Genomic DNA, 42333 nt, shown 5'->3' on the forward strand with positions numbered 1-42333 from the left:
CGCCCACCAGGGCCAGGTTCTGGATGGCGGCCAGGCCGAACAGGGCCGTGGTGTTGGTGGAGATCCACAGGTGTTCGTAGCCGGGCTCCAGGACCTGCGGGCCCTTCAGCGGGGTCTTCTCCCACTTCATGGCCTTCGTGTACCCGTCGCTGTCGTAGAACTTCCGCCACGCCCGCGCGGCCAGCGCGTCGTCGCCCAACTGGGCGGCGGCGTACGCGTCCTGGCGGGAGTGGCCCTGGAACAGGATGAGCGACCCGAAGTTCTTGCCGTACCGGGCGGCCTGCTCGGTCTTGGTCGCGTTGAAGTAGCGGCAGTAGTCGAGCCACGCCTCCTTGAACGCGGGCATGTCGATCAGGTCGATCAGCTCGGCGCACATCTCGACCAGGCCGAACATCGCCGACAGGTGCGAGACGCCGACCACCGGTTCGGTCGCCACCGCGAACCGCCCCGTGTCCAGGTCGTACAGGCCCGTGCCCTGCACGAAGCCGTTCGGCTGCGCGGCGATCGTCTCCATGGTGGACCGCAGCCGCGCCTCCGCCTTCGCCGCCTTGGGCCCGCGCCGCTCCCACTCGGTCAGCCACGCGGCCGCGAGCCCGCTCCAGTCCGTGCCGAAGCCGATCGACAGCGCGTGGCGGTCGGGCTCGTACGGCTCGGTGCGGATCTTCCGGATCGGGTCGAGGACGAGGAACGTCTCGTCGGAGTCGACCAGGTCGTGCATGAGGTCCCCGACCCGCTCGTCGGCGGTGAGGAAGTAGTACGGGCGCCGGTACACGGCGGTGGAGATGCGCTGCTGCTTCGCGCTGTCCGCGAAGTGCTGCACGCCGTGCCGCGTGCCGAGCCCCGCCCACTGCCCGAGGTGGTACACGTCGACCTCGCCGGTGTGCCGGGTCATCGCCTCCGCGAACCGGAAGATGTCGGCGCGCCCCGAGCGCAGGTACGCGTACCAGAGCCACAGGTCCGGCGACAGCTCCGAGTTGTCCCAGGCGTACCCGCCGACGTCGTACCGCCACTGGTGCCGGTCCTCGTCGTACGTGTGCATGATGTCGCCGTAATCCCAGAAGCCGTACCAGCGGCGCTGCTCGACCTGGTCCTTGTAGTACGTGAACAGGAAGTCGAGCTGGTCCTCGATCGCCGCCTTCGCCGGGGTCGACCGGTCGACGGGGGCGAACAGCCCGCCGAACACCTTGGCGCGGACCAGGTCCTCGGGCGCGGCGGCCAACTGCGGCGGCGTCCGCACGGCCCGCGCCTGGGCGACGAGGGCGTCGGCCGCGGGGGTGGCCGCGTTGGCCCAGAACATCAGCTCGCTGGTGCGGGCGATGCCGTAGGGGGTGCCGAAGCCGGGCTCGTAGTCCTCGTACGTGATGTTGAGGCCCTCGATCTGCTCGGGGTACGTGTCCTGGCCCAGGCCGTCGTGGTAGAAGCGCAGGTCCATGGGTTGCGCCTCGGGCGACCAGAGCCACAGGGTGACCTCGGCGGCGTCCCCGGCGGCGCCGCGGATGTCGAGCTGGGCGGGGTGCTTCTCCCAGAAGTCGCGCAGCCCGAAGGAGAAGCCGCCGCTGACCCCGCCGACGTACGCGAAGCCGTTGGCCCGCCGCCCGCCGCCCGCGGGGATCCAGCCGTGGCCGGGCTTGGTCCGCTTGCGGAGCGTGAAGCCGTCCGCGGACAGCTGGGAGAGCGTGTAGTCGCCCCAGGTGGGGACGTAGGGGAGGCGGGTGGTGACCCGCTGGTCCCAGGTCGACGGGTCGGGCAGCTTCTCGCCCTTGACCTGCGCGGCGCGCACCGCGGCGCCGGGGTCGCGGCGCAGGCCGGTGATGCCCTGGACGGCCTCGGTGAGGAACCCCTCGCCCTCTCCGGCGATGCGGACGTGCCGGTCGTACGCCGCGTCCCGCATGGGCACGGTGAAGCGGACGCCGAGGCCGCGGACGAAGTCCTTGTTCTGGTCGCCGTCGTACGTGATGGTGTGCACCATCCGGAACGACTCGGCGCCAGCGTAGAAGTACAGCCGCACGCTGAACGGCAGCCACCTCCGGCTCCCCTTGCGGTGCTTGCCGTCGATCCGCACGACGGCCCGCACGGGGCCGCGCTGCTCGACGACGGCCCGCTCGATCTCGCCGTCGAACCGTTCCCACTTGGCGTTGCCCTGGTCGCCGTCGTCGAGGTCGCTCTGCCGCAGCAGGACGAGCCGGCCGTCGGTGGCGATCTTCGCGCCGCCGCGGGTGACGGACTCGACGAGTTTCCCGCCGTCCTTGGAGACGACCGCCTTGATGGTGCCCGTGTCGACGGTGATCCGCCGGTCGGTCTCCGTGACGGCGACGCGCTGGGTGGGGGCGGTGCCCCCGGCGCCGGGCGTGAGCGTGAACTTCTCGGCGCCCGCCGCGGCGGGGCCCACGGCGTGGGCGGTCCACTTGAGGGAGCCGTCGGGCCAGTAGGCGGTCGCCCAGCTCTGCACGGGCACCTCCTCGCCGTCCTCGGTGGCCAGGGCGAAGCCCCGGTCGGCCGGGACGGCGCCCTTGGGCCAGGGCACGCCGAACGTCGAGCCGGGCGCGGCGCCGAGCCCTCCGTCCTCCAGCCAGCCGACGCGCACCGGCGCGTCCCCGGCCTGCGCCTCGGCCCCCGGCGCCGCCTGCGCGGTCCCCTGCCCCAGTGCCCAACTGAACTGCGCGGCGGCCCCGACGGCAGCCGCCGCCTTGAACAGGGATCTGCGCGGTATGGGAGACATGAACGTTCCTTCCTGACAGTGAGTCCGAATCGAGCGGTGGACTCGGACCCCGCCGCGCCGCCCGTTCCGCCGGGGCGGAGCGGGCGGCGCGGCGGGTGCCTCGTCCGGGAGGCCGCGCGCGACGGGCCGGGACGCCGTCCCGACGGGGCGCGGGCCTACGGGTCCGGGGCCGGGGCCCCGGGGCCCCCTGGCCCGGGCCCCGGCGCGGCGGTCAGGCGCGGCGGCGTTCCACCGCGAGCGCCGCCCCCATCAGCACCCCCGCCGCGGGCGCCGCCAGCGGCGGCGACAGCCACGCCGACGCGGCGATCACCGCCAGCCCGCACACCAGCACCAGCGACCCCGCCGGGTCGCGCACGGTGCGCCGTACCGCCGCGCCCATGAGCACGCGCCACGACGCGCCGGGCCGCCACACCGCCGCGGCCCGCACCCCGGCGACGACCAGGCCCAGCAGGGCCAGCACCCCGACCGCCCCGGCGAACGCCCCGCCGGGCAGTCCCCCGGCGCGTACGACGGCCAGGTCGGCCCAGACGAGTGCGACCGCCGCCCAGCCGGCGGCTCCGACCAGCCAGCCGTGCCGGGCGGCGGCGGTCCGCAGGTCGGCGACGAACTCCCGCACCCCACCCCCCTCGTGGGCGAGGACGCGCCGCAGGTGCGCCGCGCCCGCCGCGAGCGCGGCCGGCAGGGTGACCAGCGGCAGCGCCGCCACCGCGATCCACACCCCGGTCAGCAGGCACTCCGCGAAGACCGCGAACCCCGCCAGGAAACCGGACGGCCGCGCCGCCCGCGCCGTGTCCGTCACGTGCGTCGTGTTCGTCGTCGACACGCCGGGATCACCCCTTCAGGCCCGACGTGGCCATGCCGTCGATCAGGTACCGCTGGAAGGCGAGGAAGAACGCCAGTACCGGCAGCAGCGCGACCAGCGACATCGCGATCATCCCGCCGTAGTTGGCGACGCCGTCCTGGTCGACGAACATCTTCAGGCCGAGCGACACGGTGTACTTCTCGGGCTCGTTGAGGTAGATCAGCGGGCCCATGAAGTCGTTCCACGCGTTGATGAACGTGAAGATCGCGCTGGTGATCAGCGCCGGCCGGCACAGCGGCAGCACGATCGACCAGTAGATCCGCAGGTGTCCGCACCCGTCGAGGCGGGCGGCCTCGTCCAGCTCCTTCGGCAGGTTCCGCATGAACTGCACCATCAGGAAGACGAAGAAGGCGTCCGTCGCGAGGTACTTGCCGAGCAGCAGCGGCGTGTAGGTGTTGATCAGCTCCAGTTTCTGGAACAGCACGTACTGCGGGATGAGCAGGACGTGGTACGGCAGCAGCAGCGTGCCGATCATCAGGGTGAACATCAGCCCGCGCCCGGCGAACCCGATGCGGGCGAAGGCGTAGGCCGCCAGGGAGCTGGAGACCAGCACGCCGACGACGGAACCGACCGCCAGGAACAGGGAGTTGCCGAAGAAGGTGCTCAGGGGGATGTCGGCGATGCCCTGGGCGAGGTGCCGGTAGTTGTCGGTGATGGGGTCGGTGGGGAACAGTTGGAGGCTGCCGACGATCTCGTCGTTGGGTTTGAGCGAGGCGCCGATCACCCACAGCACCGGGTAGAGCACCACCGCGAGGATGGCGAGCGCCCCGACGTGCCAGGCGATCGAGCCGGCGCCGCGGCGGCGGATGGTGGCGAGCGCGCTCATCGGGCGGCCTCCTCGTAGTGCACCCAGCGCTTCTGGGACCAGAACAGCACCGCCGTCACCAGGCCGACCGCGAGCAGCAGCATCCAGGCCATGGCGGAGGCGAAGCCCATGCGGCTGTTCTCGAACCCCTGCACGTACAGGTAGCAGGTGTAGACGAGCGTCGCGTCGGCCGGGCCGCAGGTGCCGCCGGCCTGGCCGCCCAGGATGTAGGCGGAGCCGAAGATCTGGAAGGAGTGGATGGTCTCCAGCAGGACGTTGAAGAACAGCACCGGGGAGATCATGGGCAGGGTGATGTTCCAGAAGCGGCGCCACGTGCCGGCGCCGTCGACCTCGGCGGCCTCGTACAGCTCGCGCGGCACCTGCTTGAGGCCGGCGAGGAAGATGACCATCGGGGCGCCGAACTGCCACATCGTCAGGGCGATGAGGCTGTACACGATCCAGTCGGGGTCGCCGATCCAGCCGCCGACGTCCATGCCGAACAGGCTGCGCTGGGCGCGGTCGACGATGGCGTCGTCGGAGAAGATCGCGCGCCAGACGATGGCGATGGAGACGCTGGCGCCGATCAGGGACGGGGCGTAGAACGCGGCCCGGTAGAAGCCCTGGCCGCGGCGCTTCTGGTTGAGCAGCAGGGCCACCCCCAGGGCGGCGGCCAGCTTCAGCGGGGTGCCGACGACGACGTACCAGAGGGTGACGTCGACGGAGTGGCGCCACCGGGGGTCGGCGAACATGTCGGTGAAGTTCTTCAGGCCGACCCAGCGGGGCGCGTCGAACAGGTTGTAGTCGGTGAAGGCGAAGTAGAGCGAGGCGATCATCGGACCCGCGGTGAGCAGCGCGAAGCCGGCGATCCACGGGGACATGAAGAGGTAGCCGGCCAGGTTCTCCCGGCGGGCCCGCCGCCGGGCGCCGGGGCCGGAGCGCCCCTTGGCCGCGCCGCCCCGCCCCGGCCCGGGGCCCGCCGGTCCCTCGGCGGGGAGGGCCGCGGCGGCGGGCGTCTGTACAGGTGTCACGGTGTTTCTCCCTCTCAGGAGCCGAGGGCGGTCTTCGACTCGGAGAAGAACTGCTGGACCGCTTCGGCCACGGAGCTCTTGCCGAGGGCCATCTCCTCGGCGATCCGCAGGAACGCGGCCTCCGCGATGTCGGCGCCGGCCGGGTGCGGGGTGATCTGCTCCAGGACGCCGGAGTCGACGAGCTGCTGCTCGTACGCGGCGATCTTCTGGTTCACCGGGTCGGTGGGCTTGAACGCCTCGTACTGGGCCGTGGTGGCGGGCACGCCGCGGTCGTAGCCCATGATCTTGGCGACCTCGGGGTCGTGGACCATGAAGTCGATGAACTGGGCCACTTCCTTGGGGTGCTTGGTGCGCTTGGAGGCGCTGAGCATGAGGGAGCCGAGGTACTGGCCGGTCTTCTTGCCGTCGGTGGTGGGGATGGGCGCGAGGCCGTACTCGCTCTTGCCCTCGGAGGTGTAGCGGATGGTGAAGTTGTCCCAGGTGAACTCGCACGCGGAGAGCCCGGCGGAGAGGGCCGCCTTGGGCTTGACCTGGGAGACCTTCTTCGGGTCGGAGTACGTGCCGGCCCGGACGCCCTGGAGCGCCTTCGTCCACCAGTCGGTGAGGTCGGACTCGGTGAAGCCGAGCCCCTTGGGCGTGAAGAACGCCTTGCCGTGCTGGCGGAGGTAGAGGTCGTAGAGGTACATCACGCCGTACATGCCGCTGTCGCCGGCGCGCCCCTGGGTGTCGCGGATCTTGTCGAGGGCGGCGTGGAACTCGTTCCAGGTCCAGCCCGGCTTGGGGGTGATCCCTGCCTTGTCGAAGACCTTCTCGTCGATGACGAGCGCCATGGAGTTGGAGCCGACGGGGACGCCGAGGAGCTTGCCGTCGACCTCGCCGAACGTGTCGAGGCCGGCGCGGAAGCCGTCCATGCGCAGGTTCCCCGCCTTGACCTGCTCGCTGAGGTCGAGCAGGACGTTCTTGGCGTCGTACTTGCGGAGGAAGCCGATGGCGTTCTGGAAGACGTCCGGCGGGTTGCCGCCGGACGCCTGGGTGTTGAACTTCTTCCAGAAGTCGAGGTACGGCTGGAAGTCGGTCTTGACCTTGATCTTCGGGTACTTCTTCTCGAACAGCTCGATCGTCTGGTTGATGCGCTTGGCGCGGTCGTCCGACCCCCACCACGCGTACCGGATCGTGACGGTCCCGCCGTCCGAGCCGCTTCCGCCGCCGCAGCCAGCCGCCGTCAGGCCGAGGGCGGCCATGGAGCCACCCGCCAGCTTCAGCAGGCTGCGCCGGTCAACAGACCCCTGGGTCCCGGTCCCGTTGGTACGCACAGTCGTCCTCCAGCGCGCATTGAATCGTTTTAGGTAAGCGCTTGCTGGGACAACGTAAGGATCCCGGGCTGGCGAGTCAACGGTTACGACAAGATCCGTTCACGCGACGGCGCGGCGACTCCGGCCTCGGGACACCGCTCCGGAGGGCGTTCGTCCGACCGGCCGAACCACGGGCGCCGCACGGCACCTTCGGGACCTTCCGCGGCGGGGGCGGGGGCGGGCCCGGGCGGGGTCACGGCCGACCCCGCCGCCGGAGGCGCCCGGGAGGGGGCCGCGGGGCCCGGACCGCGCCCGGAGCCCGGCACGACGGCGCCCCCCACCGGAAAAGGTAATGGTCTCATACGCTTACACCCCTATACTGCGGCGATGCGTTCCCTCACGATCAGGCGCGCCGCGGCACGGGACGCGGACCGCCTCACCTCACTGGTCCAGGGGTCCGGCGCCTACCGGGGGGCGTACGCCTCGATGGTCTCGGGGTACCGGGTCACCGCGGAGTACGTGACCCGGCACCGGGTCTTCACGGCCGTCGACGCCGCCGACCGGGCGCTGGGCTTCTACTCCCTCGTCCTGGAGCCGCCGGAGCTGGACCTGATGTTCGTGGCGGACGGGGCGCGGGGGTCGGGCGTCGGCCGGCTCCTGGTGGAGCACATGCTCGACCAGGCCCAGGAAGCCGGCCTGGGCGAGGTCCGCGTGGTGTCCCACCCGCCCGCCGAGCGGTTCTACCGGCGCCTGGGAGCCGAGCGGGTGGGCACGGTGGCCCCGTCCCCGCCGAAGGTGACCTGGGAGCGCCCGGAGTTGCGGTTCGTCCTCGCCTGACGCCCGGGGCGGGAGCGGGATCTCGAAGCCCCGCCCCGCGTCCGCGTCAGCACCCGCACGCGCCGCCCACGTCAGCGCCCCTCCACGCCGCCCGCGCCGGCGCCCGCCCCGCGTCCGCGCCAGCAGCCGCACGCGCCGCCCACGTCAGGGCCCGTCCACGCCGCCCACGTCCGCGCCCACCCGCGTCAGCGCTCCACGAAGACGCTCAGCCGGTAGGTGGTCGGCTGCTCCAGCCGGCCGCAGAACGTGTCCACACGCGTCGCCGACCAGTCGAACCCCTGCTCCGTGCTGCGCAGTCGGCGGAGGTGGGCGTGCCACTCCTTCTCGTCCCGGGTCTCGAAGACGACCTCCCAGTGCCCGGCCTCGGGGGCGAAGCGCCCGGCCGCCCGGCGCGCGGCGCCCTCGTCCCGCTGTCGTCTCCTGCGCTGCTTCGGCATCGGCCCAGCATCGCGGGCCGGTTCCCGCGCGGCAAGGCCGGGCCGATCACGGGTGGCGGCGGGGCGGGAGGCTGGAGGCCCGGACCACCAGTTCCGGCCGGAGGACGATGTGCCGGTGCGCGTGGCCCTCCTGCCCCGTGCCGTCCGTCTCCTCGATGAGGAGCTCCGCCGCCATGCGCCCCATCCGCTGGGCCGGCTGCCGCACCGACGTGAGCGGCACCGCGGCGGCAGCCGCGAACTCGATGTCGTCGTAGCCGACCAGCGCGATGTCGTCCGGCACCGAGACCCCCGCCGCGAACAGGGTCTGGAGGACGCCCAGGGCCAGCAGGTCGTTGGCGCAGAAGACGGCCGAGGGGCGGGGCGACATGCCGAGCAGCCGCGCCCCGGCGTCGCGCCCGGAGGCCACGTCCAGCCGCTCGGTGTCGACCCGTACGAGCGCGTCCGGCGGCAGCCCCGCCTCGGCGACCGCGGCCAGGGCGCCCGTGCGCCGGTCCTCGATCTGCGGCAGGTGCGCGGGTCCGCCGACGTAGACGATGCTCCGGTGGCCCGCGCCGAGGAGGTGCCGCGCCGCGAGCGCGCCGCCCTCGACGTCGTCGACGGAGACGGAACACGCGTCGGTGCCGGCGGCGGTGCGGTCGACGAACACGTACGGGATGCCGTGCCGGGCGAAGGCCCGCAGCGTGTGCCCCTCCGGGTCGGCCGGGGTGACCAGCACCCCGCGCACCCGCTGCTCGGCGAAGAGTCCCAGGTACTCCGCCTCCTCCTCCGGGTCCTGCGCGCTGTTGCAGAGCATGACCCCGAGGCCGGCCTCCCGCGCGGCGCGCTCCGCCCCGGTCGCCAGGTCCACGAAGAACGGGTTCGCCATGTCGAGGACGAGCAGCGCGATGATCCGGCTCTGTCCGGCCCGCAGTTGCCGGGCGGACTCGCTGCGGACGTAGCCCAGCTCCTCGATGGCGGCCTGGACGCGTTCGCGGGTGGCCTCGGCGACGGTGCCGGGCCGGTTGATCACGTTGGAGACGGTGCCGACGGACACCCCGGCCCGTTGCGCCACGTCCTTGATTCCCACCATGCGCGCCACGCCCGCGCCCCCTTTCGCTCCTGCCCCGGCCCGTCCCGGGCGGGACGCCCCATCGTACGCATGAATCGATTCATCCGGTCTTTCACGCGCCGTCCGCACACGCCGACGCCGTGGCGGCGTCCGGTACGGACACCGCCACGGCGCTTCCGGCGGGCGGGGGAGGGGGAGGAACGGGCGGGAAAGGGCGGGAAGGGGCGGGTCAGGTCCGTGCGTCGCTCGCGTCCGGCCGTCCCCCCGGGGGCCGTCCCGGTGGGCGGCTCCCGGCCGCCGTCACCTCGTCCCGAGCCGGATGACGTTCCACGACATCGGCTCCAGCACCGCCCGCAGCACTCCGTCCTCGACCCGCGTCCCGTCCACCGCGTGCGGCGTCACCCGCTCCGGCTCGTCGAGCGTGTTGCGCGCCTCGGGGTCCGGGTCGGCCAGCGCCGTGTGCTCGACGACCTCCATCCCGTCCAGCCCGTGCAGGACCACGTCGAGCGGCAGCGGCGCGGTCCGGTCGCGGTTGACGGCGAACACCGTGACGGTGCCGTCGTCGGCGCGCACGGCGGTGGCGTGCAGCAGCGGGACCGTGCCGTACTTCTTCGTCTCGTACGTCGGCGACTCCACCCGCACGTCGAGGACGCGGCCGCGCCCGTACCGGGACGCCTGGGCGAACGGGTAGAACGTGGTCTGCCGCCACGCCGGCCCGCCCGGCTCCGTCATGATCGGCGCGATGACGTTGACGAGCTGCGCGAGGCAGGCCACGGCCACCCGGTCCGCGTGGCGCAGCAGGGCGATCAGCAGGGAGCCGAAGACCACGGCGTCCGTCACCGAGTAGACGTCCTCCAGCAGCCGCGGCGCCTCGGGCCAGTCCAGCGGCTCGGCCTCGACCTGCTGCTGGTGGCGGCTGAGGTACCAGATGTTCCACTCGTCGAAGGAGAGCTGGATCTTCTTCGGGGACTTCAGGCGCGCCCCGACGTGGTCGCACGTGGCGACCACCTCCTCGATGAACGCCTCCATGTCGACCGCCGAGGCGAGGAAGGAGTCCCGGTCGCCGTCCTGCTCCTCGTAGTAGGCGTGCAGGGAGACGTAGTCGACGACGTCGTACGTCTCGGCCAGCACCGTCGCCTCCCACGCGCCGAACGTCGGCATGCTGCGCGAGGAGCTGCCGCACGCGACGAGCTGCACGTCCCGGTCCATCTGGCGCATGGCACGGGCGGTCTCGGCGGCGAGCCGCCCGTATTCCTCGGCGGTCTTGTGGCCGGTCTGCCAGGGACCGTCCATCTCGTTGCCGAGGCACCACAGGCGGATGCCGTACGGGTCCTTGTCGCCGTGCGCGGCACGGCGGTCGGACAGTTCGGTGCCGCCGGGGTGGTTGGCGTACTCCTGGAGCTCCAGCGCCTCGGCGACGCCGCGCGTGCCGAGGTTGACGGCCATCATCGGCTCGGCCTGGGGGCCGACGCGGCGCAGGAACTCCATGTACTCGGCGAGGCCGAAGCGGTTCGTCTCGGTGGTCCGCCAGGCCAGGTCGAGGCGGCGGGGGCGGCTGCCGACGGGGCCGACGCCGTCCTCCCACCGGTAGTTGGACACGAAGTTGCCACCGGGGTAGCGGATGGCGGTGACGCCCAGCTCGCGGACGAGGGCGAGGACGTCGGTGCGCAGGCCGGCGTCGTCGGCGGCGGGGTGGTCGGGCTCGTGGATGCCGGTGTAGACGCAGCGGCCGAGGTGTTCGACGAACGAACCGAAGAGGCGCGGGTCGACGTCGCCGACCGTGAAGGCCGGGTCGAGGGTGAAGCGGGCGGGGACGGGCGTGGTGCCGGTCATGGGTGGCGGGTTCCCTTCAGGGGTCGGTGGGTTACTGGCCGGCGAGGCCGGTGTGGGCGACGCCGCGGACGATCTGCCGCTGGAAGAGGGCGAAGACCACGAGCAGCGGGAGGCCGGCGATGACGAGGGAGGCCATCATCTGCGCGTACCGGACTCCGTACGACGACTGGACGTTGACGAGGCCGACCGGGAGGGTCATGCCGCCCGGGTCGGTGGTGACGAGGAACGGCCAGAGGAAGTTGTTCCAGGTGGAGATGAAGGTGAAGATCGCGACGGCGGCGAGGACGGGCCGGGACAGCGGCATGACGATCGTCCAGAAGACCCGCCAGCGGCCCGCGCCGTCGACGAACGCGGCCTCCTCCAGCTCGCGCGGCACGCCGTCGAAGAACTTCACCAGGATGAAGACCATCGCGGGCACGGCGACCTGCGGGAGGATCACGCCCCAGTACGTGTCGACGAGGCCGAGGGCGGCCATCTCGGCGAACAGCGGGGCGATCAGCACCTGCGGCGGCACCATGATCCCGGCGAGGACCAGCCCGTACAGCACCCTGCGTCCGCGGAACTCCGTGCGGGAGAAGCCGTACGCGGCGGTGGCGCACAGCAGCACCGTCAGCGCGGTCGTCACGACGGAGACGTACGCGGAGTTGAACATCCAGCGGGTGAGGTCGCCCGAGCCCCACACCTGCCGGTAGGCGTCGAGGGTGACGGTGGAGCCGATCCACTCCAGGGGCGTCCGGGTCGTCTCGCCCTCCGGCTTGAGGGAGGTGGCGACCGCCCAGGCCAGCGGCAGCACCCACGCGACGGCGAGGGCGAGCGCGGCGAGGAGCATCAGCAGCCGGCCGGTGGTCCAGCGGGGGCGGCGGGCGGGGGTGTCGGCGGCCGCGCTCATCGGGCGGTCTCCTCTCGGGTACGGCGGGACAGGCGCAGCTGCACCAGGGAGACGATCAGGATCAGCGCGAAGAAGAGGTACGAGACGGCGGAGGCGTAGCCGGTGCGGTAGCCGGTGAACCCGGCCTGGTAGACGTACTGGAGGATCGGCCGGGTCGCGTCGTCGGGGCCGCCGCCGGTCATGATGTACACCTGGTCGAAGACCTTCAGCGAGGCGAGGACCTGCAGGACGACGACGACGCCGGTGGTCGTGCGGAGCATGGGCAGGGTGATGGAGCGCAGTCGCTGCCAGGGTCCGGCGCCGTCCAGTTCGGCGGCCTCGTACAGGTGCTGCGGGATGGCTTGGAGCGCGGCCAGGTAGAGCAGGAAGTTGAAGCCGACGGTCCACCAGACGGTGGTGAGGACGATGGAGAGCATCGCGTACCGCTCGTCGGTGAGCCAGCCGATGTCGGGGTGGAGGCCGAGGGCGGCCAGGGCCTGGTCGGCGAAGCCGAAGTCGGACGGGTAGATCACCCACAGGAAGAGCAGGCCGACGACGCCGGACGGCAGCAGGAACGGCGCGAACCAGCTGAGCCGCCAGAGCCACTGGACGACCCGCAGGTGATGGGCGAGCAGGGCGAGGACGAGGCCCACGACGACCAGGGGCACGGTGGACAGGACGGTGAACCAGACGGTGTTCCCCAGCGACGACCAGACGGCCGGGTCCTGGATCGCTTCGGCGTAGTTGTCGAGGCCGACGAAGCCTCCTCCGGAGCCGGAGATGTTCTCGCTGGTCAGGCTGATGCCGAGGCCGGAGACGAGCGGCCAGAGCAGGAAGGCCCCGTAGACGAGGAGGAAGGGGGCGACGAAGACCAGGCCGTGCTCGGTCCAGTGCCGGCGGACGGCCGGCCGGGGCGGGCGCGGGGCCGGACGCGCCGTGCGCGGGGCCGGGCGCGTCGGTGCGGGGGCGGGGGGCGTGGTCACCGGATGCCTCCGAAGGGGTTCGGCGTGTCGAGGAGGGTCCGGAGCCGGGCCTTCGCCTCGGCGAGGGCGCTTCGGGGGGTGCGGGCCCCGGTGAGCACACCGGAGAAGACGGCGCCGAGCTCGATCCACATGACGGAGGCCGATCCGGCGAACCAGGCGGGCTCGTCGAGCGCCACGTCGTCGACGACGGAGCGGTACGCCGACTGCGGGGAGAGGGCGAGGTAGTCGGGGCGCCGCAGGGTCGGCAGGTAGGCGGGTACGTGTCCGCCCTTCGCCCATTCGACGGTGTGCCGCAGCATCCAGGCGACGAACGCGTGGGCCGCCTCGTCGGGCGGCCCGCCGCGGCGGTCCTGGTGCGGGAGGACGAAGGCGTGGCAGTCGGCCTGGGCGGTGGGGCGGCCGAAGAGGTTGGGGACGCGGGTGATGGAGAAGGGCAGCCCGGTGACGAGGAAGGAGCCGATCTCCCACGCGCCGTTGAGGTAGAAGCCGGTTTCACCGTTGTTGAAGACGCCGACGGCGCCCGCGTAGTCGACGCGGTGGGCGACGAGGCCCTCTTCCACGAGGGCGCGCATGTACTCCAGGGCCGTCAGCGCCTTGGCGTCGTCGAGGGCGAGGGTGGTGCCGTCGGGGCCGAGGACGGCGCCGCCGAGCTGGGAGTACAGGGTGGAGAACAGCCGCCAGGGGCCGATGCAGTCGGAGCCCAGCGTCTCGGTGACGAGCGCGGGCCGGCCGGTGACCCCGCGGACGGCGCGCAGGGCGGCGGTGAACCGGTCGGCGCCGTCGAGGGGTTCGAGGGTCCCGCCGCGGGTGAGTAGGCCGGCCTTGGCGCAGACCTCGGTGTTGTAGAAGAGGACCATGGGGTGGGTGTCGAGGGGGATGGCGTACTGCCGTCCCCCGACGGCGCCGCGCCGCCAGATGCCGGGCGGGAAGTCGTCCTCCCGTACGCCGTGGGCGGCGAGGAGGTCCAGGTCGAACGGGTCGAGGAGCCGGCCGGGCGCGAACCCGGCGAGGCGGGCCAGGTGGAGGACGGCGACTTCGGGAGCGCGACCGCCGGCGCCGGCCATGGCGAGTTTGGTGTAGTAGGGCGCGCCCCACTGGAGGGTGGCGGCCTCCAGGGCGATGCCCGGGTGCTCGGCGCGGAAGGCGTCGACCATGGCGAGCATGGTGAGGCCGTCGCCGCCGCCGAACAGGTGCCAGTAGCGGAGCCTGGTCCGCCCGGCGTCGGCGGTCCGCGGCGCGGCGCAGCCGGCGACGCCGGCGGCCGCGGCCCCGCCCATCGCGGTGAGCGCCTCTCTGCGGCTCAGGACAGGTCGTCCCATTCCCTCTCCCGGTTCGGCATATCGAATGACGATCGCAACTTCGAACGGGTGGGACCGTAGATTCCCCGCCCCCGGCCGTCAATGAGTCGCGCAAGGATCAAGCGAAATCGCGTCCGGGGTTCGACAGGGCGAACAGAACGACCTCTCGTCAACTCCCGGTTGACACTCCTCGACTGTCAACCTACCGTTGACACATGACGAAACCCGGAGACGCCACCGCGTCCGTCCGCCTGGACGACCTCATCCACGCCATCAAGAAGACCCACTCCGACACGCTCGACCAGCTCTCCAGCGCCGTCATCGCCGCCGACCACCTGGGCGACGTGGCCGACCACCTGATCGGGCACTTCGTGGACCAGGCCCGGCGGTCGGGGGCGTCGTGGACGGACATCGGCCGCAGCATGGGCGTCACCCGGCAGGCGGCGCAGAAACGGTTCGTGCCGAAGGACCCGGGCGAGCCGACGGAACTGGACCCGAGCCAGGGCTTCAGCCGATTCGACGACACCGCCCGGAAGGTCGTCGTCGCCGGGCACGCCGCCGCGCAGAGCGCCCGCAGCGCCGAACTCGGCCTCCCCCACCTGGTGCTGGGGCTGGTGACGGAACCGGAGACGGCCGCGATGAAGGCGATCACCGCGCAGGGCGTGACGCTCGACGCCGTACGGCGTGCCGCGTCCGCCGCGCTCCCCCCGGCCGCCGAGGAGCCTCCCTCCCTCGTCCCGTACGACCAGGCCGCCAAGAAGGTCCTGGAGCTGACGTTCCGCGAGGCCCTGCGCCTCGGGGACCAGTACATCGGCCCCGAGCACCTGCTGCTCGCCCAGTTGGAGTACGAGAACGGCGACGGCGTGCTGAGCGGCCTCGGCATCGACAAGGAGGCCACCGAGGCACACCTCACGGCCGCGCCCTGACACCCCCGTGGGCGCGGGGACGGGGTGTTCCCGCGCCCACGTCCGCCCGTGGCCCGGGGGCATCCGTACGGGCCGGTAGGGCTCCGGACGGCACGCGCCGCCCGCCCGTCCCGCGCGTGCGCGGGGCGCACCGGACGGCGCATTGAGGGCACAAGCGTTCGAGCAAGGTTTCTGCAAGGACGCGGCCAGGACGGCGTCCACCCCTCCGGGCATGCGCCTCTCCGTCAATCGGCCTTGCGATTCGGGGGGAACACGGTGAAAGGGATCAGCAGGTTCGCGCGGTCCGCGGCGGACGCGTCCGGCGCCCGCCAGTGGCTCACGCTGACCGGGCGCAAGACGGTGCTGGTGGTGGCGCACACCGTCACGTACGGGAAACGACTGCTCGACGTGGTGCCGCTCCTGGAGTCGGACTTCCGCGTCCAGTGCGTGTTCACCGTGCCGCCGCACGAACTGGGCGACGGCACGGCGCGGTTCCTGCACGAGGCGGGGAGCGCGGTGGTGCCCTGGGAGGAGGCGGTACGGACGGATTTCGACCTGGCCCTGGCGGCCGGCCCGCGCCACATGGCGTCGGTGCGCGCCCGGGTCGTGCTGCTGCCGCACGGCGCGAACTTCGTGAAGCGGCTGCGCGGCACCCCCGGCTCGGAGGTGCTGGGGCTGCGCCGCCAGGACGTCCTGCTGGACGGTGAGGTCCCGGCCGCGGTGGTCCTGGCGCACCGGGACGACCTGGCCGCGCTGGGCCGCAGTTGCCCGGAGGCGGTGCCGGCGGCGTCGGTGGTGGGCGATCCGGCGCGGGACCGGATCGTGGCGAGCCTGCCGCACCGGGACGCCTACCGGGCGTCGCTCGGCCTGGGCCGGGACGAGCGGCTCGTCGCGGTCACGTCCACGTGGGGGCCCGGATCGGCGTTCGCCCGGTTCGACCTGCTGCTGCCGCGTCTGATGGACCAGGTGCGCGGCACGGGCGACCGGCTGGTCGTGCTCCTGCACCCCAACGTGTGGTCGGGGCACGGGTCCCGGCAGGTGCGGGCCTGGCTGCGCTGCTGGGCGGAGCGGGGCCTCGGGATCGTCCCGCCGGACATGGACTGGAGGCCGGTGCTGTGCGCCGCCGACCTGATCGTCGGCGACCACGGTTCCGTCACCCTGTACGCAACGCTCACGGGCGCGCCGATCCTGATGGCGGAGTCGCCGGAACAGGAGATCAATCCGGCCTCGCCCGCGGCCGACCTGGCGCTCCTGGCACCGTCCCTGTCACCGGTCCACCCCCTGGGCGAGCAGTTCGCCTACGCGGAGGCGGAGTACAGCGCACCGGCGTACGAGGCCCTCGCCGCGCGCATCACCTCCGAGCCGAACCGCTTCGACCACAACATGAGGGCCCTGCTGTACCGGCTCCTGGGCCTGGGCCGGCCGGCTCACGCCCCGCTCACCCGTCCCCTCCCGCCGCCGTCGGCCGCACGCGTGTGGCCGCACTCGGACCGGGAGGCGACGGCGTGAGCGGCGTACGGCGGGAACCCGGCACCGGGTGGCTGCCGGGCGACTGGCTCGTCGCGGACGCGGACGCCCCGGGGCAGGAGCGGCGGCGGGAGCTGGCGGACGTCCTCTACCGGTGCCGGCCGGGCGGCCTCGCGGAGGCGCGCGCCCTGCTGGACCGGTACCCGGGCTGCGTCCTGGTGCTCCTCGCCGGCGGTTCAGGACGTCAGTGCGGCGAGCCGGCCGGCGAGCCTGTCCGCGTCCCCGGGGCTCACCCGGGCGAAGAGGTCGCGGGCGCGCTCATAGGAGTCGCCCGCGACCTGCGTGTCGCCGCCTTCCTGCGCGCTGAGGCCGATCATCTCCAGGGTGCGGGCCTGCCAGTGCGCGGCGCCGGACTCCTCGAAGGCCCGCAGTGCCTCGTGGAGGTGCTCCAGACCGGCCGCGTACTGCCCGGCGCGGGCCCGTGCCCGCCCCAGGAAGGCGAGCGCGCGGGCCGCGTCGTGCGGGTCCCGCACGTCGAGGAGGACCGCGCGGGCCTCCTCGCACTCCGCGACGGCGAGCGGGGCGTCGTCCACCGCGAGGGCGACCTCGCCGAGCACGATCCGGGCGAGACCCACCCCGCGCCGGTAACCGGTCTCCTCCCACAGGTCGACGGCCCGGCGCAGGTGGGCGGCGGCTTCGGCGTACCGTCCGGCTTCGAAGTGGGCGGCACCGATGCCGAGCAGCGCCTGCCCCTCGTCGCGGCGGTCGCCCGCGCGCCGGGCCGCCGCGCGGGACTGCTCGTACCAGGAGACGGCGTCGTCCGGCCGCCCGGCCGCGCTCAGGCCGATGGCTCCGGAGTTGAGCATCTGCCGCTCGGCCGCGGCGTGACCGGCACGCCGGGCCGCGGCCAGCCCGGTCTCGTGGGCGGCGATCCACAGGTCGTACACGCGCAACCGGAGGAAGAGCGGCCACATCGCGTCGACCAGTTGCCACACGAGCGTGTCCCAGCCCTGCTCCTCTGCGGCGGCCAGCACGGCGCGCAGGTCGTCCTGGTGGTCGGCCAGCCACCGCAGCGCGCCGGCCTCGTCGGTGAAGGGCGGCTCCAGGTCGGGCAGGCCGGGCGCGTAGGCGCGGTCGAGGGTGAGCTGGGCGGGGGTGATGAGCTTCTCGGCCTCCGTCGTGGTGGCCAGGTACCAGTCACAGACCCGGCGTAGGGCGGCGGCGCGTGCGTCGGCCGGCTCGTCGGCGGCGCCGCGCTCGCGCGCGTGGAGACCGATGAGGTCGTGGAAGCGGTAGCGGTCGGGGCCGATGTCCTCCACGAGGTTGGCCTCCACGAGGGCGTCGAGGAGTTCGCCGGCCTGGTCGAGCGGCAGAGCCGCGGCGGCGGCCGCGGCCCTGGCGCCGAAGCCGGGCACGGGCAGGTGGCCGAGCAGCCGGTAGAGCCGGGCGGCCGGCGCGTCGAGCGCGGCGTAGGAGGTGTCGAGGGCGCTGCGCACGGCGGGTTCTCCTTCCACGGCCAGGACGGCGAGCCTGTTCTGGTCCCGGGCGAGGGCGTCGGCCAGGTCGCCGACGGGCTGGCGGGGGCGTGCCGCGAGGCGGGCGGAGGCGACGCAGACGGCGAGGGGGAGGCCGGCGCACAGCTTCACGACGCGCCGGGCGGCGCCCGGTTCGCCGTCCGCGCGGGCCCGCCCGATGCCGCGGACGAGGAGCTCCTCGGCGGCTTCGGGCGGCATGAGGCCGAGCGGGTGGAAGAGGGCCCCGTCGATCCGGAGGCCGGTGAGCCGGCGGCGGCTGGTGACGGCGACCAGGCTCTGCCCCGAACCGGGCAGCAGCGGTCTGGCCTGGGCGGCGGTGTAGACGTTGTCGAGCATGACGGCGAGCCGCAGCCCCGCCGTGAGGGAGCGCCACAGCGCGGTCTTCTCGACGGTGTCGACGGGTACGGGTCCCGGGTGGATGGCCCGCAGGAACCGGCCGAGGACCTCACCCGGCGGCACGGCCTCGTCGGCGGCGTGGCCCCGCAGATCCGCGTAGAGGTGCCCGTCCGGATACGCCCCGGCGCCGCGGTGGAGCCAACGGGTGACGAGCGCCGTCTTGCCGACCCCGGCGGGCCCGGTGACGACGACCAGCCGTGGCGACCGCTCCCCCGCGCCGCCGGGGCGCTCCGGCTCCCCCGGGTGCCGGTCGATCAGCGCGTCGAGGGCGGTGAGGTCGCTCTCCCGGTCGGTGAAGTGGAGCGACACGGGGAGCAGTTGCCGGGGCACCGGCAGGGGGCGGGGACTCTGGATGTGGGTGTGGATGCCGCCGTGGACGGCGTGCGCCTGCACGGTGACGCCGTGGACGGTGGCGGAACCGCCGATCGCGTTGGTGTGATGCACGTGTTCCGCACGACCCGTGCCGTCTGCGTGGTCCGCTTGACCGGTCACTGCGCCCCCCGTGGTCCGTCCCTGTCTTCCCCTACCCGCCGGGGCGCGGCCGTAAGGGGGCGGGAATCCGCCGGTAATTCGCTCTCCACTCACTGGTCCGGTCCTGGACGAACTGCCATTCTGTGCAGTCCACCACGGGAGCCGGCGGGAGGAACGCTGGTGGACATCCACATCCTCGGTCCGGTCGGCCTCGGTTCCCGCGACGGCCGGCTGGGGCTCGGTTCGGACAAGGAACGTCTGCTGCTGGCGGCCCTCGCCCTGGACGTGGGCCGCCCGGTCGCGCTCGACGCCCTCGTCGATCGTCTGTGGGACACGGGGCCTCCCCCGGCGAAGGCCAGGGCGAACGTCCACACGTACGTCTCGCGGATCCGCCGCGCGATCCGCTCCGCCACCGGCCCGGACGGCCCCGCCGCGGCCCTGGTGTACCGGACGCACACGTACACGCTGCGGGTGCAGCCGGAGGTGGTGGACTGGCACCGGTACCTGCGGCTCGCGGAGCGGGCGCGCACGACGTCCGCGGAGGGGGACGACGTACGGGCCTCGGAGCTGATGCGCCGGGCCGAGCGGCTCTGGGCGGGCGAGGCCCTGGCGGGTCTCCCGGGCCTGTGGGCGGAGCGTGTCCGCGCGGGCCTCGCCGAACGCAGGCGCGGCGTCGCCACCGCGCGGATCGCGATCGACCTGCGTCTGGGACGGTTCGCGGAGGCCGCGGCGGAGCTGACGCCACTCGTCGACGAGCACCCGGGCGACGAGACGCTCGTCGGTCAGCTGATGGTGGCGTTGTACGCGAGCGGCCGCCACGCCGACGCGCTCCTCGCCCACCAGGCGCTGCGCAGAAGACTGCGCGACGACTTCGGCACGGAGCCGGGTGAGGAACTGACCCGGATCCACCGGCACATCCTCGCGAGGGGCCCGGTCGGGGAGCTGACGGGCGGTACCGCACGCGTCTCCTCGCCCTCCTCCGCGCCGGAGGAGGCGCCACGGCGCCATCCGTTGCGCAACCAGCTCCCCTACCAGGCTGCCCTGATAGGACGCCACGACGAGATGCGGCGCATCCTCGCGGCCATCGACACCGCCGGGACGCACGGGTCGACGGTCAGCCTGGAGTCGATCTCCGGCATGGCGGGCGTGGGGAAGACGGCACTGGCGGTCCGGGCGGCGCACGAGTTCGGGGACCGCTTCCCCGACGGCCAGCTCTACGTCAACCTGCGCGCCCACGCCCAGGGCCTGGAGCCGCTGACGGCGGGGGCGGCACTCGCCACGCTGCTGCGCCTCCTCGACGTACCACCGCGGTCCATCCCCGCGGACGTGGAGGAGCGCGCGACGCTGTGGCGGCGGATCCTGGGCCGGCGGCGCGTGCTGATCGTGCTGGACGACGCGGCCGGGCCCCGCCAGGTACGGCCGCTGCTGCCGGGCGAGGGCTCGGAGTGCTTCACCATCGTCACCAGCCGCCGCAGCCTCGTGGGCCTGCCGCAGGCCCGGAGGCTCGCCCTGGACGTCCTGCCGCGGCAGGACGCCGTCGCCCTGTTCCGGGAGGTGGTCGGACCGGACCGGTGCGGGGACGAGGCGGAGGTCGCCCGCATCGTGGAGCTCTGCGGCCACCTACCGCTGGCCATCGAGATCGCGGCCAACCGCCTGAACGCCCACCCCTCCTGGGACCTGGCCGTCCTGCGGGAGCGGCTGGCGCGGGCACCGAGCCGGTTGAGCGAGATCCGGGACGGCTACTCGGAGATCGGCCGGGCCTTCGAGATGTCGTACCAGGCCCTCGGAGCGGAGGAGCAGGCCGTGTTCCGGATGCTCAGCCTCCACACGGGTCCCGAGTTCGGCCCGTACGCCGCGGCCGCGCTGTGCGGCCGACCGGTGGAGGAGGTCGAGCGGGTGCTGGAGAACCTCCTCCAGTGCCATCTGCTCCAGGAGCCGGTTCCGCACCGGTTCCGCTTCCACGACCTGCTGGGCGAGTACGCGCGGCTGCTGTGCGCGGCGACGGAGACCGCCGGGGAGCGGGACGCCGCGGTGGAGCGGCTCATCGGCTTCTACCTGCGCACGGCCGAGCGGTGCGACCGGGTGCTGTACCCGCGGGAGTCCCGCCCCGCCGCGCAGGCTCCACCGGACGGAACGGGCACGCCCGGGGGGCCGTCCGGCACTCCGGAGGAGCCGGAGGTGCGGATCGACCGGGAGGAGGAGGCGCTGTCCTGGTTCCGGGCCGAGCGGTCGAACCTGGTGAACGCCGAGCGGCACACCCGGCTGCGCGGCTCCGGCGACCTCGCGGCCCTCCTCAGCCGGGCGCTGGCCTGCTTCCTCTACGGCGAATGCCACTGGACGGACGCGATCCGCATGCACGGCGCGGCGGCCGAGCACTGGCGCCGTACGGGTGACGACGCCGCGCTGTGCCGGTCCCTGATGCACCTGACGGCGGCGCACACCGCGACCGGCGACTACGCGGCGGCCGAGGCGCGGGCCGCCGAGGCGCTGGCCCTGTCGGAGGCAGCCGGTGACACGGACGCCCAGGGCGAGGTGCTGCGCGAACTGGGCCTGCGGCATTGGCACACGGGCCAGAACCAGGAGGCCGTGCGCCTCCACCGCAGGGCGTTGGAGCTGTGCGCGGCCTCCGGCGACGAGTGGCGGCAGGCGCGCTGCCACAACCACATCGCGATCTCCCTGATGTACCTGGGGCAGTACGACGAGGCGCTGGGGCACTACCGCCATGCGATCAGGGGTTTCCGGGAGACCCGAGACGAGCGGTTGCTGGCGAAGACGCTCAACAACCTCGGAAACCTCTACATGCACATGGGGAAGCCGGAACCCGCCCGCCGCACCCTGGAGAGCGGCATGCGCATCGCGGAACGGACGGGCAGCCGCCTGGACCACGCCACTCTGCAGATCAACCTCGCCGAGGTCCTCGCGAACTCCGGGAGCCCGCGCAAGGCCGTGACGATGTACCGGCGGGCACTCCTGGTCTTCCAGGAGCTGGGCGACCGCAAGAACGAGGCGATCACGACCGCCGGACTCGGCATGGCCCACCAGGCGGTGGCGGAGACGGAACGGGCGATCGCCTACTTCCAGCAGTCGCTGGCCCTGGCACGGGGCATCGGCGCGGGTCTGGAGGAGGTGCAGGCGCAACGGCTGCTCGGCGGGGCGGAACTCGCCCGGGGCAACGCGCGGGAGGCCGAACCGCACCTCGTGGCGGCCGTCGAATCCGCCCGGCGGATCCACTTGCCGGAGGAGGAGGCCCTTGCGGAGGAGTGCCTCGCCGAGGTGTACGCGTCCCTCGACCGCCGCGGGGAGGCCCTCGAACTGTGGCGGCACGCGTGCGCGCTGCTGACCCCCTTGGACGCGGGGGCGGCGGCACGGATCAGGGAGAGGATGGCCGGATTCGATCAGGTGACCGAATGATCGACCAGCGGATTCTAGCCCAGCAGTCCCGTGAATATGACAGAGGAAAGGAAAAGTCTGACTGAATTGGTGAAGGGTCGATTCCGTGTGGTAATTATGCGCGGTGTACGAAGATCGCAGAAAGCGCCGGAGCTTCGAGTCCGTCGCCATGTCCGCCGCCCCCTTGTTCAGCGCCCTGCTCCTGGCCGTGCCCTCCGACTCCGCCTCCCCCCTCCGGACGCATGCCGGCGAGCAGCGCACCGCGATACCGGTGGCCACGGTGAGGCCGATCGCCGCCCTCCCCTTCGGCACCCCACCCCCGGCCGTGCCCTCCGACTCCGCCTCCCCCCTCCGGACGCATCCCGGCGAGCAGCGCACCGCGATACCGGTGGCCACGGTGAGGCCGATCGCCGCCCTCCGGGACACCGTCAATGGGTCCTGCCTCCCGACGGGGGAGAAGGAGCTGGTCGCGGCCGTATGAACGGAGGGGCGGCCCCCGGGGCCGCCCCCTCAGCCGAGCCGTCGGCCGCATCAGGCCGTCCAGGGCGACGCCGCGAACACCGCCTCGCCCACACACTGCTCCGGGCCGGTCGCCCAGGGCGGCTCCGTTCCGCATGTCACCCGTCCCCCGCGTCCGCGACGCCCACGCGGTCCGGCGAGGGACCGCCCGCGGTTTCCGGGCGAGGGGCGGGCGGCGCGGTCGTCAGGTGCGCGGCACCCAGTGGTACTTGCCGCCGCCGACCCAACGGACGACGGCCGGGTCGTCGAGGTCGACGCGGGTCATCCCCAAGTCGCGGGCGATCTTGATCACGTCGATGATGTCGCGGGCGGTTCCGACGACATCGCCCCTGACCTCCACCACCCGGTACGGGGGGTCGGCCGGCACGACGCCGAGGACGACGATCGGGGAGCGGCCCGGGGCGCCTTCGGGAAGGACGTCGCTCATCGCTTCGGATCTCCTTCGGTGCAGGCGGCAGGCGGCAGGCAGCGGCCTGGGGCCGCCCGTCGGACCTCTACGGTCTACCCCCGCTGGAGCGCCTTCCCGCGAGGCTGGCGCGAAGGCGCCAATCGGCCCGCCCCCGCCCCCACGAGCGGTTCGCGGGCCGCGTCGTCTCCGCCCGACGGGCCGCGTCACCTCCGTCCGGTGGTCCGCGTCGGCGCCGTCCCCCGCATCACCGCCCCGCGCGTTCCGTGTGCCGCAGCACCTCCTCGGCCAGTCGGCCGTCCAGCGCGGACGGCAGGGTGTGGCCCAGGCCCGGCACGGTGACCAGCCGCGCGCCGGGTACCGCGGCGGCGAGGGCCTCGCCGTGCGGGAGGGGGAACATCGGGTCCGCGGTGCCGTGGAGCACCAGCGTCGGCGCGGTCACCCCGGCGAGGTCCTCGGTACGGCCGCTGCCGGCCGCACCGGCGAGCGTGTGGTTGAGGGCGGCGGGCAGATGGCGCGCCCGCCGGTACACGCGCCTCTCCATCGCCCGGTACTCGTCCTCGTCGAAGGGCAGGTCCGGGCCGTGGAGGACGCGCCAGAGCGGCAGCCGCGCGGCCAGGTACTCCTCCTCCCCCATCCCCCGGGACTGCGACACCGAGGCCAACGTCGCCAGCAACTCCGGTGTGGGCGCGGGGAGTTCTCCCTCCAGCGGCGGCAGCCCGGCCATCGCCCGCCCCACGATGCCCGCCATGTCGGTGCCCAGCGGCGACGAGGCGAGGGCCGTCAGGGTCAGCATCCGGTGACGGTGGGTCACGGCGAGCCGCTGGGCGATGACGCCGCCGAGGGAGGCGCCCACGAAGTGCGCCCGGTCGACGCCGAGCGCGTCGAGCACGGCGAGCGCGTCCGCCGCCATGTCGGCGACCGTGTAGGGGTGGGCGGCGAAGTCGACGGTGGAGGAGCGGCCCGCGTCCCGGTGGTCGTAGCGGATGACGCGGCGGCCCCCGGCGACGAGCCGCGCGACGAACCCGTCGTTCCACTGCACGCCCTGGGCGCCGGCCCCCATCAGCAGCAGCACCGCCGGATGCGCCGGGTCCCCGAACTCCTCGGTCCAGAGCCGGAGGTCCCCGGCCGGCACCATGCGCTCGACCCCGGCGAAGCGGCCCTTCCCGGTCCCGCACTCTTTTTCCTGCATGGTCGTTCAAGATAATGTCCCTCGACTCCGCCTGCCATCGATTTCCGGCCGGATGGCGACCCCGGGCCCGGCTGGACGCGGGGGGAGGGTCCCGGCACCCTGTTCCGCATGGCAGGGGTCAAGGGGCAGGTCCAGAAGCGGGGCGTGGAGCGGCGCCGCGCGATGGTCGACGCGGCGATCGCGCTGTTCGCGCGAAACGGCGTACGCGGTACGGGCGTCGCCGCCGTCGCCGAGCGCGCCGGCGTCACCCCGTCCGCCCTGATCCACCACTTCGGCAGCAAGGACGGCCTGCTGCGCGCCGTTCTGGAGGAGGCGGACCGGCGGGCCCTGGAACGGCTGTCGGCGGCGCCCGAGGCGCGGCCCACCGTCCGGCAGGCGTTCGACTGGTTCGTACGGGACGCGGAGCACACCGCTGCCGCGGAGCGCGAGCTGGCCGCGCTGCACACCACCCTGACCGCGGAGAACCTGGAGCCGGGGTCGGGGCTGCACACCTGGTTCCGGGACCGCAACCGGGTGTTGCGGGCGAGGTTGGCGGAGGTGTTCCGGCGGGCCGCCGCGGACGGTTCGGCGCGCGCGGACCTGCCGGTCGAGACGCTCGCGGCGGAGGCGGCGGCGTTCCTGGAGGGCGTCCACCTGCTGTGGCTGCTGGACCCCGAGGAGGTGGACCTCGCCGCCGTGAGCCGGGGGTACTTCGACGCGCTCGCGGACCGGATCGCACCGCCCGCGCCCGGACACGGAACAGTATGCTCGGCCGGGTGACGGGGACCAGCGCGCGCGATGCCCAACTGAACCGGCTGTGGGCCGCCGTGTGCGCCTTCGCCGGGATCTTCCTCCTCGTATGGGCGTTGTCCTGGGTCAGGGCACACGTGCTCAACGAGGACCTGCAGAATCACTGCGGAGATCTGCACACGGCCAGTTTCCCTTTCGAGAAGTCCTGCACGTACGAAGACGGCACGGTCGAGGGCGCGAACGGCCTGTTCCTCAAGGGGATCTTCTTCGGCTCGACGGCTGCGGTCGCGGCCTGCCTGGCGGCCGCGTTCACCCTCGAGGCCGGTCGCAGGAAGTAGCGCCCGGGCGCCCGACGTCCAGCGTTTTCCCTGCTCGGCCCGGCGCGGGGCGCCGCCTTCGTCGGGCAGTGGCCGGGAGGCGCCTGCCTCGCGGGGCCGCCACCGCGTCCCGGTCCCCCGCCGCCGGGTGCGGCGCATCGTCCGAGTGCTGTGCGGCGCGACGCCAAAGGGCCCTGGGCGGAACGCCCAGGGCCCTTTGGGTGCGGGGACGGACCGCGTCCCCCGTGGGCACCGGCCGGAGCGGGACGGCGCCCGGGGTGCGCCCGGGACGGCGTCACGGAGGCCGTGGCCGTCCCGGGAGCCGGGGCCACGTGTCAGTCGGCGATGTCGTTGCTGTCCCAGATGCGGACGGGACTTGCGAAGGCCGTTCCGGTGCTGGTGAACCTCCACAGGCCGGTGCGGTACGTTCCGTCGGTCTGCTGGCCGTTGTTGTAGAGGACGGCGATGTCGGTCCTGCCGTCGGCGTTGAAGTCACCGGTGGTGGGCTTGGAGCGGTCCCAGTTCCAGGAGAGGGTGCCGGAGTTCCACTTCGCGACGGGGGTGTCGAAGCCGGTGCCGTTGCTGGTGAACGTCCACAGGGTGGTGCGGTAGGACTGGTCGGTCTGCTGGCCGTTGTTGTAGAGGACAGCGATGTCGACCTTGCCGTCACCGTTGAAGTCACCGGCCACGGGCTTCGAACGATCCCAGTTCCAAGAACCAGTACCAGAATTCCACCTCACCACAGGGGCATCAAAACCAGCGCCGTTACTGGCGAACGTCCACAGAGTGGTCTCGTTGGTGCCATCCGCGCGCTGACCGTTGTTGTAGAAGACAGCAATGTCGACCCTGCCGTCACCGTTGAAGTCACCGGCCACGGGCTTCGAACGATCCCAGTTCCAAGAACCAGTACCAGAATTCCACCTCACCACAGGGGCATCAAAACCAGCGCCATTGCTGGCGAACGTCCACAGAGTGGTCTCGTTGGCGCCATCCGCGCGCTGACCGTTGTTGTAGAAGACAGCAATGTCAGCCCTGCCGTCACCGTTGAAGTCACCGGCCACGGGCTTCGAACGATCCCAGTTCCAAGAACCAGTACCAGAATTCCACCTCACCACAGGGGCATCAAAACCAGCGCCATTGCTGGCGAACGTCCACAGGGTGGTGCGGTACGTTCCGTCAGCCTGTCGGCCGTTGTTGTAGAGGACGGCGATGTCGGTTCTGCCGTCGGCGTTGAAGTCACCGGCGACGGACTTCGACGCGTCCCAGTTCCACGACGCCGGGCTGCTGGAGAGGTTGTCCCATGCCCGGACCGGGTTGTAGGTGCCCGACGCGGTGCTGGTGAACTTCCACAGGGCGGTGTGGTTGGCGCCGCTCGCCGTCGGCGCGTACTTGTGCAGGACCGCGGTGTCGGTCCTGCCGTCGCCGTCGAAGTCGCCCGAGAGCTCCTGGGAGGCGTCGGCGTTCTCGCCCGCCTGGCCCCAGCGGGCCCCGGTCACCAGTGCCGTCCACGGGCCGAGGCCGTCGACCCTGGTGTCGATCGCGTTGGTGCGGGTTTCGGCCGGATCGGTGCCGAAGCATCCGCCCTGCCAGGAACGGCTGTTGATGCCGACCAGTTCGAGCCGGCCGTTTTGCTGGCGCAGCAGCGGGCCACCGGTGTCACCCTTGCATATGGCGTCGTCCGACGTCCTGCCGGTGATGTTGATGGTGGAATCCGTCACCCCATCGACGCCGAAGGTGGCGGTGTGGAGTTGGAGCGGGGCCCATTCGGTCCTGGTCCGGCCGTATCCCGCCGTGGTGACCGTGTCACCGGCGGCGGCGGGAGTGGTGGACACGGGTACGGGGGCGATACCGGTCGCGGGTGCCGCCAGACGGGCCAGCACCAGGTCACGGCCGGGGCGGGGAACGAGTTCGACGATGTCGCTGACGTACCCGGTGGTGGCGGTGAGGTCGGCGCGGCCGACGGTGGCGACGGTCTTCAGCGGCGGCTTGCCCGGGTTGAGCTCGGTGAGGCCGTTGCCGAAACAGGACGCGGCCGTCATGATCCACCGGGTGTCGACCAAGGCGCCGGAGCAGGCGCGCATGCTGTCGCCCTCGCCGATCACCAGCCTCGCGGTGAACGCGTAGGAGTTGTCGGTGACCACCGGGCCGGTGACCGCGTGACCAGAGGTGGTGGACAGGGCCAGAGGCGCCGCGACGGCCACCACGGCCAAGGCGGCGAGCCGTCTGGAGCGGACGGAACGGCGACGCAACATGTGAATGCCTTCTCCCGAACGTGTCAGAGGAAACGCTTGGACGGGAACCGATCATATAAATCAGGTGGTGGGCGGGCCCTTACCTGAGTCCCCGTCACCTCCTTCGCGGTCCTGCAAGAGGGCCGCCGGCCTCCGGGCCCGGCATGGCTGTCGCTCCTGTCGAAGGACACGGAGGCCCCCGCCCCCACTCGGGCGCGGCTCCGACACGGTGCCGGGCGCGTTCACCGACCGGACGGTGCTGCCGGAGGCGGCCCGCCGGGAGGACGGCGCGGACGGGGAGCCGTCCGCGGAACGGCTGGGGCAGGCGCGGGCCTCCTTCGGGCACGTCTGCACGTCGAACCCGAGTGTCCTCCCCCGTCCGCGTGCGCTTCTTCGAGGACCCCGGCGAGAAGGGCTCCGTGAAGTGCCTCGACCCCGGCCCGGGCGGCCCCGACCCGAGCCGGGTGCACCGCGGCTTCCTCCCACACGGAACCGGGACGACGCGGGCCCGTCGCCGAGCCGGTGCCGTTTCGGCGTGTCGCTGTTCGACGCCTCCGGCCGGCAGGGCGGCGAGTCCTTCGTACGGAAGGGCTGCGTCCGCCGCGCGGCCCTCGCCCAGCAGGGGCGCGCCGGCGGCGAGTCCTTCGTACGGATGGGCTGCGCCCCGGACCCGGCCCGCTTCGGCTGGGGCGACCGCGCCGCGCCGGTCGCCCACCGGGGCACGTGACGGCGCCGCGGGTACGGTACGCGCATGACGGACGACGACACGGCGGAGGACCGGTACGGGCCCGTCCCGCCGGCGGTGCGCACGGTGTACGGGCCGGACGACCTCGGTTCCGTACCCGCGTTCCGGGGCGGCTTCATCAACTTCGGCTGCTGGGACGGGATCCCCCTGGACGGTCCCCTCACGGCGGAGGACCGGGAGCGCAGCGAGCGACAGTTGTACCGGCGGGTGCTGGACGCGCTGGGCGGTGGCGGGCGGCGGGGACCGGACGGCGACGGGCGGGGCCGCGCGGTGGAGGTGGGGTGCGGCCTGGGCGTCGGTTGCGCGCTCGCGCTGCGGGAGTACCCGTACGAGTCGGTGACCGGCGTGGACGTCCACCCCGACCAGGTGGACCGCGCCCGCCGCGCCAACGCGGCCCTGCTCGCGGCGGTGCCGGAGCGGTTGCGCCTCGTGCGCGGCGCCGCCGAGCGGCTGCCGTGCGGGGCCGGCGAGTTCGACCACCTGTACTCGGTGGAGGCCGCCCAGCACTTCCGCGACGTGGGCGCCTTCGCGCGGGAGTGCGCCCGCGTGCTGCGTCCCGGCGGCCGTACGGCGGTGGCGTCGTTCTTCGTACCCGGTGACGAGGAACGGCCCGGCGCGGCACGCGCACTCGCCGAGCGCCTGGACAGCTTCGCGTCCGGACTGGACGTGGCGCGCCCGCTGGGGGCGCTGACCGGTGCGCTGGCGGCGGCGGGGCTGGTGGACGTGCGGGCGGAGTCGATCGGCGAGTCCGTCTGGCCGGGCCTCGACCGGTACCTGGAGGAGATCGGGCCGCCGGCGGCCTGGCCCCGCAACTTCCTCGGCGCGTACCGGGACGGGCTCCTCGACTACTACCTGGTCACGGCGGCACGCCCGGCCTGACCCCGCGGTGCGGCACCCCCGGTGGGAACGGCGGCGCACCGCCCGGGGCGGCGGACGCACGAGCGGCGCCTGGCATACGATCACATGATCATCCGCCGGCGTCTGCCCGTGGCACCGGACGCCCGACAGGAAGAAGCCCATGGGAAGAACCAGACGCACCGCACGGCCGGCCCGGGCCGTGGCCTCCTTCCTGGCGGCGGCGCTGACCGCGCTGTCCGCCACCGCCCTCGGGACCGGCCCCGCGCGAGCGGCCGAAGTCCGCCCGTCAGTGCCGCAGTTGACCGTCGTCTCGTGGAACATCTGCGGCGAGGCGGGCGGCACGCGCGGCCAGGACGGGTACTGCCCGTACCGCAACGAACCCGAGAAGAAGATCGAGCAGGTCGCGCAACTGGTCGACGAGCACCGGGCCGACGTGGTGATGCTGCAGGAGGTCTGCGGAGGCGCGGCCGGCAGCCACATGGACCTGCTCCAGCAGCGGTTGGGCCCCGCGTGGTCGCTCCGGCACGCCGTGGGCGCGCGGCCCGACGGGCGGACCGACTGCCGGGGCACGCTCACCGGCCAGTTGGGCGTGCTGCTGGCGGTCAGGGGCACGGTGACCGCGACCCACTCGGAGAACACGCTGCCGCCCCACCCCGACGGCACGGACCTGCAGACCCTGCCGGCCCTGTGCGTGTCGGTGGCGGGCTGGACCACGACGCCCTGCACCACCCACGTCATCCCCGACCAGGAGGAACGCGCCGGGCAGCAGATCCGGAACGTCAAGGCGTTCGTCGACCGGCTCGCGCCGCACGACGCCGTGCTGGGCGGCGACTTCAACCGCAACGCCGGTGCGGCCGTCATGCAGCCGCTGACCGGTACGGCGGAGCGGTGCATCGACGCCTCCACGTACCACCGCTGGGACCGCGAGACCCAGCAGCACGCGTTCCACAAGCTGGACCACTTCTTCACGACCCGGCCGTCGTACGGCACCCGCTTCGCGTCGTGCGCCGTCGACACCGGCCGGATGGACCAGACGATCAACGAGCCGGACAGCGGGGAGCCGAACGGCTACTCCGACCACGCCCCGATCATCGGCACGCTCCGCGGCGCGCCGGTCCCCGGCGACATGACCGGTGACGGCAGGCCGGACCTGGTCGCCGTCGACGTCGAGGGCCGGCTGCGGCTGTACGCCGGCAACGGGACCGGCGGCCTCACGAGCGGCCACACCGAGATCGGCGCCCGCGGCTGGCTGACCGCCTCGGTCACGCACCGGGGCGACTTCACCGGCGACGGCTACGAGGACGTCGTCGCCCGCGTGGGCACCGAGCTGCGCGTGTACCCCAACCGCGGTGACGGCACCATCGCCACGCCGACCGTGGTCGGCACGGGGCTGCCCGCGGACGCGCGGTTCGTCGCGGTCGGGGACTCGACGGGCGACGGGCATCCGGACCTGGTGGCCGTGTACGGGGACAAGCTGTGGCTCTACGCGGGCGACCCGGCGGCCAGGCCGGGCCTGCGGACGCCGGTCGAGATCGGCAGCCGCGGCTGGAACGCCATGACCGTGACCGCCCCGGGCGACGCCGACCGCGACGGACGGCCCGACCTGCTGGTCCGCGACACCGGCACGGGCGACCTCTGGCTCTACCGTGGTCAGGCGGCCGGCGGCTTCGGCGCCCGCACCGCGTACGGCCACCACTACGGCACCACCAACCGCCCGCTGCTGGCCGGCGCGGCCGACGCGAACGCCGACGGCACCGCCGACCTGTGGGCCACCACCGACGAGGGCTCGGGAACCCTGCTGTTCTACGCGGGCGCCACGAACTCCTCCGGCAACCCGTCGGACGGCCCCCGCACCACGGTGGGCACCGGCGGCTGGAACTCCATCGTCCTCATCGGCTGACGATCGAAGCCCCAGCGCTCCGATGGCGTACCGCCACCCGGCCGTCCACTCACCGCGTCCCTGCGCACGGCCGGCCGTCGGCCCGTAGCCGCTGCCGCCGGCACACGGTGGCGCGTACGGGCGGAGTGGCGGTACGTCGGCGCGCGGCCACCGGGCTGGACGCCCCGGTGGACGCTCCAGCGGGATCCGTCCCGCTGTCCGCGTGACAGCGGAACCGTCAGCGGCCCGCGGCGCCTTCCCGGAGCTCGCTCCTGCGGGTCCGATGCACAAGGGGACCCGCGTGCCCGTGGGATCCCGATCCTGTCCCACCCGGCCCGCTGCCCGGGGCCGTCGTGGACCACCCTCACTCGGGAACTGGTTCGGCCTCGGCATACGGACTGATCATGGTGTCGAAGTAGCCGTCCGGGGCCTCCTCCAGGAAGGTCGGCAGGTTTTCCAGGAAGGCGCGCAGCGGGGGCGTCGCGTTGTGCCGGTCCAGGTCTTCCTGGGAACGCCAGATCTCGTACAGGAAGAAGCGGCCGTCCTCGTGTTCGTGGAGGTGGTACTGCAGGTTGCCGGGCTCTTTCCGGGTGGGGGCCACGAAGGAGGAGAGGATGCGCCGCACCTCGTCCCTGCGCTCCGGCCTGGGGCGGAGGAATCCGTAGAGGGCTATGGGACGGTCTGTGTTCGTCATGCCTGCCACGCTAAGATCTCACACCGATGTGAGGTTCAAGGGGTTGTGAGGAGCGCCACATGAAGATCGGCGAGCTCGCCGCCGCGACGGGCACTTCCGTCCGGCTGCTGCGCTACTACGAGGAGCAGGGCCTCCTGGAGTCGTACCGCCTCGACAGCGGCCACCGCCGCTACGACGACAGCGCCCCCGACGTGGTCCGCCGCATTCGCTCGCTCCTGGACGCCGGTCTGCCGACCCGAGTCATCCGGGACCTGCTGCCGTGCGTTCGCCAGGACGGCACGGTCGCCGGATGCAAGCTGGAGACCCTCCAAGAACACCTCCAGGGCCTGAACGACCGGATCTCCGCACTGTCGGAAGCCCGCACTTCCCTGACCGAGCTCATCTCCGCCACCCGCGCCCACGAGCTGGCCCTCTCGTAGGGCCGTCAACGCTACGGCGCGCCCGCGACGGCGTCCGGCCTCTCGCTGCGGCACGCAGGCGGCGAGGGCCCGACGGCATGCGCCGGTCGGCGTGGACCGATGAGCACACGACACCGGGGCCCCAGCCTCCGACGCGTCGCGAAACCGGCCGGAGAAACAGAAAGACCCCAGGTGAACTGGGGTCTCTGCTGGTGTCCGAGGGGGGACTTGAACCCCCACGCCCGATAAAGGGCACTAGCACCTCAAGCTAGCGCGTCTGCCATTCCGCCACCCGGACAAGGTGTCTGTCGCTCCGGGGTGTTCCCCGCGGCGACATGGATAACTCTACCAGGGGTTCGACGTGCCCTTCACCCTCATATCCCGTGGTCAGGCGGGGTGCCTGGGGCGCTGCGGAGGCGTTACGCAGCGTGAAGGGTGGTCTTACGGGGTGCGGACCACCTGGCCCGCGTACGACAGGTTGCCGCCGAAGCCGAAGAGGAGGGCCGGGGAGCCGGAGGGGATGTCGCCGCGGGCCACGAGCTTCGACAGGGCCATCGGGATGGACGCGGCCGACGTGTTGCCGGATTCCGTGACGTCGCGGGCGACGACCGCGTTGACCGCGCCGATGCGCTGGGCGACGGGTTCGATGATGCGGAGGTTCGCCTGGTGGAGGACGACCGCCGCCAGGTCCTGCGGGGTGACGCCGGCGCGCTCGCAGACGCGGCGGGCGATGGGCGGGAGCTGGGTGGTGGCCCAGCGGTAGACGGTCTGGCCCTCCTGGGCGAAGCGGGGCGGGGTGCCCTCGATGCGGACCGCGTGGCCCATCTCGGGGACGGAGCCCCACACGACCGGGCTGATGCCGGGGACGCCGTCCGGGGCGGCCTCCACGACCGCCGCGCCGGCGCCGTCACCGACCAGGACGCAGGTCGTGCGGTCCGTCCAGTCGGTGACCTCGGTCATCTTGTCCGCGCCGATGACCAGGGCGCGCCGCGCCGAGCCCGCCCGTACGGCGTGGTCGGCGGTGGCCAGGGCGTGGGTGAAGCCGGCGCACACGACGTTCAGGTCCATCGTGGCCGGGGAGGCCATGCCGAGGCGGGCGGCGACGCGGGCGGCGGTGTTCGGGGAGCGGTCGATCGCGGTGGACGTGGCGACGAGGACCAGGTCGATGTCCGCGGGCGCCAGGCCGGCGGAGGCGAGGGCCTTCGCGGCGGCGTGGGCGGCCATCTCGTCGACCGGCTCGTCCGGTCCGGCGACGTGGCGGGTGCGGATGCCGACGCGGCTGCGGATCCACTCGTCGTCGGTGTCGACCAGCGCGGCCAGGTCGTCGTTGGTGAGCACCTTGGCGGGCTGGTGATGCCCGAGCGCGGCGATACGAGTGCCCGTCATGCCCGGGACCCCCTCGGCTGGATGGTTGGTGATGACCAGGAGCCCCCAGTCTGGTCAGCGACCCACCGGTAACCCGTCGCGTGATCCCACAGCATTCGCGCCCGCCACTTGGAGGGTCCGCCACATCGCCGCCGGCCGGCCCACCGGGCGCGCCGTGGACGACAATGGTCTTCGGAAGCGGTACGGCCACCACGGCGAGGGGACGGGAGACATGGGACGGGTCACGGAGCGGCGGCGCGTCATCCGGGTCCGGGACGGGGCCGTGTCCGCCCGGCCCGACACGCTCGTCGCCGAGGAGCCGCTGGAGATACGGCTGAACGGCAAGGCCCTCGCCGTCACCATGCGCACGCCCGGCGACGACTTCGCGCTCGCCGCCGGGTTCCTCGTCAGCGAGGGCGTCCTCGGCGCGGCGGAGGAGGTGCGGAACATCGCGTACTGCGCGGGCGCCCGCGACGACGGCGGCAACACGTACAACGTCGTCGACGTGCGGCTCGCGCCGGGCGTGCCCCTGCCCGACATCACTCTGGAGCGGAACGTCTACACGACCTCCTCGTGCGGACTGTGCGGCAAGGCGAGCCTGGACGCGGTGCGCACCACCACCCGGTTCGCGCCGGCCGACGGCCCGCCGGTGCGGGTCGGGGTGGACGTGCTGGCCGCCCTGCCCGACCGGTTGCGCGCCGCGCAGCAGGTGTTCGAGCGGACCGGCGGGCTGCACGCGGCGGCGCTGTTCTCCGCGTCGGGCGAGCTGCTCGACGTACGGGAGGACGTGGGGCGGCACAACGCCGTCGACAAGGTGGTCGGGCGGGCCCTGCGGGAAGGGCGGCTGCCGCTGGGCGGGACGGTGCTGATGGTGTCGGGGCGGGCGTCGTTCGAGCTGGCGCAGAAGGCCGTGATGGCGGGGGTGCCGGTGCTGGCGGCGGTCTCCGCGCCGTCGTCGCTGGCCGTGGACCTGGCCGCCGAGACCGGACTGACGCTGGTCGGGTTCCTGCGGGGCGGGTCGATGAACGTGTACGCCGGGGAGCACCGGCTCCTCGGCGCGGACGGCGCCCCGCTGCGGGAGGGATGAGGGGGGCCACCGCCGCCCGGCCCGCGGGCTTCCGCCGCCCGGCCCGCGGGCTCCCGCCGCCCGGCCCGCGGGCTCCCGCCGCCCGGCCCGCGGGCTCCCGCCTCCGTGTCAGCGGGCCCGGCCGCGGGCCTGCGACGGCGGTTCGATCATCTGCAGCGTGAGCGTCGCCGGGGGTTCCGCCAGGCCCGGGCCGCCCGCCTCGACCCAGGCGAGGATGTCGTCCAGGCAGTCGTCGTCCAGTGCCCAGCCGATCCACGCGGCGCGGGCGCCGCGGCGCCGGGCCTCGGTGGAGGGCTGGACGACCACGACGTTGGCCTGGCCGCACGGGCCCAGGCAGTCGCTCGTACGGACGGCCAGCCTCCCGCCGGACGCCGCCGCGGCCTGCCGCAGCCGCTCCAACTGGCCCGCGTGATCGGTACCGGGGTTCTTGCGCGCGTCGCCGCAGCAGCAGCCCCGGCAGACGACGAGCGAACAGGGCCGGGCCGCCCCGGGGCGTATCCACCCGCGCGTCATCGCGCACCGCCCGGGCGGGAGAGGGGGCGGGCCGGTCGGGGGCCGTGCGCGGCGGCCGGGGCGGGGATCGCGGGTGCGGGCATGGCCCTCACCGTAGCCGCCGTGATCTTGGCACGTCAGGGCGGGTTCGCGCCGGTCCGCAGCGGGGTGGCCACGATCCCGGTGGGGCGGGGGAACGGGCCCGCGTGGCCGGCCGCGGTACGTCGCCGCGCGTGAGGCGGGCCGTGCACGAGGGGGCGTGAAGGTGATCGGTGACCGGGTGGCGGGGACACCGGGCACGGGGACCGGCGGGTCCGGTGCCGCCGTGGTACGGAGGTGCGCTCACGGTGGGGCGGGGGTGGATCGAGGGTGTCCTCTCGGTGGGGCGGGGACGCGGGAGGCCCGTGGTGCCGGTGGTGCGGGGCGTAGGAGAGTTCGTGGTGCCGGTGGTGTGGGGCGTGAGGGGCCCGTGGTGCGGGCGGGGGGCTCGTGGTGGCGGTGGCTCCGGGCCTGCGGGGCGCTCCGGCCTCCTGCCCCGCCCGGCGGACGGCCGGGGCGTCCCGCCACCGGCGCTTCCCGGCCATCCTCCCCTGTGACCGGCGCGTACAGATTCGGTGGAGATTCCCGCTCCCGTTCCTGACTCTCCGGTCAGTAGTGGGCGGTCCCCCGACCCCGTGACCACGCGCTCACCGGTCTGACCAGTGACAATGACATTTGTCCGGACTTTATGAAGACCCTCCCGCGCCAACTCTCCGTCCGGTACCGTCACTCTCCGCTGTGCTGAGCGCCACAAGGAGCAGGCCATTGCGCGAGTTGACGGTCCCGCCGCTGGCGGCGGCTCCGCTGGTCGGCGGGCTGGCCGACGTCGTGTTCGACCACGCCGCGAGCGATCCCGACCGGGTCGCCCTGGGCCGGAAGGACGCGTCCGGGGCGTGGGGTGACGTCACGTCGCGGCGGTTCCGGGACGAGGTGCTGGCCCTCGCGAAGGGGCTGCTCGCGCAGGGCGTGCGGTTCGGCGACCGGGTCGCGGTCATGTCCCGTACCCGTTACGAGTGGACGCTGTTCGACTTCGCGTTGTGGACCGTGGGCGCGCAGCCCGTGCCGGTGTACCCGACGTCCTCCGCCGACCAGGTGCACTGGATGCTGCACGACGCGGGTGTCAGCGCGTGCGTCGTCGAGCACGAGGACCACGCGATGACGGTCGGTTCGGTCGTGGACCGCCTCCCGCACCTGAAGCGGCTGTGGCAGCTCGACACCGGGGCGGTCGACGAACTCGTCCGGGCGGGGGCGCGGATCGACGACGAGGTGGTGCACCGGCACCGGCGCGCGGTCACCCCGGAGTCCGTCGCCACCGTCATCTACACGTCCGGGACGACCGGGCGCCCCAAGGGGTGCGTGCTGACGCACGGGAACTTCATGTTCGAGACGGACACGCTCCTACGGCGCTGGGAGCCGGTGTTCCGCTCCCGCCCCGGCGAGGAGGCGTCGACGCTGTTGTTCCTGCCGCTCGCCCACGTCTTCGGCCGCATGGTGGAGATCGCGGCGGTGCGGGGCCGGGTGAAGCTGGGCCACCAGCCGCTGCTGTCGGCGGGCGCGCTGCTGCCCGACCTGGCGGCGTTCCGGCCGACGTTCGTGCTCGCGGTGCCGTACGTCTTCGAGAAGGTCTTCGACGCGGCGCGGCGGCGCGCGGAGGCCGAGGGGAGGAGCGGTGTCTTCGACCGGGCGGTCGAGGTGGCCGTGCGCTACGCGGAGGCGCAGGAGGACCGGGACTTCGGCCTGGGCCCGGGCCCTTCGGCGGCGCTGCGGGTGCGGCACCAGTTCTTCGAGAAGGCCGTGTACGGGAAGGTGCGCGAGGCGTTCGGCGGGCGCGTCCGGCACGCCATGTCGGGCGGCTCGGCGATGGACCGGCGGATGGGCCTGTTCTTCGCGGGCGCGGGCGTGACCGTGTACGAGGGGTACGGGCTGACGGAGACGTCGTCGGCGGCGACCGCCAACCCGCCGGAGCGGACCAGGTACGGCACGGTCGGGCGGCCCGTTCCGGGCACGTCGGTGCGGATCGCGGAGGACGGGGAGGTGTGGTTGCGCGGCCCGCACGTCTTCTGCGGGTACCTCAACGACCCGGCCGCCGGCGAGGCGGTGCTGCGCGACGGGTGGCTCGCCACCGGGGACCTGGGGGCGCTCGACGAGGACGGCTACCTGACCATCACCGGGCGGAAGAAGGAGATCCTGGTGACGACCAGCGGCAAGAGCGTCGCGCCGCTCGCCCTGGAGGACCGCGTGCGGTCCCATCCGCTGGTCGCGCAGTGCGTCGTGGTCGGCAACGACCGGCCGTACATCGCGGCGCTGGTCACCCTCGACCAGGAGGCGGTCGACCACTGGCTCGCGATGCAGGGCCGGGGGCCGCTGCGGTCGGCCGAACTCGTCCGCGACCCGGCGCTGGAGAAGGAGATCCGCCGCGCGGTCGTCGCCGCCAACACGCTCGTGTCGCACGCCGAGTCGATCCGCACCTTCCGCATCCTGGCGCACCCGTTCAGCGAGGAGCACGGCCTGCTGACCCCGTCGCTGAAGCTGAAGCGGCGCGCGATCGAGACGGTGTACGCGGCGGAGATCGAGGCGCTGTACCGCTGACGCCGGACGCGGCACGGCGGCCGGGCGCGGCACCCGGGCGCGGTCCCGCCGCGCCGCGCCCGCCCGGTCACGGCCGGTCGGGCACCCCACCGGGCGGCGGACGCACCGCGGGCGGACGGCCCGGCGGTCGGCACGGTCCGTACGGCTCCGGGCGGGACACCGGAGACGGGGACGGAGACGGGGACGGGGACGGCGGCGAGAAAGGGGCCGTACGCGACGGTCGGCCCGTGTGTGGTGGCGGCCCGCCGCCCGTGGGCGGCCGGGGCGGACGGCAGGCCCGCCTCGTCCGTCCCGTACGGCTCCCGGGCGCCGATGCCGCCGTGCACGGCCTCCGGCCCGATCCCTCTCCAGCAGGGCGGCAGCAGGTCGGCGGGGGTCGCGGGCCCGTCCGTCACGCGGCTCGTCCCGCCGGACGGGCCCGGGCGGACGGCGGCGGGGGCCGCCCGGGCGGGCGTCCGTCAGGAGGCGCGGCGGGCGGTGTGCACCGTGCGGGCCGTGAGGAGGTACACGTCGGGGCGCCGGTGGAGGCCCGCGGGGTCCTCCGGGTCGAGGAGCCGGTCCAGGGCGGCCCGGTCCTCGTCGGAGAGCCGGTCGTCGAGGCCGGTGCGGGTGCGGGTGAACACCGTGACGATGTGCTCGCGCACGGCGGCCGGCACGGGCGCGGGGATGTCCAGCAGGAAGGTGCGCGTCCCGGTCGGGACGAGCCCGGCGGCGGCGAGCAGCGCCGACCAGTCCTCCGTCTCCTCGCGGCTGCCGGGCAGCGCGGCCCGCATCTCGCTGAACCAGTCGGCGGACACGGCCTCGATGCGGGCCTCCAGGCCGGGGCGGCCGACGCCGATGTCGCGGGGCAGGTGCCGCGGCGGCAGTCCGCCCTCCACCAGGGCGATCACCCCGCCCGGGCGCAGGCGGCGGGCGAGGCCCTCCAGGGCGCCCCGCTGGTCACCGATGTGGTGGACGGACTCCCCCGCCCAGATGAGGTCCGCCTCGCCCAACTCGTCCATGTCGGCGGGCAGTTCGGCCAGTCGCGTGGTGACCCGGCCGCCCAGTCCGGCGGTGCGCTCCCGGGCGCGCTCCAGCAGTTCGGGCGTCGCGTCGACGGCGACGACCTCCGCGTACGGGAACGCCTCGGCGAGGAGGCCGGACAGCACGCCGGGGCCGCTGCCGACGTCGAGGATCCGCCGGGCGGCGCCCACCGGCAGCAGGTCGGTGAGCCAGGACGCGGCCTGCCGGTACAGCGGGGTGCGCAGCTCGGCGCCGCGCTCCAGCAGCGGCAGCATCGCGTTCCAGTCCATGTGCGTGTGGTCGTGAGTCATGGGGACAGCGTGCGCGTCGCCGGCGCCCGCCGCGAGAAACCGTGCCGGTCCGGCAACGTCGAGGCGTACGCGGAAGCGGCATCCCCGCGGGCCGCCGCCCCGGGCGGGCCCGCACGCGGCGCCGAGCGTGGTGCCGAGCGGGGTGCCGAGCGGGGAGGCGCCGTCGTGTCCCCGCCCGGCGCGCGGTCCGCCCCGCCCTCCGGCCGGTCGCCGCACGGGGCGGGCCCGCGACGCCGCGAGGGTCGCGTCCGCGCCGGGACCCGTGGCGCGGCGGCCCCCGCACGGCCGGTCGCGCCGCCGGGAAGTGGCGCGGCGGCCCCGTACGACGGTCACCCCGCCGGGTGGCGGCGCGGCGGCCCCGTACGACCGGCCGCCCCACCGGGAGCGGCACCCGGCCGTACGACCACCGGACGCACCGCCGGGAAGTGGCGCGGAGGCTCCCGTACGGCCGATCGCCCCACCGGGAACGGCACCCGGCCGCACGACCCATCGCCCACCGGGAACGGCACCCGGCCGTACGGGGTGTCAGGAGGCGCCGTGTGCCGAGGCGATCGCGTCGACCCGTGACGCCAGTTCGAAGTCCCGGTCCGTGACGGCGCCGCCCGCGTCGTGGGTGTTCACCGCCAGGGCGACCGTGTCATAGCCGAGGGTCAGGTCGGAGTGGTGGTTCAGCTCGTCCTGCACGCGGGCGACGTGGACGACCATCGCGGCCGCCGCGAAGTGCGTGGCGAGGCGGTACGTACGGGCGAGGCGGTCGCCGGCGAGGGACCAGCCGGGCAGTTCGCGCAGCCGGTCCTCGATCTCCTTCTGCGACAGCGGTTCGGTGGGCATGTCCCGTGCTCCTTCCGGTTCGTGCCGGTGACGGCGGCGACGTTCCCGACCTTACGGTCCCGGCACCCGCCGCCCGTGGTCAACACGACCGGCTGGGCTACCGTCTGCGGTATGACAACTGTCGCGACGGTCACGGGTGTGGGGGCTCTGCTGCGGGAGTGGAGGGAGCGGCGGCGGCTGAGCCAACTGGAACTGGCATTGCGCGCCGACTCGTCGGCCCGGCACATCTCGTTCGTCGAGACGGGCCGGTCGCGGCCGAGCGAGGAGATGGTCCTGCGCCTCGCCGAGCACCTGGACGTGCCCGTGCGGGAGCGCAACGCCCTGCTGCTGGCGGCCGGTTACGCGCCGAGGTACACCGAGTCGGCGCTGGACGGCCCGGAACTGGGCCCGCTGCGCGAGGGCATCGACCGGCTGCTGTCGGGGTACGACCCGTACCCGGCGGTCGTCGTGGACGGGTCGTACGCGGTGCTGGCGGCGAACCGGGGGGCGGGGCTGCTGCTGGACGGGCTGCCCGGGCACCTGCTGGAGCAGCCCAACGCGATGCGGATCACCCTGCACCCGGAGGGCCTGGCGCCGAGGATCCACAACCTGCGGGAGTGGCGCGGGCACCTGCTGGCCCAGATGGAGCGGCAGATCGCCCTCGAACGGTCCGAGCGGCTGCGGAGGCTGTACGAGGAGGTCGCCGCGTACCCGGTGGCCGCCGGCCCCGGTGACGCGGCGGCCGGTGACCGGGAGGATCCGGAGCCGTACCCGTACTTCGCGCTGCCGCTGCGGATCGAGGTGGCCGGGCGGGTGCTGTCGTTCGTGTCGTCGATCTCGACGTTCAACACGCCGATGGACGTGACGGTCGCCGAGTTGGCCATCGAGACGTTCCTCCCGGCCGACGCGGAGACCGCCGCGTTCCTCCGCTCCCTGCCGCTGCCCGGCTGACGGGTCAGCGGCCCGTGCCGCGGGCGCGCAGGGACGTCCACTGCAGTGCGGCGAACCCGGCGACGGTCACGGCCTGCGCCGGGATCCACACGGCTCCGGCGGTGCTGGGCTCCAGCCAGGCGACGAGCGCGACGACGCTGAGCACGGCCCACAGCGCGTTGGCGTCGACGACCGCCGTGACGGCCGCGGTGGACGGCCGCCGCCGGGAGGCGACCCCGGCGACGGCGGCGGCGTACACGACGAGGAAGGCGCCCAGGGCGAGCAGCAGCGTGGCGTCGACGCCGAACAGCCGCCCGAGCGGCCCCGGCGCGGCGACGTAGGCGAGGCCGTTCGCCCCGGTGACGACCGCGTCGAGGGCGAGGAAGCGGCGCAGCATGACCTGCGGCTCGGTGGTGCGGGAAAGGCCGGCGAGCAGGGCCTGGGACATGGCGGATCACCCTTCATCGAGGTTCGTACGGGGTCACGGGCGGTGCGGGGACCGGATGTCGGGCGGGGTGCTCCCCGGCGTCGGGGCCCCGGCCCGGTGTCCGGTGCGACCCACCCTGCCGGGCGGGACGCGCCCGGTCGATTACCCCGGGGGTAATGACGGCGGCACCTCGGGGCGGGGAGGGAGGGAGCGGTACCTAGGGGTGGGCGCGCGGTACTTCGGGGGTGGGGACGCGGTGCCTCGGGGGTGGGGACGCGGTGCCTCGGGGGTGGGGGCAGCGGGCCGCGGCCGGCGCGTTCAGGTGCGCCGCGGGATCGCCGGGGTCGGCGGGGTCGGTGGATCGCTCCTCCGCGCCGGGCCGCACGCGGCGCCGGGTCGGCGAGGGGCGCCTCGCGGCGGCGGTCGGCGTGCCGGGCGCGGCCGTTCGGGGTACGCCCCCCGGCCCTCGGTGCCGTCCGCCGACGCACGCGCGACATTGCGCCGCGTCCGGCCGGGGCGCATGCTGGACGCAGGGGGCAGGAGCGACCGGAAGCGAAGGTCAGGGGGCGTCGGGACCGCTTCTGGCTCCGCTGTCGTCGCGACCTCCGTCCTCGGCGGCGTCGCAGCCCGCGGAAATGGTGATAGCAGCGAAAACACCCCGCCGAAAGCGCCGCCCAGTACTCCCGTGCGGTTTCGCGCCCCACCCGGCAGGTTCGCCGGCGGACCGTCGCCGGTGGGGGCCGGGGCGGGCCGCGGCCCGGTGACGTCCGCGGTGGCGCGGCACGGGCCTCGCCCGGTGCCGCCGGTGCCCTGCCGCCGGGCGGCCGCGGGACCGCCCACGGCGGTCCCACCTCCCTTCAGTTGCTGAACAGGTGACACACCATGGGTACGGAAACCTTCTCGATCGAAATATGCGGTACCCCTCTGGACCTGCCGATGGAGGAGCGGAAGGAGTGGAGCATCCGCGACGTCCTCGGCCTGGCGCCGGAGAGGGGTGGTTACGAGCGGCGCTGTCCTGGCGCCAGTTGCACCATCCTCGTCCCCGAGGGCGCCATGATCACTGTTCCGTCCGACGACCCGCTGGACATCACGCTGGTCCCGCCGGAGGAGGCCGAGCGGCGCCGGGGAGCCGGCGGGGC

At 73.7% G+C, this 42333-nt stretch carries 36 protein-coding genes and 1 tRNA gene; 15 read left to right on the forward strand and 22 right to left on the reverse strand.

Annotated elements, in window-relative coordinates; translation table 11 throughout:
- The 5 genes from RND61_RS28750 to RND61_RS28770 all read right to left on the reverse strand — a co-directional run.
- Positions 1-2719, reverse strand: a 2719-nt coding sequence (locus RND61_RS28750; RefSeq protein WP_315881067.1) for an exo-rhamnogalacturonan lyase family protein, incomplete at its 3' end; no start/stop codon positions are given.
- A gap of 211 nt (positions 2720-2930) precedes the next feature.
- Positions 2931-3518 (reverse strand): hypothetical protein, encoded by a 588-nt coding sequence (locus tag RND61_RS28755; RefSeq protein WP_315881100.1) that lies wholly within the window; start codon positions 3516-3518, stop codon positions 2931-2933.
- 31 nt (positions 3519-3549) lie between these two features.
- Entirely contained in the window at positions 3550-4407 is an 858-nt protein-coding gene (locus tag RND61_RS28760; protein WP_315881068.1) for a carbohydrate ABC transporter permease, read from the reverse strand.
- A complete protein-coding gene (locus RND61_RS28765) occupies positions 4404-5414 on the reverse strand; it encodes a carbohydrate ABC transporter permease (RefSeq protein ID WP_315881069.1) in 1011 nt (336 codons plus the stop codon). The genes RND61_RS28760 and RND61_RS28765 overlap by 4 nt, the downstream gene beginning before the upstream one ends.
- A 14-nt stretch (positions 5415-5428) precedes the next feature.
- Positions 5429-6655, reverse strand: a complete 1227-nt coding sequence (locus RND61_RS28770) for an ABC transporter substrate-binding protein (protein ID WP_315881101.1) — start codon at positions 6653-6655, stop codon at positions 5429-5431.
- Positions 6656-7093: 438 nt separating this feature from the next.
- Here RND61_RS28770 and RND61_RS28775 point away from each other — a divergent pair, with 438 nt between their 5' ends.
- Complete coding sequence (locus RND61_RS28775) at positions 7094-7543, forward strand: GNAT family N-acetyltransferase (protein WP_315881070.1); 450 nt, start codon at positions 7094-7096, stop codon at positions 7541-7543.
- A gap of 185 nt (positions 7544-7728) precedes the next feature.
- Here RND61_RS28775 and RND61_RS28780 read toward each other — a convergent pair whose 3' ends face one another.
- The 6 genes from RND61_RS28780 to RND61_RS28805 form a co-directional block, all read right to left on the reverse strand.
- On the reverse strand, positions 7729-7980 hold the full coding sequence (locus RND61_RS28780; RefSeq protein ID WP_315881071.1) for a hypothetical protein: 252 nt from the start codon (positions 7978-7980) through the stop codon (positions 7729-7731).
- Between the two features lie 46 nt (positions 7981-8026).
- Entirely contained in the window at positions 8027-9049 is a 1023-nt protein-coding gene (locus RND61_RS28785) for a LacI family DNA-binding transcriptional regulator (RefSeq protein ID WP_315881102.1), read from the reverse strand.
- A gap of 279 nt (positions 9050-9328) precedes the next feature.
- Positions 9329-10861, reverse strand: coding sequence for an arabinosylfuranosidase ArfA (gene arfA, locus RND61_RS28790; RefSeq protein ID WP_315881072.1), 1533 nt, complete (start codon positions 10859-10861; stop codon positions 9329-9331).
- 31 nt (positions 10862-10892) lie between these two features.
- Positions 10893-11750: a carbohydrate ABC transporter permease gene (locus RND61_RS28795; protein ID WP_315881073.1), complete on the reverse strand. Its 858-nt coding sequence runs from the start codon at positions 11748-11750 to the stop codon at positions 10893-10895.
- Complete coding sequence (locus RND61_RS28800; RefSeq protein ID WP_315881074.1) at positions 11747-12712, reverse strand: carbohydrate ABC transporter permease; 966 nt, start codon at positions 12710-12712, stop codon at positions 11747-11749. Before RND61_RS28800 ends, RND61_RS28795 begins: the two co-directional genes overlap by 4 nt.
- Entirely contained in the window at positions 12709-14031 is a 1323-nt protein-coding gene (locus RND61_RS28805; RefSeq protein WP_315881075.1) for an extracellular solute-binding protein, read from the reverse strand. The genes RND61_RS28800 and RND61_RS28805 overlap by 4 nt, the downstream gene beginning before the upstream one ends.
- Before the next feature lie 194 nt (positions 14032-14225).
- Between RND61_RS28805 and RND61_RS28810 the strand changes: the two genes are divergently transcribed.
- Complete coding sequence (locus RND61_RS28810) at positions 14226-14936, forward strand: Clp protease N-terminal domain-containing protein (protein ID WP_315881076.1); 711 nt, start codon at positions 14226-14228, stop codon at positions 14934-14936.
- A 255-nt stretch (positions 14937-15191) separates the two neighbouring features.
- Complete coding sequence (locus tag RND61_RS28815) at positions 15192-16424, forward strand: hypothetical protein (RefSeq protein ID WP_315881077.1); 1233 nt, start codon at positions 15192-15194, stop codon at positions 16422-16424.
- Between the two features lie 194 nt (positions 16425-16618).
- On the opposite strand, the gene RND61_RS28820 is transcribed toward RND61_RS28815, so the two are convergent.
- Positions 16619-18757, reverse strand: coding sequence for a tetratricopeptide repeat protein (locus tag RND61_RS28820; RefSeq protein ID WP_315881078.1), 2139 nt, complete (start codon positions 18755-18757; stop codon positions 16619-16621).
- Positions 18758-18964: 207 nt separating this feature from the next.
- On the opposite strand from RND61_RS28820, the gene RND61_RS28825 reads away from it, so the two are divergent.
- The gene (locus tag RND61_RS28825) at positions 18965-22195 is read left to right on the forward strand and encodes an AfsR/SARP family transcriptional regulator (RefSeq protein ID WP_315881079.1); all 3231 of its coding nucleotides are present in this window, start codon (positions 18965-18967) and stop codon (positions 22193-22195) included.
- Between the two features lie 148 nt (positions 22196-22343).
- Positions 22344-22655, forward strand: coding sequence for a hypothetical protein (locus RND61_RS28830; RefSeq protein WP_315881080.1), 312 nt, complete (start codon positions 22344-22346; stop codon positions 22653-22655).
- Between the two features lie 222 nt (positions 22656-22877).
- Here RND61_RS28830 and RND61_RS28835 read toward each other — a convergent pair whose 3' ends face one another.
- The gene (locus RND61_RS28835) at positions 22878-23120 is read right to left on the reverse strand and encodes a hypothetical protein (RefSeq protein WP_315881081.1); all 243 of its coding nucleotides are present in this window, start codon (positions 23118-23120) and stop codon (positions 22878-22880) included.
- Positions 23121-23346: 226 nt separating this feature from the next.
- Positions 23347-24291, reverse strand: a complete 945-nt coding sequence (locus RND61_RS28840; RefSeq protein ID WP_315881082.1) for an alpha/beta fold hydrolase — start codon at positions 24289-24291, stop codon at positions 23347-23349.
- A 108-nt stretch (positions 24292-24399) separates the two neighbouring features.
- Between RND61_RS28840 and RND61_RS28845 the strand changes: the two genes are divergently transcribed.
- The gene (locus tag RND61_RS28845; protein ID WP_315881083.1) at positions 24400-25050 is read left to right on the forward strand and encodes a TetR/AcrR family transcriptional regulator; all 651 of its coding nucleotides are present in this window, start codon (positions 24400-24402) and stop codon (positions 25048-25050) included.
- A complete protein-coding gene (locus RND61_RS28850) occupies positions 25047-25358 on the forward strand; it encodes a hypothetical protein (protein WP_315881084.1) in 312 nt (103 codons plus the stop codon). The genes RND61_RS28845 and RND61_RS28850 overlap by 4 nt, the downstream gene beginning before the upstream one ends.
- A 314-nt stretch (positions 25359-25672) precedes the next feature.
- Here the strand turns inward: RND61_RS28850 and RND61_RS28855 are convergent, their stop codons facing one another.
- On the reverse strand, positions 25673-27589 hold the full coding sequence (locus RND61_RS28855; RefSeq protein ID WP_315881085.1) for a trypsin-like serine protease: 1917 nt from the start codon (positions 27587-27589) through the stop codon (positions 25673-25675).
- A 514-nt stretch (positions 27590-28103) separates the two neighbouring features.
- Between RND61_RS28855 and RND61_RS28860 the strand changes: the two genes are divergently transcribed.
- The 3 genes from RND61_RS28860 to RND61_RS28870 all read left to right on the forward strand — a co-directional run bounded on the left by RND61_RS28860 (position 28104) and on the right by RND61_RS28870 (position 31071).
- Entirely contained in the window at positions 28104-28295 is a 192-nt protein-coding gene (locus RND61_RS28860) for a hypothetical protein (protein WP_315881086.1), read from the forward strand.
- Between the two features lie 24 nt (positions 28296-28319).
- Positions 28320-29192 (forward strand): class I SAM-dependent methyltransferase, encoded by an 873-nt coding sequence (locus RND61_RS28865; protein ID WP_315881087.1) that lies wholly within the window; start codon positions 28320-28322, stop codon positions 29190-29192.
- A gap of 139 nt (positions 29193-29331) precedes the next feature.
- Complete coding sequence (locus RND61_RS28870) at positions 29332-31071, forward strand: FG-GAP-like repeat-containing protein (protein WP_315881088.1); 1740 nt, start codon at positions 29332-29334, stop codon at positions 31069-31071.
- 343 nt (positions 31072-31414) lie between these two features.
- Here RND61_RS28870 and RND61_RS28875 read toward each other — a convergent pair whose 3' ends face one another.
- Positions 31415-31744 (reverse strand): putative quinol monooxygenase, encoded by a 330-nt coding sequence (locus tag RND61_RS28875; protein WP_315881089.1) that lies wholly within the window; start codon positions 31742-31744, stop codon positions 31415-31417.
- Between the two features lie 59 nt (positions 31745-31803).
- Here RND61_RS28875 and RND61_RS28880 point away from each other — a divergent pair, with 59 nt between their 5' ends.
- On the forward strand, positions 31804-32163 hold the full coding sequence (locus RND61_RS28880; RefSeq protein WP_315881090.1) for a MerR family transcriptional regulator: 360 nt from the start codon (positions 31804-31806) through the stop codon (positions 32161-32163).
- A gap of 189 nt (positions 32164-32352) precedes the next feature.
- On the opposite strand, the gene RND61_RS28885 is transcribed toward RND61_RS28880, so the two are convergent.
- Together RND61_RS28885 and RND61_RS28890 are read right to left on the reverse strand one after the other, a co-directional pair.
- Positions 32353-32440, reverse strand: a tRNA-Leu gene (locus RND61_RS28885).
- Between the two features lie 143 nt (positions 32441-32583).
- Positions 32584-33528 (reverse strand): beta-ketoacyl-ACP synthase III, encoded by a 945-nt coding sequence (locus tag RND61_RS28890; protein WP_315881091.1) that lies wholly within the window; start codon positions 33526-33528, stop codon positions 32584-32586.
- 211 nt (positions 33529-33739) lie between these two features.
- On the opposite strand from RND61_RS28890, the gene fdhD reads away from it, so the two are divergent.
- Positions 33740-34594, forward strand: a complete 855-nt coding sequence (gene fdhD, locus RND61_RS28895; protein WP_315881092.1) for a formate dehydrogenase accessory sulfurtransferase FdhD — start codon at positions 33740-33742, stop codon at positions 34592-34594.
- A gap of 108 nt (positions 34595-34702) precedes the next feature.
- Here fdhD and RND61_RS28900 read toward each other — a convergent pair whose 3' ends face one another.
- Entirely contained in the window at positions 34703-35107 is a 405-nt protein-coding gene (locus RND61_RS28900) for a (2Fe-2S) ferredoxin domain-containing protein (RefSeq protein WP_315881093.1), read from the reverse strand.
- Positions 35108-35890: 783 nt separating this feature from the next.
- Between RND61_RS28900 and RND61_RS28905 the strand changes: the two genes are divergently transcribed.
- Positions 35891-37714, forward strand: coding sequence for an AMP-dependent synthetase/ligase (locus RND61_RS28905; protein WP_315881094.1), 1824 nt, complete (start codon positions 35891-35893; stop codon positions 37712-37714).
- 458 nt (positions 37715-38172) lie between these two features.
- On the opposite strand, the gene RND61_RS28910 is transcribed toward RND61_RS28905, so the two are convergent.
- The gene (locus tag RND61_RS28910; protein ID WP_315881095.1) at positions 38173-39027 is read right to left on the reverse strand and encodes a class I SAM-dependent methyltransferase; all 855 of its coding nucleotides are present in this window, start codon (positions 39025-39027) and stop codon (positions 38173-38175) included.
- 525 nt (positions 39028-39552) lie between these two features.
- Positions 39553-39858 carry a 4a-hydroxytetrahydrobiopterin dehydratase gene (locus RND61_RS28915; RefSeq protein ID WP_315881096.1) on the reverse strand — a complete coding sequence of 102 codons (306 nt, stop codon included), beginning with the start codon at positions 39856-39858 and terminating at the stop codon, positions 39553-39555.
- 111 nt (positions 39859-39969) lie between these two features.
- Here RND61_RS28915 and RND61_RS28920 point away from each other — a divergent pair, with 111 nt between their 5' ends.
- Positions 39970-40788: a helix-turn-helix domain-containing protein gene (locus tag RND61_RS28920; RefSeq protein ID WP_315881097.1), complete on the forward strand. Its 819-nt coding sequence runs from the start codon at positions 39970-39972 to the stop codon at positions 40786-40788.
- A gap of 4 nt (positions 40789-40792) precedes the next feature.
- On the opposite strand, the gene RND61_RS28925 is transcribed toward RND61_RS28920, so the two are convergent.
- Positions 40793-41215, reverse strand: a complete 423-nt coding sequence (locus RND61_RS28925; RefSeq protein WP_315881098.1) for a hypothetical protein — start codon at positions 41213-41215, stop codon at positions 40793-40795.
- Positions 41216-42076: 861 nt separating this feature from the next.
- Between RND61_RS28925 and RND61_RS28930 the strand changes: the two genes are divergently transcribed.
- The coding region (locus tag RND61_RS28930; protein ID WP_315881099.1) for a hypothetical protein at positions 42077-42333 on the forward strand (257 nt) is incomplete at its 3' end.

It is taken from the genome of Streptomyces tamarix (assembly GCF_032423885.1).
GTDB classification, from domain to species: domain Bacteria; phylum Actinomycetota; class Actinomycetes; order Streptomycetales; family Streptomycetaceae; genus Streptomyces; species Streptomyces tamarix.

Bases quoted from the DNA above. Each gene is read 5' to 3' on its own strand.
- RND61_RS28900 (WP_315881093.1), bottom strand. From the start codon at position 35,107: ATGACGCGCGGGTGGATACGCCCCGGGGCGGCCCGGCCCTGTTCGCTC.
- RND61_RS28830 (WP_315881080.1), top strand. From the start codon at position 22,344: ATGTCCGCCGCCCCCTTGTTCAGCGCCCTGCTCCTGGCCGTGCCCTCC.
- RND61_RS28890 (WP_315881091.1), bottom strand. From the start codon at position 33,528: ATGACGGGCACTCGTATCGCCGCGCTCGGGCATCACCAGCCCGCCAAG.
- RND61_RS28870 (WP_315881088.1), top strand. From the start codon at position 29,332: ATGGGAAGAACCAGACGCACCGCACGGCCGGCCCGGGCCGTGGCCTCC.
- RND61_RS28875 (WP_315881089.1), bottom strand. From the start codon at position 31,744: ATGACGAACACAGACCGTCCCATAGCCCTCTACGGATTCCTCCGCCCC.
- RND61_RS28845 (WP_315881083.1), top strand. From the start codon at position 24,400: ATGGCAGGGGTCAAGGGGCAGGTCCAGAAGCGGGGCGTGGAGCGGCGC.
- RND61_RS28770 (WP_315881101.1), bottom strand. From the start codon at position 6,655: ATGGCCGCCCTCGGCCTGACGGCGGCTGGCTGCGGCGGCGGAAGCGGC.
- RND61_RS28810 (WP_315881076.1), top strand. From the start codon at position 14,226: ATGACGAAACCCGGAGACGCCACCGCGTCCGTCCGCCTGGACGACCTC.
- RND61_RS28865 (WP_315881087.1), top strand. From the start codon at position 28,320: ATGACGGACGACGACACGGCGGAGGACCGGTACGGGCCCGTCCCGCCG.
- RND61_RS28760 (WP_315881068.1), bottom strand. From the start codon at position 4,407: ATGAGCGCGCTCGCCACCATCCGCCGCCGCGGCGCCGGCTCGATCGCC.
- RND61_RS28910 (WP_315881095.1), bottom strand. From the start codon at position 39,027: ATGACTCACGACCACACGCACATGGACTGGAACGCGATGCTGCCGCTG.
- RND61_RS28915 (WP_315881096.1), bottom strand. From the start codon at position 39,858: ATGCCCACCGAACCGCTGTCGCAGAAGGAGATCGAGGACCGGCTGCGC.
- RND61_RS28835 (WP_315881081.1), bottom strand. From the start codon at position 23,120: ATGAGCGACGTCCTTCCCGAAGGCGCCCCGGGCCGCTCCCCGATCGTC.
- RND61_RS28925 (WP_315881098.1), bottom strand. From the start codon at position 41,215: ATGTCCCAGGCCCTGCTCGCCGGCCTTTCCCGCACCACCGAGCCGCAG.
- RND61_RS28780 (WP_315881071.1), bottom strand. From the start codon at position 7,980: ATGCCGAAGCAGCGCAGGAGACGACAGCGGGACGAGGGCGCCGCGCGC.
- RND61_RS28855 (WP_315881085.1), bottom strand. From the start codon at position 27,589: ATGTTGCGTCGCCGTTCCGTCCGCTCCAGACGGCTCGCCGCCTTGGCC.
- fdhD (WP_315881092.1), top strand. From the start codon at position 33,740: ATGGGACGGGTCACGGAGCGGCGGCGCGTCATCCGGGTCCGGGACGGG.
- RND61_RS28840 (WP_315881082.1), bottom strand. From the start codon at position 24,291: ATGCAGGAAAAAGAGTGCGGGACCGGGAAGGGCCGCTTCGCCGGGGTC.
- RND61_RS28920 (WP_315881097.1), top strand. From the start codon at position 39,970: ATGACAACTGTCGCGACGGTCACGGGTGTGGGGGCTCTGCTGCGGGAG.
- RND61_RS28775 (WP_315881070.1), top strand. From the start codon at position 7,094: ATGCGTTCCCTCACGATCAGGCGCGCCGCGGCACGGGACGCGGACCGC.
- RND61_RS28785 (WP_315881102.1), bottom strand. From the start codon at position 9,049: ATGGTGGGAATCAAGGACGTGGCGCAACGGGCCGGGGTGTCCGTCGGC.
- arfA (WP_315881072.1), bottom strand. From the start codon at position 10,861: ATGACCGGCACCACGCCCGTCCCCGCCCGCTTCACCCTCGACCCGGCC.
- RND61_RS28880 (WP_315881090.1), top strand. From the start codon at position 31,804: ATGAAGATCGGCGAGCTCGCCGCCGCGACGGGCACTTCCGTCCGGCTG.
- RND61_RS28795 (WP_315881073.1), bottom strand. From the start codon at position 11,750: ATGAGCGCGGCCGCCGACACCCCCGCCCGCCGCCCCCGCTGGACCACC.
- RND61_RS28805 (WP_315881075.1), bottom strand. From the start codon at position 14,031: ATGGGACGACCTGTCCTGAGCCGCAGAGAGGCGCTCACCGCGATGGGC.